Below are 57,671 nucleotides of genomic sequence, written 5' to 3' on the forward strand. Positions count from 1 at the left end.
GTGAGCGAGAGCTTCGGCGTCACCAGCGTGGACGGCACCAAGTCGAGCGTGACCGTGACCATCACCGGCAGCAACGACGCACCAACCCTGAGTATCGACAAGGGGGCCGTGGTCTCCGAAGAGGGGCTGGCCGGCGGCATTACCGATACTGCAGGCAGCAGCGATACCACCAACAGCGTGGCCGCCAGCGGCAAGATCACGGTCGGCGATGTCGACAGCCAGGATACGCTTACCATCAGCCTGAACGGGCCGGCTGGCCTGACGGCTGGCGGTGCCGCGGTGCAGTGGAGCTGGAATGCCGCCACCAAGGTGTTGACCGGTTATACCGGTACACCGGGCGGCGCCGACTACAAAGCGGTCATGGATGTGAAACTGACCGCACCTGCCGGTGGCAGCAAGGGCGACTGGAGTTATGACGTGACGCTCAAGGCCCCGCTTGATCATCCGGTCAAGGGCAGTGAAGACGTACTCAACTTCCAGATCGGTGTGACCGTCTCGGATGGCAAGACCACCACCACCGGCAGTCTGCCCATCTCGGTCGAGGATGACTCGCCGGTGGCCGGTGACATGGCGGCCGTCTCCGTCATCAAGACCAACATCCCGGATACCCTGACCGGCCTGTTTGATCTGACCAAGTACAGTGGCAGCAACCAGACGACCCTGAATGTGAGCGGCTTCAGCATCACGGCGCTGGGCTTTACTTCGTCGACCAACTCGGCCCTGATCACCGCCAATGTCAATGGTTCCAGCTCTGGTCTGGGGGTTTCCAGCGTCGGCTCACCGAACCACAACCTCGCCAACGAGGTGGACTTCCGCCACTTTGCAAACGGTACTTCTGCTTCCGAGCAGCTGATCGTCAAGCTGGATGCGGGCAAGGTGGCCTATGGCGCCAACATCAAGTTCAGCCAGATGTTCGGTGGCGAGCTGGAGAGCGGCGTGGTCGAGTTCTACCGCGGCGGCGTGCTGATCGGTACCCAGACTTTCAGCTCCAACGCGGCGGGTGGCGACTATGCCGGCAACTTCCAGGTGCAGCAGGGCGGCTTCGATACCATGGTCATCAAGGCCACCAACAATGGTAACGGCCTCTACGCCGACAACAGCGACTTCACCGTGAAGAGCATCGAGTTCCTCGGTGCCACCACGGCGCCGGCCATCGCCTACGGTTCCGGCACGGTCACCCCGCAGTGGGGTGCCGATGGCAAGGGCTACATGCAACTGGTCGGTTCTACCGAGACCGGGCTGAGCACGGCGACCGGCAAGCTGATCACCACCACGATGGAATCGGCCAATACTCTGGTCGGTAAGGCCAGCGATGGCACCCTGGTGTTCCGTCTGGAATTTACTCCGGCCACCGGCAAGTGGGAGTTCTTCCAGTATCAGAACATGTCCAAGCCGCTGGGAGATGGCGACATCGACTTCCAGATCAAGGTGGTGGATGGCGACGGCGACTACAGCCTGGGCTCTTTCGCAACCAAGCCGCTGTTTACGCCTATCGTACAGTCGGTCTCCAGCGAGAGTGCGGCCGAAGGCGGCAACCTGCTGCACACGGTGACGCTCTCTGATGCGACCCAGGAAGCGACCCAGTATGACTTCGGCATCAAGGGCAGCGGTACCAACCCGGCTTCCAGCCTTGACTGGGGTACAGCCCAGTTCAGCAACGGGGTGGCCTACAACAGCGCCACCGGCAAGATCACCGTGCCGGCCGGGGTGTCGGGCTTTACCGTGACCATCCCGACGGTGGACGATCGTCTGGTCGAAGCGAATGAAACCCTGACGGTGACCGTGGGCGGTCAGAACGGCATCGGAACCATCATCGACAACGATCGTGCGCCGGTGACCACGGGTGGCTACAGTACCGGCAAGGAAGACACGCCGCTGGTGCTGAAGTGGGCCCAGTTTGGTGCCAGCGATGATCAGGTTACGAGCGATCTCAGTGTGAAGATCGGCACTCTGCCTCTCAGTGGCAAGCTCGAGTACCTCAATGCTGCAGGCCAGTGGGTTGCGGTGAAGGTGGGGGATCTTGTCTCCTACGCCGATATCGACAGCGGCCACCTGCGCTTCGTGTCGGGCCTCAACGAGTCGAGCACCAATGCCAGCAACGGCAATGGCGTCGTGACCGGCAACCTGCAGGGCGATTACGCCAGCTTTGGTTACCAGATCAGCGACGGCGCCAACCTGAGCAACAGCGGCAAGCTGGTGATCGATATCACGGCGGTCGCGGACAAGCCGGTGGTCGACATCAGCCTGACGGGCAACGGCGTCCCGCTTTATACCCAGTACCCGTCGTCCGGCATCTCCACCGGGGCGTTCCAGAGCGGCAGCTTCAACAAGGGCAACTTTGGCATCACCAATAGTCTGACCGACAGCACTACTAGTCCGGATCAAGTGGTGGGTGGCAACGGCAATGACTATATCGTTAGCGTCAAGGGCGGCGGCGATCATTTTGTCGGCGGTGCCGGCAATGATGTACTGGTCGGCGGCAACTCGGTCTCCGGCGATACCCTCGACGGTGGCACCGGCAATGACATCCTGGTGGCGGGACTGGGTGGCGACTCCCTGTATGGTGGCGCCGGGACCGACCTGGCCGTGCTGATGGGCTCGCGTGCCAACTATGTCATCGAGCGCAGAAGTGACGGCGGTTTCAACTTCCTGATGAAGGAGAACGGCGTCACCATCAGCAAGTCGCTCTACGACATCGAGCTGGTGCAGTTTGATGACGGTATCTACCAGTTCAACCAGACCGACGGCACCCTGACGGCGGTACAGCCGAGCGTGGTGGATTACCCGCTCGAGATCAGCGCTTCCCTGACCGACCGGGATGGCAGCGAGCAGTTCGACAGCCTGGTGCTGACCGGTATGCCGACGGGGTCGACTCTGTATCAGGGCTCCACCGTGCTCGGCACCGTGGGGGCCGATGGCAAGCTGACGCTGACCGGTCTGTGGAACCAGAGCGCGCTGGACGTCAAACTGACCGGTCTGACCCTGCGGGTACCGGGCAGCAGTGCCGGCCAGTTCGACCTCAAGGTAGAAGCCATTGCCAAGGAAGTGGCGACCGATCAGACCAGCAGTGCATCGGATCAGGATTCGATCCGCATGAGCTACTTCCTTTCCACCGAAGGGGAGCCGGGCGATCAGAACCGCACCTATGGCAACGAGCACAATATCGTGGTCGGGGACCTGGATGGTAGCGTGGTACTGCCGGGCCAGAACTACAACATCGCCTTCATGGTCGACAGCTCGGGCAGTATCGGCAGCAGCGCCATGAACACCATCAAGAGCCAGCTGGCACAGGTGTTCTCCAGCCTCAAGGCGAGCGCCGGCACCGATGGGGCCGGGAAGGTCAACATCTTCCTGGTGGACTTCGACACCCTGGCCAACAAGTCGGTCAGCGTGAACCTGAAGGACAGCAACGCCCTGAGCCAGCTGCAAGCCATTCTCGACAGCATGGATGGCAGCACCAACAGCGGTGGTGGCACCAACTACGAGGATGTGTTCAAAACCACGGCCAACTGGTTCAACAGCTCGACCGTACAGGGTAATACCAATGCCAAGAACCTGACCTACTTCATTACCGATGGTAAGCCGACCTACTATCTGGATAGTCAGGGAGGAAACCCGATAGTTGATGATTACAGAAATGACAAGAATGATGTCTATCTTAATCAGATTCTTCAGGGGGGGTATGTTGCTGGCAAAGTGTACACCTCAAATGGATACACCGTTATTGATGAACAGGGCAAGGTTTATTCCTACAGCACCTCGGGTTCACAAAGTACCATCGGTGCGATGCGGCCAGATGGCAAGGGTGGTTATGTTTATTGGTCTTTAGGGGGAGACGGCCAGAATTCTAGTAGTTTAACAATTGCCAATTCAGTCGCTGGTTTCGGCTTATTGACCGGTATGGGTGTTACGGTAGAGGCGATTGGCTTGGGGACCAACATCTCCTACAACGATCTCAAGTCCTACGACTCTGACGGCGTGATCATGACCGGTGTCAACGCCAGTGACCTGGCCAACGCCATTCTGGGTACCTCGGTGAACAACCTGCCGGGCAGAGACCGGATCGACGGCGGTGCCGGTGACGACATCCTGTTCGGTGATGCCATCCACTTCGCCGGCATCAACGGTGAAGGTTACGCGGCCATCAAGCAGTATGTGGCCGGCAAGCTGAGCGCAGGCTCGGTGACCGATGCCCAGGTCCATGACTACATCACGGACCACGCCAGCGAGTTCGATCAGTCCTCCAACAACGACAAGGCGGACGTGCTGATCGGCGGCGATGGCAACGACATCCTGTTCGGTCAGGGTGGCGATGACTTCCTGTTCGGCGGGGCCGGAAACGACATCCTGTTCGGTGGTGCCGGCAACGACACCCTGTACGGCGAGAGCGGCAACGATACTCTGTACGGCGGCAGCGGCAACGACACCCTGTACGGCGGTAGCGGTGACGATACCCTGAGCGGCGGTCTGGGCAATGACATCCTGGTCGGTGGGCTTGGCAATGATATCCTCAAGGGGGATGGCGGCGCCGATACCTTCACCTGGCTGCAGGGCGATACCGCTGTGGGCAGCGTGGCCAAGGATTACGTGGTCGACTTCTCCAAGGCGGAAGGTGACAAGCTGGATCTGAGCGACCTGCTGGATCACGATGGTTCTCGCAACCAGAACGATCTGAAGAGCCTGCTCTCGGTTTTCCAGGACAGCGAAGGGGTTCACCTGCAGGTCAAGGAGAGCAGCGCCGCCCCCGTGACCCAGGAGATAGTGCTGATGAACCACACGTTCGACAGTCTCACCGGCAGCGCGTCGGCCACCTCGTCCCAGGTGATCGACTACATGCTGAACAACAACATGCTGGATATCGACAAGTAATCCGGTCGATCCCAGGCAACAAGCGGCAGATTCATCTGCCGCTTTTTTTATGTCATGGGATTGAAGGGGGCGCTGATTTTCATCGGATAATCAGGGCCGTATCACCGTCGACAGAGGATTGTGAGCGAATGGTTACTGACAAGCTTGAAGAGAGCCCGGCCGCGAGCCGGGTCTCGCTTTTTTTTATCAAGTTCCTGCATCATCTGGCCGACATAGGATAAGAATACGGGTCGTGTTGGGATTCTGACCCTTCTATACTATGGCGAGACTCGGGCAACGGACGTAAGGGCTTTATATGGCGAGCATATTGGATTCAGTGGACCAACGTACCCAGCTGGTAGGGGAGAACCGCCTGGAGCTGTTGATGTTCCGTTTGGGATCCCAACAGTTGTTTGCTATCAACGTGTTCAAGGTGCGGGAAGTGGTCAAGCTGCCCCATCTCAACAAGATGCCGGGAGCGCACCACAACATCAGCGGGGTGGCCAACATCCGTGGCACCTCGATCCCGGTGATCAACCTGCGCAGCGCCATCGGCATGCGCCCCATGCCCATCGATGCCGAGTCCAACCTCATCATTACCGAATACAACCGCACCATTCAGGGCTTTCTGGTGGGGCAGGTGGCCAACATCGTCAACATGACCTGGAAGGACATACTGCCGCCGCCGCGTTCCGCCGGGCGGGCGAACTACCTGACCGCCATCACCCGCATTCCCGAGGACGGCGTCGATCAGATCGTCGAGATCATCGACGTGGAGAAGGTGCTGGCCGAGATCATCACCTATGACATCCGCATCTCGGAAGAGGTGCTGGATCGGGAGATCCTGCCGGAAATGCACGGCCGCAAGGTACTCATCGTCGACGACTCCAGCACGGCCCGCAATCTGGTGCGCGAAACCCTGGGCCAGCTGGGGCTGGAGGTGATCGAGTGCCAGGATGGCCTGCAGGCGCTTAACTTGCTCAAGGGGTGGTGCGATGCGGGCAAGAAGGTGACCGACGAGATCCTGCTGATGATCACCGATGCCGAGATGCCGGAGATGGACGGCTACCGGTTGACCCACGAAATTCGCAGCGATGCCCGCATGTCCGATCTCTTCATCACCCTCAACACCTCGCTGAGCGGCAACTTCAACGAGGCCATGGTCAAGAAGGTGGGCTGTGATCGCTTCATCTCCAAGTTTCAGCCAGACCTGCTGGTCGGGGTGGCCCAGGAGCGGCTGCGCCAGATCCTGGAGCGCTGAAACCGGAGCAATAAAAATCCCGCCTTGGCGGGATGTTTATTGGGGTTGGAACCCGGAAGATAGGCAAGGTCATGACACCGGGATCACTGGGTCAGCAGCGGCTCGATGAAGCTGGCCACCCGGTCGCGGATCTGCGGCTGGGCGGCGGCGGTGGGGTGGATGCCATCGTTCATCATGAGTTCAGGGCGCAGCGCAATATCATCCATGAAGAAGGGCATCAGCGGCAGCTGATTGGCGCTGGCCAGTTCCGGGAAGATCTGCTCGAACTGGCGCAGGTAGCGCGCGCCGTAGTTGCGGGGCAGCTGGATCTGGGTCAGCACGGTTTTTACCTGTTGCGCCTTGGTCAGCGCCACCATCTTGGTGAGATTGTCCCGGGTGATGGCCGGCGCGAACCCGCGCAGCCCGTCGTTGCCACCCAGCTCGATCAGCACCCAGTCCGGTTGATGTTCCTTGAGCAGGGCCGGCAATCTGGCCAGCGCCCCTTGCGTAGTTTCACCACTGATGCTGGCATTGATAAGCTGATGTTTACCCCCCTGCTGCTGCCATTTCTGATTGAGCAGCGCAGGCCAGCTCTGCTCCGCCGGCATCTGATAACCCGCACTCAGGCTGTCGCCCAGTACCAGCAGGGTCTGGGCCTGCACCGATGACACCAGGCAGCACAAGGCAAACAGGAAACGCGTCATGAATTCAACTCCCATTATCAACGTCAAGGGCCTGGGCAAGACAGTGCGCCTGGGCCAGGAAAGCCTCACCATCCTTGAAGGGATCGACCTGCAAGTCAAGAGCGGCGAAACGGTGGCGCTGGTCGGTGCCTCCGGCTCCGGAAAATCCACCCTGCTGGGGCTGCTGGCCGGGCTGGATCTGCCGAACCAGGGGGATATCGAGATCCTGGGCCAGTCGCTGCTGCAGCTGGACGAGGAGGGGCGTGCCCGGCTGCGGGCCGAGCAGGTGGGCTTTGTGTTCCAGTCCTTCCTGCTGCTGCCCACCCTGAGCGCGCAGGAAAACGTCATGCTGCCTGCCGAGCTGCGTGGCGAGACCCGCTGCGAGCCGCGGGCTCGCGAGCTGCTGGCGGCGGTCGGCCTCGGCGAGCGGTTGCACCATCTGCCACCGCGCCTCTCCGGCGGTGAACAGCAGCGGGTCGCCATCGCCCGGGCCTTCATGACCCGGCCCAGCCTGCTGTTGGCCGATGAGCCCACCGGCAACCTCGACAGCAAGACCGGGGAGCGGGTGATTGAGCTATTGTTCGAGCTCAACCGCGAGCATGGCACCACGCTCGTGGTGGTGACCCATGATCACGAGCTGGCTCAGCGTTGCCAGCGACAGCTGGTGATGGCGGCAGGACGGCTGGCGGCGGCTGCGTCAGCATCCGAAGCCGCCTCTGCAGCAAGAGTCAGGGAGCTGTCATGAGTCAGTGGCGACTGGGATTCAAATTATTGCGCCGGGAAGGATTCAACGGCGAGCTGCGCTGGTTCGTGCTGGCGCTGGCGCTGAGCGTGGCCTGCGTGCTGAGCGTGGCCCTGGTGGCGGATCGGCTGGATGCCGGGCTCAAAGCCTCCGGCCGCGACTTTATCGGTGCCGACCGGGCACTGCGCTCGGCTACGCCGGCGCCGGCCGCCTGGCTCGAACAGGCGGCAAAAACGGGCCTGGCGGTGCAGACCACGGTCAGCTTCAACAGCATGCTGTTTCATGGCGATGCCCTGCAACTGGCCTCCATTCGCGCCGTGCCCGAGGATTTCCCCTTCTACGGCAAGCTGGAGCTGAGCCCCCAGCGGGCGCCGGCGCCCGGCGAGATCTGGCTCTCCGCCCGGGTGATGCAACTGCTGGCGGCCAAGCCGGGGGATGCGCTGGAAGTGGGCAATACGGTGCTCAAGGTGGCTGGGGTTCTGGGTCAGGAGCCGGATCAGGGCTTCAGCCCTTTCCTGCTGGCGCCGCGGGCGCTGATCCACAGCGCCGATGTGGAGGCGACCGGTGCCCTGCTGCCGGGCAGCCGCCAGCAGTGGCGCTACCTGTTCAAGGGCACCCGCGAGCAGGTGGCCGACTATGAACGCTGGCTCAAACCCAGACTCAAGGCGGGACAGAAGCTGATCAAGCCGGACGACCAGGGCTCCCAGGTGGGCCGCTCGCTGGCCAATGCCGAGCGCTTCTTCCGGCTCGCCTCCCTGGCGGGAGTGCTGCTGGGGGCGCTGGCCATGGGCATCGCGGTGCGTCACTTTGCCGAGCGCCAGACCAACATGGTGGCGCTGCTCAAGACGCTCGGCGCGTCGCGGCGCTCGCTCTGGCAGTTGATGGGCACCCTGCTGCTGTCGCTGACGCTGGTCGGCGCCCTGCTCGGTCTGGTGGCGGGCAGCGCCATGCAGTGGCTGACCCTGCATCTGCTGGGCAACCTGCTGCCCGCTGATCTACCGCCACCGTCGTGGCGACCCTTTGCGTTGGGGTTGGCGGTGGCCTTCTTCATCACCCTGTTGCTGGCCTTCGTGCCCTTCCTGCGTCTGCTCAAGGTGCCGCCGCTGCGGGTATTGCGGCGCGAGCTGGAGGCGGGGATCCCGCCCTGGCTGGCGTTGCCGGTGGCGCTGCTCGGGCTGTTTGGGCTGGTGTGGGGCTTCACCGCCGATGCGACCCTGGCGCTGGGGCTGATCGGCGGCATGGGCCTGTTGATGGGGTTGCTGGCGCTGATCGCCTCCTTGCTGCTGCGGCTGGGGCGCCGGGTGCAGGGGCCCCACGCGCTGCGGCTGGCCATCAGCCATCTCTCCCGCGAGCGGGGCAGCGGCCTGTTCCAGCTGGCGGGCTTTGCGCTGGCACTCATGCTGTTCGGTCTGCTGTGGGCGGCGCGGGTCGACCTGCTCGGCGAGTTCTCGGCCCGGTTGCCGGCGGATGCCCCCAACCGCTTCCTGGTCAACGTGGCAGACGGGGAGCGGGAGGGGATCCTGGCCGATCTGCGCCAGGCGGGGGCCGTGACCTCGGACTTCTACCCCATGGTGCGTGGCCGGCTGGTCAGCATAGCCAGCGAGGCGGTGCGCGACACGGATGAAGATGGCCGCGAAGGGGTCAATCGCGAGCTCAACTTCACCACCACCGCCACCCTGCCGCCGGACAATACCCTGACCGCAGGACGCTGGCTGGATGGCCCCGGCCAGGTATCGGTAGACAAGGATCTGGCCAAACGGCTCGACATCGCCCTCGGCGACACCCTGGGCTTCACCATCGAGGGGCGCAGCTTCAAGGCGCAGGTGACCAGTCTGCGGGCCATCAAGTGGGACAACATGCGGCCCAACTTCTACATGATCTTCTCGCCGGACGTGCTGGCGTCTTTCTCCCAGACCTGGCTCGGCAGCTATCGTCTGCCGGAGCAGGGACGGGTGGCGGAAGTGGAACTGATCCGCCGGCACCCCACGGTGAGCCTGATCGATGTGGACGACTTGATCGTGCGGCTGACGGCGGTGTCGGATCAGGTGAGCCGGGCGCTGGGGCTGATGCTGGGACTGGTGACGGTGGCGGCGCTGCTGGTGCTGCTGACCCAGACCCAGGCCAGCATGGCCCATCGACGCCGGGAACTGCTGCTGATGCGCACCCTGGGGGCCGGCAGCGAGCTGCTCAGGAAGATGCTGCGCTGGGAGCTGGTTGCCAGCGGCCTGCTGGCGGGGCTGTGTGCCGCCATGGTGGTCGAACTCTGCTCCCTCGGCCTGCAGTGGTGGTGGTTCGAGGGGCAGTGGCAGTTCCACTGGGCCATCTGGGCTGGTCTGCCGCTGCTGGGGGCCGTGCTGGTGACGCTGGCGGGGCAGGGCATGCAGCGCCAACTGCTGGCGGGCACCCTGAGCGATCGGCTGCGTGGCTTGGGGCAGGGCCTGCTCTGATCACCGCATCCTGTGCGGATGCCGCAAGGCGCCATAACAATCAGCCCGGCCATTGGCCGGGCTGATTGTTATCCGGTTGGCTGAAGAGCCCGGTCAGCGGGCAGTGCTCAGCAGATTGGCAAGGGCCTGGGGCAGCGCCGGGTAGGTGAAGTGGAAGCCGGCCTGCTGCAGACGGGTCGGCAGCACCTTCTGGCCGGTGAGCAGCAGATCGGCCGCTTCGCCCATCAGCAACTGCAGCAGCGGGGCCGGCACGAAGAAGAGGTGCGGCCGGTGCAGGGTGCCTGCCAGGGTCTGGCTGAACTCACGGTTGCTGACCGGCTGGGGTGCCGTGCCGTTGAACAGGCCGTCGCACTCGTCGTGCTCCAGCAGGAACAGGATGGCGCGCACCAGATCCTGGATGTGGATCCAGCTCATGATCTGGTGCCCTGTGCCCATGGGGCCACCGAGGCCGACACGATAGGGCGGCAGCATCTTGGGCAGGGCGCCGCCGTCGGTGCCGAGCACCAGCCCGATGCGCACGATGCAGACCCGGGTATGCTTGCTGCGGGCCTCGCGGGCCAGGGTTTCCCACTGCTGGCAGAGCTGATGGGTGAATTCGTCGTGAGGGGTCTGGCACTGCTCGTCCAGCGGCTCATCGCCCTGACGGCCATACCAGCCGATGGCGGAGGCGTTGATCAGCACCCTGGGCGGCGTATCGGAGAGCTTGACCAGATCGACCAGCTGTTCGGTCAGCAGCCAGCGGCTGTCACACAGCAGCTGCTTGCGCCGCTCGCTCCAGCGGCCGTTGGCGATGGGCTCCCCCGCCAGGTTGATGACCGCGTCCACGTCGTTGAGGTTGTCGAGCCGATCCAGGCTGTCGAGCAGCTTGACGTCGTGGCCGAGCAGATCATAGGCGCGGCTACCCTGGCGGGTCAGCACCAGCACCTCGTGGGCCACCTTGAGATGGGCCACCAGACGGCGACCGATGAAGCCTGTCCCTCCCGTGATCAATATTTTCATATGCAGACTCCCTGACGCTGTTGGCTCTACTCTAGTGGGCTGGCACCAGATGAACAAGCAGCTGTTTTTGCAAAGATTATAATCGTCACAGCAGGCATCTGGCGCATCGCGCCAGGGGGCGTGCAGCGAGCAGTGCGGGCATGTGAAGGGATGCCCGCGACTGCCGCTGTCGCCCCGCTGCAGACGCGATATAGTGTTGGTCAGAGCGCCCCGCTCTGCCGTCAGAGTTGTTAGAAAGGCTTGTCAGAGAAGGGGATAGGAGTAGACTCGTCCGCTTTTTCACCGTTGCCGCGAGGGTGGGTATGCCGTTTCGTCGTTTGAGGTTGCGCCAGTTTTATACCAGGCTGGGGGCGGCGTTGCTGGCCGGCCTGCTCCCCTTGCTGCTCGGGGTATTGATCGTCTCCTGGCAGACCTTTGCCGGCATGAAGCAGGATGCCGAAGAGCGCCTGCTCCATGCCAGGGAGATGCTGGAGCGCACCCTGGATCACGCCCATCAGGCGGCAGCCATGGTGCAGGGCAGCGTGGGGCGCCCCTGCGAGGAGGTGGTGCAGGGGCTGCGGGATCAGGTGGCGACCGTGCCGGACGTGCGTACCGTCAACCTGGCCAAAGGGGAAGTGGTCTACTGCTCCTCGCTCTACGGCCCCTATCAGGGCCCCTTCAAGCTGGCCGATTATGCCAATGGTCAGCTGGATCTGATGCGGGGCAATCCGGTGACGCCGGATCGGCCACTGGTGGTCTATCGCCAACCGGTAGGGGAGTACAGCGTGCTGGTCGGCATCGATGGCTACTACCTGCACAACATCCTCGACATGCTCAGCCGCAACTCGCCGCTGACCCTGGTGATCGGGGCGCAGAGCATGCTGGCCGACGGCCAGATCCACGACGAGGTGCCGCCCGTGGCGCTGGGGTCGCTGGAGCAGACCTCCGGCAAGTATCCGTTTCGGGTGATCACTGATCTTTCTCACGACGAGTACGGCAGCCATATCTGGAACTACTCTCGGGCCAGTCTCATCATCTACCCATTGCTGGGTCTGCTGGCGGGCTGTCTGGTTTACTGGCTGGCCGGTCGCTCGACCTCACCCTCCCAGGAGCTGAAGCGGGCGCTGGATCAGCGGGAATTCATCCCCTATCTGCAACCGGTGGTGACCGGTGATGACGCCCACTGGAGCGGCTGCGAGGTGCTGATGCGCTGGCAGCACCCGCGCCAGGGCCTCATCTCGCCGGACCGCTTCATTCCGCTGGCCGAAGACAGCGGCCTCATCGTGCCCATGACCCGGCTGCTGATGGAGCAGGTGCGCGAACAGTTCGCAGGCCGAGTGCACAGCCTGCCAAGAGGGTTCCACTTCGGCTTCAACATCAGCGCCAGCCACTGCAAGGACATGAGCCTGCTGGAGGATTGCCGCGATTTCATCAACGCGTTTCGGGAGAATCCCATCAAGCTGGTGCTGGAGCTGACCGAGCGGGAACTGATCGTGGCGGACGAGACGACCGACCGCTTGTTTGCGGAGCTGCATCAGCTGGGGGTCTTCATCGCCATCGACGACTTCGGTACCGGCCACTCCAGCCTCACCTATCTGCAGCAGTTCCAGGTGGATTTTCTCAAGATCGATCAGAGCTTCGTCGGCATGATCGGCTCCGATGCCCTCTCCAGCCACATCGTCGAGAACGTCATCGATCTGGCGACCCGGCTCGGTCTGCTGCTGGTTGCCGAAGGGGTGGAGAACGAGGTGCAGGCCGCCTATCTACGGGCGCGCCAGGTGAACTTCCTGCAGGGCTATCTGTATGGCAGGCCGATGCCGATGAAGGAGTTTGCCGGCCTGCTGGCGCAGGGCTGAGCCAAATTGCTCGCATAAAAAAACCAGCGACCAAGGTCGCTGGTTTTTTTCGCCCCGAGGCTGGTCAGAGCATGCGGGCGAGGGCGCGGCACAGACGCTTGACCCCCTCCTCGATGGTGGCTTCATCCACGCAGGAGAAGCTCAGGCGCAGGGTGTTCTGGATCTCGGGGCGCACGTAGAAGGGGGCGCCCGGTACGAAGGCCACCTTCTCCTTGATCGCCTCGTCAAACAGCGCCATGGCACTGACACTGGCAGGCAGGGTCAGCCAGAGGAACATGCCACCCTCGGGCCGGGTATAGCTGACGCCGGGCGGGCAGTGACGGGCCAGGGCGGCCTCCATGGCGGCACGCTGGCGGCCATAGACCTCCTTGATCTTTTCCAGATGGGCATCCAGCGAGTTGTCGATCAGGAAGCGGTGCAGCACCTGCTGGCTGAAGGCGTTGCTGTGCAGGTCGGTGGCCTGCTTGGCGATGGTGACCTTCTTGCGCAGCCAGTCCGGCACCAGCATCCAGCCGAGGCGGAAGGCCGGGACGACGGTCTTGGAGAAGGAGCCGAGCAGCACGGTATTGTTCGGCGCCAGCTTGGCGATGGGGGGCAGGTGTTCGCCCTCGAAGCGCAGCTCGCCATAGGGGTCGTCTTCCACCATCAACAGCTCGTGGCTGACCAGCCGCTCGGCAAGCGCCTCGCGGTTGGCGCGGCTGTAGGAGACGCCGCTCGGGTTCTGGAAGTTGGGCACGCCGTACAGCAGCTTGGCGTTGGAGCCGCTCGCCAGCAGCGCATCCAGCGCCGCCAGATCCAGCCCCTCTTCACCCAGGGTGATGGGCTTGAAGGCCGGTTGATAGACGGAGAAGGCCTGGATGGCACCGAGATAGCCCGGCTCCTCGATGATGAGATCCTGCCCCTCGTCGATCAGCACCTTGCCCAGCAGATCCAGCGCCTGCTGGGAGCCGCTGGTGATGAGGATGTTGTCCGGATTGACCTGCATGCCGTGGCGGGCCAGATAGCGGTCGGCGATGTACTGGCGCAGCGGGGCGAAGCCCTCGGTGGCGGCATACTGCAGGGCTGCGGCGCCCTGCTCGCGCAGCACGTCCTGGCAGGCCTGGTCGATGGCCTTGACCGGGAACAGGTGCGGATTGGGCAGGCCGCCGGCGAAGGAGATGATCTCCGGATTGGCGGCGACCTTGAGGATCTCGCGGATGAAGGAAGGCTCTACCTTCTCGAAGCGCTGGGCAAAAAACGGCTGCATAGGATTCTCTCTGGCATGGTGAGCGGTCGCTCCATTCGACCGCCAAGTTATCCGTTTGTATCAGATTTAAAAAATGAGGCAATGGCTGTAACAAAAATCGATAAAAAAGGGCAGGTTTGGCACCTGCCCGAATTTTATCGGTCGGGGACGGTCATGGAGCGCAAAAGCCCCGGCGTGACCCGTTACAGTCCCGGCTCCTTGAGGAAGCGGATCATCAGCTCGGTGTTGGCACCGAGCTGCTGCTGCACCCGGCCCGGGAACAGTTCGGCCATCTTGTCGAGGCGGTCATACTGGGTATGCCAGATCTTGCCCCACTGGGTTTCGCTGTCCCGATCGCAGGCGCTCTTGGTTGCATCGTCGTAGCAGTCCCACAGCGCCGGATTGGTGGTCTGGGAGTAGCCGTCGTAGCCATCCGCCCCGTTGATGGTGAAGTTGGTGGCCTCCACGTAGGCGATGGGCACCCCGAGGCAGGCGAACGGCGCATGATCGGACCAGCTGCCGGTCTCCCCTTCCGGGTAGCCGCTGTAGCTGGGGTGGATGGCAAACGGAGTGGCGGTCTGCTTGGAGATGGCCAGCAGGCGATCCCGCACCTTGGGATCGAAGCTGTAGCGGCTCGGATCGGCGCAGTTGTACTCGGCCACGTCGGAGTGGGCCGAGTGGACGTAGACGATGTCGCCCCCGGCGATGGTGTCGTAGTTCACCATGGCCAGCAGCTTGGCGACGGCGGCGCTGTCGAGGCTGGTGGCATAGGCTTTGGAGCCGTTGAGGCCGTTCTCCTCGGCGCCGAAGAAGGCGAAGCGCACCGTGTAGGGCAGGGTCTGCCCCTTGAGCGCTTCGGCCACCGCCAGCAGGGCGGCGACGCCGGCACCGTTGTCGGTGGCCCCCTCGGAGCCCTTCTTGTCGCCGGTGCTGTCATAGTGGGCACCGATCAGGATCACCTTGTCGCTGCTGCCCTTGAGCTCGGCGACCAGGTTCTGGGAGGTCTTGCTGGCCCCGCTCTTGGTGTAGGTGAAGGGCTGGTTCTGCACCTCGTAGCCCCAGCCGGCCAGGTGGTCCTGGATCCAGGCGGCGGCGCGGGTCTCGGCCTCGCTGCCGGTGGGTCTGGCGCCGATCCCCTCGGCGGTGGAACTCAGCTGCACCAGGTATTCATAGGCCTGCTCGGCGGCGGAGGGGGCCTGTGAATCGTTGCTGGAGGTGTTGCACCCGGCCAGCAGGGCTGTGATGGCAAACGCCAATGCGGTGTGTTTCATACTGCAATCCTTTGTTGTGTATGGTTTTATTTGCGCAGGTCAGCATGCACCCGGCGCCTGGCAGATTCTGTGAAGGGGGTGGCATTTGTCAATCGCGGTGGCGGAATTGGTCAGTGGCGGGGGATTTGTTGCGCGAAACACTTGCGCCCTGAGCCTATCTTGGGATAATTCGCTACCCTGTTTCGCCGAGCGATGAAATGACGAACAATTTCGCGTTCGTCGGCGAGGCGGAACGATGAAACAACGAGCAATTCATCTCGGTCGTCTGTGACCAGCACGACGAGATAACGAGCAATCCATTTATGTGGTCTGTGACCCAGACCGATGCAATAACGAGCAATTTGATTATGCCAGTGACCCAAGATGTGTTTAACGAAGACGGCAAGTTCATGCGCAAGATCCGCAGCTTTGTCCGTCGCGAAGGCCGCCTGACCAAAGGGCAGGAGAAGGCCCTGGAAGAGCTCTGGCCGGTCATGGGTATCGATTTCGCACCGGAGCCGCTCGATCTGGTTGCCCTGTTTGGCCGCGAGGCCCCGGTGGTGCTGGAAATCGGCTTCGGCATGGGCGCCTCCCTGGTGGAGATGGCCAAGAATGCCCCCGAGAAGAACTTCATCGGCATCGAAGTGCACTCGCCGGGTGTCGGTGCCTGCCTCGGTACCGCCCAGGAGGCGGGAGTCACCAACCTGCGTGTCATCTGCCACGACGCGGTGGAGGTGCTGGAGCACATGATCCCGAACGGCTCGCTGGCCTGTCTGCAGCTGTTCTTCCCGGATCCCTGGCACAAGAGCCGCCACCACAAGCGCCGCATCGTGCAGCCGGCCTTTGCCCAGGACATCTGCCAGAAGCTGGCCATCGGTGGCGTGTTCCACATGGCCACCGACTGGGAAAACTACGCCGAGCACATGCTGGAAGTGATGAGTGCCGCCGAGGGGTATGAGAATACCTCCGCCACCGGCAACTGGGTGCCGCGTCCCGACTGGCGCCCGCTGACCAAATTCGAACAACGTGGCCACCGTCTCGGTCACGGGGTGTGGGATCTGATTTTCAAACGTGTCAACTAACTGAAGGAGCTATCATGGCCAATCGTAGCCGCCGCCTGCGCAAGAAACTGCGCGTCGATGAATTCCAGGAAATGGGCTTCGACATCAGTTTCAACTTCCCGGTCGGTACCGCCGAAGAGACCATCGATGCGGTAGTCGACGCGATGATCGATGAAGTGATCGAACCCCGCAAGCTGGCCTTCGCCGGCTCCGGCCACCTGGCCTGGGAAGGGATGATCTGCACCCAGCAGCTGGGCAAATGCAGCGAAGAAGACCGCGCCGCCGTCAAAGCCTGGCTGGAAGGCAAGGGGATGGAAGCCGTGGTGGTCACCGAGCTGTTCGACCTCTGGTACGGTGAACCGGCCTGATGACAGGCTGGCTGTGGCAGGCGCCCCGGTGTCGACAGCCTGCGACAGCAGATAGACAAGTCCCGCCGCTGGCGGGATTTTTGTCGGTGGTGATGGGATCGCCACGTTAGTTATGGAATCGCTTATGGTGTTGTCATCCGAATTACTGGCCAGCATCCTGGATGAGGTGCGCCCGCTGCTCGGACAGGGCAAGGTGGCCGACTACATTCCGGCGCTGGCCCAGGTGCCGGCCGACCGGCTCGGGATCGCCGTCTGTACCGTGGAAGGGGAGCTGTTCACCGCCGGTGATGCCAGTGAACCCTTCTCCATCCAGAGTATCTCCAAGGCCCTCAGCCTGACGCTGGCGCTCACCCTCTATCAGGAGGAGGAGATCTGGGCCCGGGTCGGCAAGGAGCCCTCCGGCCAGCCCTTCAACTCTCTGGTGCAGCTGGAATTCGAGCAGGGCATTCCCCGCAACCCCTTCATCAATGCCGGTGCCCTGGTGGTGAGCGATCTGCTGGAGACCCGCCTCACCGCGCCGCGCCAGCGTACCCTGGAGCTGGTGCGCCGCCTCTCGGGCAACCCGGCCATCATGGCGGATCAAGTGGTGGCCCGCTCCGAATATCAGCACTCTGCCCGCAACGCGGCCATCGCCTATCTGATGAAGGCGTATGGCAATTTCGAGAACGAAGTGGACAAGGTGCTGCAGAGCTACTTCAATGCCTGTGCGATCCGCATGAGTTGCGTCGATCTGGCGCGGGCATTCATCTATCTGGCCAATCGCGGGGTGCCGCTGGGTGCGACGACTCCGTTGCTGCCGGCCCGCACCACCAAACAGGTCAACGCCCTGCTCGCCACCTGCGGCCTCTATGACGAGGCGGGGGATTTTGCCTATCGGGTCGGCATGCCGGGCAAATCCGGGGTCGGTGGCGGCATCATCGCCCTGATCCCGGGGGAATTGTGCGTCTGTGTCTGGTCGCCCGAGCTCAACAAGGCGGGCAACTCGCTGGCGGGCACGGCGGCGCTGGAACTGCTGGCCGAGCGTCTGGGCCGCTCCATTTTTTAACCTTGTCACTCTGAATCGAGAGATCACCATGAAACGAATAATGAGCTTGTTACGGGCCACCCTGGCAACCTTGCTGCTCTGGCATGCCCTGCCGACCCTGGCTGCCGAGCTGCCACCGCTTTCGCTGGCGGATGCCAACGCCAAGCAGGCGGTCATTCTGGATACCCGCGCCAGCTACTTCTATCAGGGCTGGCCGATGGAGGGCGAGCAGCAGGGCGGCCACGTGGTTGGCGCCGAGAACCTCTCCGCCGAGTGGAAGTACAGCGATGAGGAGTGGCCGGCGGCGCTGGCGACCAAGGGGCTGAAGGCCGATCGGCCGGTGGCGCTCTACGGTGCTCCGCGCGAGGTGGCCGAAGTGGCCCGCCTGCTGCGCCAGCAGGGCATCAAGCAGCTGTTCGAGCTGCAGGGCTGGAAAACCGCGCCGCGCGAGCATCTGGCCCGCTGGCAGCAGCTGGTCTACCCGCGCTGGCTGGCCGACCTGCAAGAGGGCAAGCCGGTGGTGGCTGCGCCCAAGGGCGACTGGAAGCTGTTCGAGGTGGCGTGGGGTTCACCCAAGGCCTATCTGCTGAGCCACATCCCGGGGGCCGGCTACATCGACACCAACCGGCTGGAAGAGGAGCCGCTGTGGAACAAGGTCTCTGACGAGGCGCTCAAGGCGTTGCTGCTGGAGAACGGCATCCGCCACGACACCACCGTCATCCTCTACGGCCGCAACACCATGGCGGCGGCCCGCGCGGCCCACCTGATGATGTATGCCGGCGTGCAGGACGTGCGGCTGCTGGACGGCGGCCTGGATGCCTGGTTCGTGCAGCATCTGCGTACCGAGACCGGGCTGGCCAACAAGTTTACCCCGGCCAAGGAGTTCGGCGTCGCCATCCCGGCCCATCCCGAGTACTACACCACCCTGAGCCAGGCCAAGGAACTGCTCAAGCAGCCCGACGGCGCCCTGGTCAGCGTGCGCACCTGGGACGAGTTCGTCGGCAACACCTCCGGCTACAGCTACATCAAGCCGAAGGGCGACATTCCCGGCGCCAAGTGGGGTCGTGGTGGTGTCGATGCCAACAGCATGAGCGACTTCCACAACCCGGACGGCACCATGAAGCCGGCCCGCGAGATCCTCGCCATGTGGGACGAGTGGAATATCGAGCCGACCCAGCAGGCCGCCTTCTACTGCGGGACCGGCTGGCGTGCCTCCGAGGCGTTCTTCTACGCCTGGCTGATGGACTGGAAGCGGATCAGCGTCTACGACGGCGGCTGGTACGAGTGGAGTTCTGATCCCAAGAACCCCATCGTGACCGGCGAGCGCAAGCCCGCCAAGTAACGGATACAGATCGCAAATCAGGCCGGACCCATGTCCGGCCTTTTTGTACCCGCTCGGGCCTGCGCCAGCCGGACGCTACACTTTGCGAGTGACAATCAGGTCGATGCAAGGAGTGACTGATGAGACGGATATGGCTAGGCCTGCTGGTGGCAGGCGTGCTGGGACAGGGGGCGATGGCCGCGGAGCGGGATCGCTATCTGGTGCAGCTGAAACCGGGGGCGGAGGCGGCGGTACTGGCCCAGAGCAAGGGAATGGGGGGCGAGCTGGCCCTGTCGCTGCCCGAGCAGCACGCGCTGGCGCTCTGGTTGCCGGCGGCGGCAGCCACGGCGCTGGTGCACAATCCCAACGTGCTCTGGGTGGAGCCGGACGCCAAACGCTATGTCAGTGCCGAGACCCTGCCCTACGGCATTCCCATGGTGCAGGCGCCGCAGCTCAGTGACGCGGCGGCGGGAGAGGTGCTGGTGTGCATCATTGACTCTGGCTACAGCGGTGGCCACCCGGACCTGCCCCACGGGGCCCAGGTGCAGGGCAGCAACGATGCCGGTACCGGCAGCTGGAGCAGCGACGAGAACGGCCACGGCACCCACGTGGCAGGCACCATCGCCGCCGTGGGCGGCAACGATCTGGGGGTCGTCGGGGTGCTGCCGAACCAGAGCGTGCCGCTGCAGATCGTCAAGGTGTTCGGGGCCAACGGCTGGGCCTACTCCTCCAACCTGGTGGGGGCGCTCAATGCCTGCAAGCAGGGGATGAGCAACCGGGGATTCACCCGCATGGTCATCAACATGAGTCTGGGGGGCAGCGTGCCCAGCAAGACCGAGGAGCAGGCGTTCAATCAGGCCTATGGGCAGAACGTGCTGAGCGTGGCGGCGGCGGGCAATGCGGGCAACACCAGCAAGTCCTATCCGGCCTCCTACGGCAGTGTGGTGAGCGTGGCGGCCATCGATGCCAACAAGCAGCTGGCCTCTTTCTCCCAGCGCAACGATCAGGTGGAGCTGGCCGCCCCCGGTGTCTCCGTGCTCTCCACCGTGCCGACCGGCTATGCCTACTACAGCGGCACCTCGATGGCGACGCCGCACGTGGTCGGGGTGGCGGCGCTGGTCTGGTCACAGCGATTGGAGTGCAGCAACGATCAGCTGCGCCAGACCCTGCGCAGCAGTGCCCAGGATCTGGGGGCGTTGGGGCGCGACAACAGCTATGGCTACGGCCTGGTGCAGGCGAAGGCGGCGGCAGACAGAATGGCGCTCGGCTGTGGGCCGGGAACCGGTGGCAGTGGCAAGCCGGGTGGGCGCAAGTAGCTGATTGTTGACGTTGATCCCGTTGCGGCAATGGCGGCAAACGGGCTCATCTGGTTGAACTAGGCTTCAGACACCACCCTCGTGGTGAGGGTGAAGCGGGAGGCAAAACAAGCGATGAAGCAACTGATGATGATCCTGGTGTGTGCCCTGGCACTGGTGGCGTGCAGCTCCCAGTACATCATGAGCACCAAGGATGGCAAGATGATCACCACCGACAGCAAACCCAAGCTGGACGAGAGCACCGGCATGTACCGCTATTACGATACCGAAGGGCGGGAGGTGATGATCAAGAAGGATGACGTCACCCAGATCATGGAGCGTTGAGGCTCTCCTCAAGCAACAAGGGCTGCCCGCGGGCAGCCCTTGTCATTTTCGGCCCTCACACCGTCTGGGGCACCTGGCGGTTCACCTGACCCACGAACAGCTGGTGGAAGCGGGAGTGGGAGTTGGCCAGCAGGCTCACCGGCGAGCCCTGCTCCACCACGGTGCCCGCCTCCATCACCACCACCCGGTCCACCGACAGCAGCGGCTCCAGATGGTGGGCGATCACCAGATAGCTGGCCTCTGGCCGGTAGCGATAGAGCAGCTCCGCCATCTTGCGCATGCCGATGTGATCGAGATCCGAGGTGGCCTCGTCCAGTACTATGAGCGGGCGGCGCGACAGCAGGATACGGGCGATCACCAGCAGCTGGGTCTCGCCGGCGGAGAGCTGCAGCTTGTCGAGCTCCTCGTCCAGCCGGCCGGCGCAGCGCTCGGCCAGCCCCACCCGGGCCAGCGCCTGCTCCAGTGCAGCGTCGTCGTGCTCGGTCAGGGGAGCCAGATTGGCACGCAGGGTACCGAAGAAGGTGAGCGGGATCTGGGAGACGGTGTCGTAGAGATCGCGCACCGCCTCCGGTGCCAGCCGGGACAGCGGCTGCTCGCCGTAGTAGATTTCCCCCTGGGAGGCGGGATACATGGCCTGCAGCACCCCCAGCAGCGAGCTCTTGCCGGCGCCGGTGCGGCCGCACACGCCGACCTTCTCGCCGGGGGCCAGCTCGAAGTTGACCTTGTGCAGCGCCCACTGGCTGGCCTGCGGATAGCGCAGCCCCAGGTTGTCGAAGCGCACCGCAGGGTGAGGGGTGGCGAGGGCCTCCCCCTCCTGACGCTCGCTCTCTATTTCGCTGTATTCGCGCACCCGCTCCACCGCGTTCATCACCTGCTCCACCTCGGCGAAGGTGCGGATGAGGGAGTTGAGCATGGCGGAGGCGGTAAAGGCGTAGGTGATGGCCACGGCCCCCAGCAGCGAGCTGTTGCCAAAGGCCACCATCAGCGCCACGGCGCCCACCAGGGAGGCGGAGAGCAGGGTCTGGTACATGCCGAGCCAGCGGTTGATGGAGGTGGTGGTGTACCAGCTGCGCAGGTTGTTGTCATAGTGCAGCAACACCTGATCCAGCGCGAAGCGCTCGGCCCCGGCCAGGCGCAGGGCAGGGGCGCCGCGGATGGTCTCGCTGATGCTGATGTAGAGCGGCGAGCGCAGCACCGACGCCTGTCGCCGCAGCTTGAGCTGCACCGCCCGGTAGCGGCGCTGCAGCACGTAGAGGGCCCAGCCCACCAGGGGGGCGATGAGCAGCAACAGCGGCATGTTGACGCCGATCACCACCACCTGCAGTGCCACCGACACCAGCATGCCGAACAGCCCCATCAGCATCGACAGCAGGATCTCCTGGGCTTCCCCCAGATCCCGATCGAAGCGGTTGAGGATCCGCCCCTGCGGCACCTTGTCGAAGAAGGCCATGGGGGCGCGGCTGATGCGCCCCAGCATGCCGTCGAACAGGGTCCAGGCCAGCTTGAGGCCGAGTTTGTAGTTGATGACCCGCACCACCATGATGCAGGTGAGAGAGCCCGCCCCCAGCAGCACATAGATGCCGAGCAGCTCGCTCACCCCGGTCACCCCGGCCTTGCCGCCGAGCCAGAGATCCGAGGCGATGCGCAGCCCCTCCTGGCCCAGAGTGAGCAGCAGGGCGAGCAGGATGGCGCCGGGGGCGGCCAGGCGCTGCCACATGAAGCCGAACAGCCCCCAGTCCACCTTGCCTTCCACCACCTTCTCCTCGCTGAACTGCTCCGCCTCCTGAGGCGGCACCGGCGGGGTGGGGCGGGGATGCTGGATGAGGTCCGCCAGCTGGTGGGCATCGAGCTCCACCAGTCGGCCCTGCTCGATGCGGATCACCCGATCGCAGTGGGCCAGCACGTCCGGGTCGTGGCTCACCAGCAGCCGGGTCGGCCCCGGCTTGAAGGCGAGCCCTTGCTCCAGCACCTGGGCCGAGACGATGGGGTCGAGCGCCGAGAGCGGGTTGTCCAGCAGCAGGATGTCGGCCTGGGCGTAGAGGGCGCGGGCCAGCGCGACCCGCTGTTGCTGGCCGCCGGAGAGGCGGGTGCCGAGCTCGCCTACCAGGGTCTGGTCGCCGTGGCTGAGCAGGGTGAGGTCGGCGCCCAGCGCACAGGCCCCCAGCACCCAGCGATAGCGCTCTCCATGCCATGGCTGGCCGAACAGGATGTTGTTGCGGATGGTGTCGTTCATCAGCCAGGGCTTGTGGCCCAGATGGGCGACCCGGCCGTGGCGACGGATGCTGCCCTCGAAGCCGTTGTCGAAACCGGCGATGAGGTGCAGCAGGCAGCTCTTGCCCGCCCCGGTGGCACCGGTGATCCCCACCAGTTCCCCCGGCTCGATGTGCAGACTGATCCCCTCCAGCACCGGCTTTTGCTGGTGCAGGGCGGTGACGTTGTCGAGCCGCAGGCCGCCCACCGGCAAGCTGGGGTCGGTGAGATCCCGGTGCTGCTCGGGGCTGTTGAGGAACTCGCACAGCCGGTTGAAGCCGGTGTTGAAGTTGATCAGGGTGCGGATGAGGTAGGGCAGCCGCATCATGGGGATGCGCAGCACGGTGAACAGGGCGATGGTGGTGAACACCTGGGGCAGGGTGAGCTCTCTGCCCGAGACCAGATAGGTGGTGAAGGTGGCCAGGGTCACCAGCAGCGGGGTACTCAGCATCAGGCTCTCGTTGATGGCATCGAGTCTGAGCACCCGCCCCAGCACGCCCAGCTCCTGCTGGCGCTTGTGGCCGGCGGCCCGGGTGAAGAAGGCGCCGAGCCCGTTCTGGCGTACCAGCCGCAGCTTCTTGATGTACTCCGCCAGGATGCCGTTGCGCTCGTCCTGCTGACGCTTGAGCTGCTGCTCCTGCTGGTTCATGCGTCGTACCACCCGGGTGGAGATGAGCAGCAGCAGGGTGAGCACGGCGAAGCCGACCAGGCCGGCGCTGCCCACCTGCCACACCAGCAGGGCGATGGTGCCGAGCAGTTGCAGCAGCATGGTGAGCGGCATGGCGGGGTCCGCAAGAATCCAGGTGATGTCCCACACGTCCCGGTTGATGAGGTTCTGCACCCGGCCACCGGCCCGGTCGTCGAAGCTCTTGCCACCCAGCTTCATCACCTTGGCGAGCAGGGACTCGGCCAGCAGGCGGCGGATGGGCACGTGCATCTTGAGTGCCAGTTGCAGCGAGTGCTCCGCCAGCATGCCGGAGGCGAGCACCGAGGCAAACAGGGCGAACGCCAGCAGCAATTTCTGCTCGGTGGGGGCACCGGCACCCAGCTGGGTCATGCTGTGGTTGAGCAGCCAGGGGCTGGCCAGGGTCGCCAGCATGCCAAGCATTTGCAGCAGGGTGAGCAGGCCAATGCGCCCGCGGTAATGGCGCCAGATGAAGGCGGTGATGGGCCAGGGGCGCACCGGCTGGGCGGCGGTGAGTGCGAGGAAGGCGTCGGCGCGGCCATCGCGCCTGTCTTCCGGCAGCAGGGGATAGAGATCGTCGAGGTTGACCTGGGGCTCGCTCAGCCCCTTGCGCTGCAGCGGGCCGGTCCAGTGATAGAAGAGGCGGCTCAGCCAGCCGGCCGAGATTTCCGGATGATCCAATGGGTGTCCTTATTATTTTGTGCTGCTTCCAGAGGGGCGGGGCGACTCATGGGTCGCCCTCGATATTGTCGTCTTGCTGCGGGCGTGAGCCCGGCGGGATCAGCGATCCCGATTCATGCGGATGAGCCGGTCCAGGATCTGCTCACCATCGACCCGCAGGCCGTTGTGTTCGTATTCGTTGGTGATCCAGGCGCGGCTGTTGCCAAGCCCCTTGAGGGTGTCGCGGCAGTAGTCGAACTCCACGTACATGTCCTCGGCATAGACGGCGCAGGCCACCGGCACTGGGTTGCGGGCCAGCTGCGCCGGGTCGTAGAGCGGTCCCCAGTCCGCTTTCTGGGCCAGCAGGTGAGCGGCCTCCTTCAGCGGGATGAGCTCGCGGAACTGCTCGAACATCCAGGGGAAGATCATCTCGCCGGTGAAGGCAAAATCCTTGCCCGGTGCCCAGGCCAGGGCCGGGTATTCGCTTCTTACCCGCTCGGCCGCCCAGTTGCTGGCGCTTTCTTCGCAATAGATGGACTCGTGCAGGATGGCGAACACCGGGTTGGTGTTGAACGGCTGCATCGCCTGCACTTGGTAGAGGAAGGCGGGGTTGAGCCGCTCGCCGATGAAGGCGTCTTCCAGCAGATAGTAGAGCTCCTCGAAGGCGCCGCTGGCCCCCAGATCCAGCCCCTGCTGCTGCAACTGCTCCACCGTCAGGCGCTGGCCGTTGGGCAGGCGCACCTCATGGCTGTGCAGGTGGTTGGCCAGCCGGTTGGCGATGGCCTGGGCGTGGGGGAAGCGGGCGAAGAAGGCGCGGTTCTTGTCGGCCACCCGCTGATAGGTGGCGCGGTAGACCTCGTCTGCACTGCGACCGATGGGGGCCACCCCGCCGGTGAGGTAGACCTCGTGCAGACTGTCCGGGAACAGGGAGAGGTAGGTAAGGCTGCAAAAGCCGCCGAAGCTCTGGCCGAGCAGGCTCCAGGGGCGCCCCGGGCTCAGCACTTCGCGAATGTACTCGGCGTCGCGCACTATGCTGTCGGCGCGAAAATGGCCGAGGTACTCCGCCTGCTGTGGGGCGGTGAGCTGGGCCAGCGCCTCGGCGCTGATGGGGCTGGAGTGGCCGGTACCGCGCTGATCGAGCAGCAGCACCCGAAACTCCTGCAGGGCCCGCTTGATCCAGCCGCTGGCGGCGGTCGGGCGCGGCGCACCAAAGCCGGGCCCCCCCTGCAGGAACAGCAGCCAGGGCAGATCGTCGTGCAGCCGGTCCTGGCGACAGAGGGTGCGGCCGAACAGGGTGAGGGTCTCCTCGTCATCCGGTCGCTGGTGGTCGAGGGGCACGGTGAAGAAGCGGGGCTCGCAATGGATGCCATCCAGCACGTAACGCAACGGGCTGCTCATCTGGGGTCTCCCTGAGGGTAGGAAAATCGTCGGCCTCATCATAGCCCCGGCGTGGGAACGGGTCACGCCGGTTTTCCAAATTGTTAACATTGTCACGAAGGGAACACGGGCGGTGGCAGCGTGATGAATTTATTGTCGGCAAGGGAGTTGACGGCGCCGGGTGGCTGCACAAAGATGGCTCGCCTGCCGACGGGGCAGGGGTCGTAACAGGACGAGGTGGGCTTGATGAAGCCTAAGTGGATACGATTTCGCAAAAAAGAGAAACGGGTAAACCCGGAGGGTGTGCTGCAGACCGGCTTGCTGCTGTTCAGTGCCACCTGCGGAGCGACCCTGCTGCTGGCAACCTGCAACGGCAGCTGACCGAAATGAAAAAAGCCCGCTCGATGAGCGGGCTTTTCAAATTTGGCTCCTCCTACTGGACTTGAACCAGTGACATACGGATTAACAGTCCGCCGTTCTACCGACTGAACTAAGGAGGAATTGTGGTGCCCAGAGACGGAATCGAACCGCCGACACGGGGATTTTCAATCCCCTGCTCTACCGACTGAGCTATCTGGGCAACGGCGCGCATTAAACCCTTTCTGGACGGGGGTGTCAACCTTGTTGGCCCAGTTTCTGGCATGTTTTTGCATAGAGTGAACTAAGTGGCGAGATAGTGTGCAAGGAGCCCCTGACTCAACACCCGGATCCGGTTGTCGGCAGGTGCTTCTATCGAGGTTTTTTCCCTTTATAGAATTACCTTTTCGCTCTCTCACGCATTCGGTTCCTCCAACAAGTCAGCCCATTTTCTGTCAAAAAACGGATGAACTAACCTGCATGTTTTTTGTGCGCTGAAAAGTTACCAGAAATTGACCAGACAGGGGTTGGTGCGTCGATACCGAAGGACCTCCGGTCGCTCAACTTCCGTATCTGCGTTTGAAGAAGAGTGATAACCCCCTACAGCAAGAGCTGTAGGGGAAGTAAATACTTGTGCTCAATGTAGTCTTTTAGCTCATAAAGTGAGCAGGGTGTCGGGGGGGCGGAAAAAAATAAAAATATTTTTCCGCCACAAAATCGGACTCTATTGAGTTTCTTCTTTCTGATTCTTTAGAGGGGGGCAAAAACTGATTTCTACTCTCCGGCTATAGGGGGATTTTGTAAAGCACAAAACATACCATGTGCAGGGTAGTCTGTTTTTATAAGGCATTATCGGATGGTTACGCTCTGGAGCTGGTCTTCCCTTTCGGTTTTTCTTCGTCCAACATTCTTGTCATGAGTCACCACGGTGGGGGCTCTAGATGATAGGAGGTGCGATGCCCGAACAGGCTGTAGCTCCAACTGTAGATAGTGCCAAGTTGGAGGAGTGCAGTTCAAAGCAGCGTGAAAGTAAAGATAAATACGAGCGTTCCCTTACGTGGATTACTTATGCCACTGGTCGCAAGGTTGGTTGTCTTAGTTTCACCAAAAATAAAGTCCGTTATCGGTTAAAAATTGCGAGCACGGACGAATTCAGCGTTAAAGAGATACGTGAACAAGCAAGAAAGCTAAAAGCGGAGTTTGTACTTGATCCAGTAGGATTCAATCAAACCTATCTTTCGAGCTTGTCAGTAGAACAGTTTATACATGATAAATACCTGCCCTCAGTACGAGCAACTCATCGGTCACATAAAACCATCGAGTCTCGCGTAAAGCCCATCGTGGCAGCTTTAGGGCGCAAGCCATTAAACAGAGTAACCCGTTTCGACATCGAGGATTTTCTTACAGAATCAAATAAAACGTGCTCTGTCGCCACGCGGAACCGCTACTTGGCACAGGTAAAGGCCATCATGTCCTTCGCTGTAGAGCGTGGCATTCTCAAGTCCTCGCCAGCAGCAGGGATTCCGGCAAAGCATGAAGCTGTTTTGCCACCCAAGGGGTTGCCTGATGAGGTGGTGAATAAGGTGGTCCATCGTTTGATGAAAGACATCGACGATGAAAAAGCTAGGCTTCTGCTGTTCCTGTTTGCAACAGGGTGCCGGCTGGGTGAGGCCCGAGCGCTACAGCTTCAAGATTGTAATCTCAATCGAAAGCTTGCGTATTTGCCCACCAGTAAGTCTGGTCGAGAAAGGCTCATACCACTAAATCATTTCGCGCTGGAGTTGATTCAACTCCAATTCCAGCGTCATGGCACAACCGGTCTGCTCTTTAGAGGCCAGGATGGTGTCTCTCAGATTTCCGAACCTCGGCGGTATTGGTACCGGGTCTGCAATGATTGCGGACTCTCAGGAGTACGCATGCATGATGCCCGTCATACCGTCGCTACATCGCTGTTAAACCAAGGTTGCTCGCTGGATGTACTGCAAAAAGTCCTAGGCCATAGCTCGCCAAAAATGACTGAGAGATATGCACGCCTCCACGATACCACGCTGGTTAAAGCCGTCAACGAATTACACGCCGTGTGGGAGCTCCCACGCATCGCTAGTTAACCCTATTAAGGAGATGGGGGAGGAGACTCCCCCAAGATTAACCATGAATACATCAATTCTCAATTCTTCCTCTGAGTCCGTAACTCAACCTGAGAGCCAGACTGGCACTCTCGCACAACAAGTTTCGCAGGCTATGGTTATGGCCCCTGAGCAGACTTATGGCGACCACAGTAAAAGGGCCCAAGTGCATCAAGAGCTTCGTAGCATCAACACATGGTGTGAAGAGGCTCGTTATCTTGCATCCCCTGACGGGCAAGCACTCAACAAGGATAAATCTCCTGAGGAGTGCCCTGTGTGGCCGGATGGTTCACCTCTGACCCATGCTATTGAGCAGTTGATCCATTGGCATACCTCGTCTTTTCTGCCTGAAGGTTACGCGATTACCCCGGATGGCAAGCTCATGTTCCTGGCCGGTAAAGAGCCTGCCGTGGTCTTTGAGGGGGTCGGGTTACCGATAACAACCTTCAATGACATCGAAGGGCGATTCGAAGCTATGGAGCTGGCTTGTCTTGACTCAGATGGGCAGTTGGTGACATGGACGATAGATCTCGAATCCGTTTACCAAGACCTGAAAAAAATCAAGGCAAGGATGAGTTCGCACCGGCTGGCTTACCACTCAGCGACAGAGGGGCAACTGGTCCGCTTCATGTTGCGTTGCGCAAAAATGGGACTCATGGAGTCTATTCGCTTGGTGGATCAAGCGGGCTTTGTGCCGGGGCAGTTGATTTTTGTTACTCACGGCGAAGCCTTGATTCGTGAGGAAGAGCGAAAAGCTCTGCAACGCGATGGCAATCAGCTGTGTTACCGACTTCGCAAGGCTGTAAAACAGCTCCACCCTCAAGGTTCTCATGACGAGTGGATACAACATGTGGCGATGGCGGTTCGCCACTCCCCGCTCATGCAGTTCGGGATATTGGTTATGCTAACGAACGTGTTGCTTAACCTGTTGCAGAAGGGAACGACTATTGTCCATTTCCATGGTCCCAGCTCTGTAGGGAAGACAACCTTGGCACAGGTGGCTCAGAGTGTGGTTGGCCGGGCAACTGACCCTAGCACGGATGGCGGCTCAGCGATTCGCAAGTGGCACAATACTCTCAATGCGTTGCTCTCGCTCTTGGAAGAGCACCATGGTATGGGGTTGGTGCTTGATGAGCTGGGTTCGTTCATCGGCAAAAATTTCGGTGCGATCATGTACGCCATGACCAATGGCCAGCGCAAGGGGCGCTGCGACAAGACGGGTACCGTGATTGAGACCCAAAACACGGCTGCTCTGTGTGTGGCTTCAACGGGTGAGCAGAGCTTTGATGATTTTCTGCGAAAGACTGGTGACAGTGTCAACGCTGGTGCGCGAGTGCGGAATCCTAACATCGAGGTTCACCCCGAAGATGCGGGACTGCCTGGCGAGACATTGGCTCAAACCAAGGCTCGCATTGACCAGATTAAGGCGGCCTGTGGGATGTATTACGGCACGGCTCTCCCAGCCTTGGCGCAAGGGTTGTTAAATTTGCCTGAGGCGACCTCCTATGCGGCGCTGCAACAGCTGGTGCAAGAGCGGGTTCACAAGTGCGCCGAACGTCTGGTGCCCTTGGTGGATGGCGCTACTGAGTCATCGTTGATTCGGCGAGGTCTGGACTTCTTCGCTATGACGCTGGCTACCGGCCTGTATAGTATCGAGCTAGGTGTGTTGCCTTACACCGAGGACGAGGTCATGGCAGCTGTGGTACTAGGTGCTAATCGTTGGGCAGCCTCGTTGGATGAACAGCCGGATGATATCACCCGTGCAGTTCGCCACCTCCAAGAGCAACTGGCACTTAAGCGTCATGAGTTCCCTGATATGGGGACGCCAACGGCGAAGCATCATATGGGCGTTATTCGTAACAAGCTGTTGTTGCTGCGTGTCGTGTGGTTCAAGAAGCTGGTTCCCCAGCTCGGCAAGCAGGTGCTGGCCCGGCTGGAAGAACAAGGCTACCTTATCCGAACCGAAAAGGACCGCATGGCTACGCGTATCAAGAGCGCTAATGCGGGTATCTATGACGGTCAATACTACGCCTTCGACTATGACAAGGTCATGGGCTTGGATGGTGGTGATGACCATGAGTCGGAGGTGGTTCAGCCACCGAAGACCACTAGGTTCACGCGTCGTCCGGTGAGGACGGGGAGAAGGGAGATAGCCTCCTCTATATTGGAGATGAAGGAATCGACCGCAGAAGTTGAGCAGTTTTAAAAATAAGGGGGCCAGTGCAAACTGGCCCCCTTGCTTTGTGGGATCTGGTGGTAAATTGCCGTGGTCGCTGCACGGATACTCAGGGCTGCGAATACTGTCAGTCATGGGGTGGTTGACCAATGCTACAGCCAGAAGGAGGGAGGATCGTTTCAGAAGGCCGAGAAGGCCAGGATGATCTTGTTGCGGAGGTTTGGAGGGCGGTGAGGCCAAAGCGGCTTATTGGGTCGCTAAACCGCGATACGGGTGTCTCGCCGTGGGGGAAGGTACCGATGCTGCGCACTGGCGTGATCCCAGCCGGTCTCTTCGCAAATCCGCAGGTGTTGTCGAACGGTCTAAAAAAAAGAGGCCAGTGCCGACCGGCCCTGACCTCTGCGTTTTCCGCGCTATAGCGCCGGACTACTGACAGGTTCCCCAGTTTATGCCGTCCGTGCCACATTCCAGGCTATGAGTACCGTCCGCATGGGTTGTCTGCTTCTTGTAGAGGCCGTCGCTGTCGTAACTGGTTCTGATGGTATTGCCATTTTCACTGGCCGTCATGCTCTTGACCCAGCTAGCCGCATCAGGATCCTGTGATGGTTCGTCATACGGATAGGGGAGGGCTTCGAGAGCCGAAGTGAGCTCACCCATGTTCAGGGTGGGTAGCTGCCCTTCCAGACCGACCCAGTCGTTCAGGAAGCTGAATGTGCCCGCCTGCCGGCTATAGGTGAATTGGGTGGAGTAACTCAGATCGTTGGCGTCGTAGCTGATGGAGGCGTAACGGTGGGTGATCGCTGCCGCCATATCGTCAGGAGCACAGTCGTTGAAGTTCTCTGCCGATGCTTCGGCCAGATTCACCAGTGTGTACGTCTTATCGTGTGAGCGGGTCGAGAGGGTCTCCTTGATGTCGCAGCTGTAGGGGGTGTTGTCCCCATAGCGCGATTCAAAATCGTAGCGGGTTGTGTAGGTGTAGTTATTGCCTGCCACTTGGCGCTCTTCGCCGTAGATGATGGTCTTGATGATTTGCGCGAAATCATCGCTCACCTTCACCAGCTCGGTGCTGCTTTGGGTCTCCCCTTGCAACTGGATTTCACGATACCAAGCATCCGGATAGGCATTGTTGTAATCGCGGCTGTCCCCCTTGTGGTAATCGACATAGACAAAGGTGGCGTCCGGGTTATCCCGTTTCAAGGCTTCAGTCTCGGTGAAGGACTGCTGCAAGCCGCGCACGATCTCCTGGGCCAGTGTGCCTGTCTCGCTATCACCGCTGGCGATGAAGTCCGTATACAACTTCTGCTCGGAAATGTTGTAGTGACTGACAACACGGCTGACGGCCTGTTTCATCGAGGCGATCAACTGTTCCTGCTTTTGCCGGTTCGCCATGACGCTCTGGCAAGTCGTCTGGGATTCGGCTGACAGCTCACTTTCTACGCTGCTCCATAGCACCGTGGTCAGCGGTGTTACATGGTAGACCTCATCCTTTGTGATGGGGGCAAAGGTGGGAGGAAGGACCATCTGATAGGCTTCTGTCACCGGGCCAAGATCCTGGTCCACGGCATCCACCGGCACATCGACCACCAAGGGGGCATATTGAGCGCAGGTTTGCAGGTCTATCGGCAGCTCCAGCCGATAATCCCCGGCATCATTGGTAGTTGTTTTGGGTTCGCCTTCATTCCACTGACGGTTGAAATTGAGATCGAGATAGACGGTCGCGCCTTGAATGTATCCATCAATCGCCTTTCCTGACATCGCCAAGGAGGCACTCGGTGGGGTTGGACTATCCGTGTTTCCACCGTCGCTACCACCACCGCCACAGCCTGACAAAGTAGCCATCAACATCATGGCCAAGGGGGTTTTCTTCATTGTTAGTTTCCCGTTTATTATTGGTATGCGATAACGCCCAGAGCGTGGTCCGTTATCATCGTGATAATTTTATCTCGGTGTACGGCTATAAAATGTTGATTAGCCTCTGATTAATGAGTTTCTATTCACCGTGCTTTTCGTTGTTATTTCAGCTTCAGCGCATCAGGGGACGTACAGCTCTGTCTCGCATACGATGACCTCGCACTCTGATGGGTCGGGGAAGTCTCCGCCTTCGTCGGTGACATATATCTTGTCGGCATCAACGCGGTAGTTCCCTGCCGGTGTCAGCAGTGGGTTTTCATACATGCCCTGATAATCGACAGAGACAGATGTTGCGCCGTGGGTTCTCAATGTGACGCGTCCGTTGGGGGCGATAGTGATGGATTGTTGAATCTCACTTTCATCCCCGAAGTTGAAGTACCGGGTTCCCGTAAACGGTAGGTCTGCTGCTTGCTGCTGTGGATCCCCGGTATGGTCAGCACCTCTGGCGCTCTGGCACATTTTCTCTAGCAGCAGATCCAGCATTCCCTCTGGCTGTGGCCGCCCGTTAATCTCCAACGCCTCTACAGAAAAACCATCGTCTTGCATCCAGACCTGCACCATGGCCCGTGCGGGCTGACTGGCATAGGTGATGGTGCCGCTGACATTCACCAATTTCCGACCATCCGCTGCTTTCCCGCCGGTCCACTCGGGATCTTCGAAAAAGCTGTTGACCATCTTCTCGACGGAGATGTTCGGGCACATCTCCAGCTCGCTTTCCTTGAGGGTTGCCACATCCAGCATGCTGAGTACGCCAGCATAAGCGCCTGTCGAGCAGAGCATCAGTAATCCGACTGCAGTTTTTATGTTCATACAAGGCGCTCCTCACCACACCCATGAAAACGCGGATATGGGGCGGTAGTTATAGCGACGGTCAAACTCCTCCTGTGTCAGGCACAAAACACGGATGAACTCGATCACGGACAAGATCAAGGGAAGGCCGGTGGTGCAGAGCGCTAGGTAGATAAGCCCCCAGCCCCAGTTCCCGGTATAGAACTTATGCAGACCAATGCCGCCGCCCAAGAATGCGAACACAGCGGTGAGCCCCTTGCGTTTGCCACGGTGCGCAACGGTATTTGCGTTGTTCAATGGTGCTTGTGGGGGTGTTCCAGGAGTGGTTGCGACAGAGGGTTGCTGGGAGGGTGTTACCCCCTCTTTAATCGGCCATGCCGCAATATCGATAGGCTTCAGCAGCTCATCCGTGATTGCCCTAGCTTTCTTCTTGGCGGCGCCAAAGGTATCGATGGCATCGACAAATGAACCATTGAGGGTGAGCTGTATGGTCTCATTGCCTTGGGAAGCGAAATTCACGGTGATGCGCATACCGAATGGGTTAAAGCCATATTTCCATGCGGCTTCGATCCTGCCTTGGGTGCGTTCGATGGTTTTTAACGTGCCGCCCTGGGCTTGCAAATGGGCGGCGACATGATCGAAGAGTGGCTCATAGGGACTGGTGGAGCAAAGAGTGTTTTCCGACACTTTTTGCAGACTGATGGCGCTCATATATTACTCCTTGGATATCGACTGCGGGATGGTTGACGACAATGTGAAATAGCGGCGACAGGTGGTGTCGCGGCATGTCAGGCGCTGTCGCCAGATGTATAAACTGGGATCTTTGTCACACATGGGTCAGGGCGGAGCATGACTCATTAGGGCCAATAAACGGCGTAAATCATAAACGATTTGCTCATGGATAAATCCGGGTGAGATCACGGTGAGCTCAGGCATCCAAGACTTGATGACAGGCAGAATTTGGTTGGCATCGAGTACACGACTGCTCAATAACAGCGCACCGTCATCCAGGGTTTTGACAATCTCCTGCTCGGGCAGCAACGGGCGATGCTGAAAGTTGATGGCGATAGAGGCACTGGCTTTGAGTAGCACCTCAATCATGCCGGAGCGCCAGAGTGTCGGATCGGTATCGATTTGCCGCTGAATAAGCGCATCACGGGTGAAGGTCTGTTGCGATAACTCAACCAGTGCGATGTTGCTCAGCGGATAGGCTTGCAACCGCCCCTCGCTAACGCCGACCAAGTGCCAGGTGCCCTTGTAATTGACGAGCTGATAGGGGCTAAACAGTTGCTTGCGTTGGTCTTTGGTGATGAGCCAGCATTGCAGATGGTGAGTCAGCGCCTGTTCTAATACCGGTATCTGGTGAATGAGTGAGTCAGCTGATTGACCATCGAACCCCTTGATGGCGAAGAGACTTGGATTGCCTCTGTCCAGCAGCTGACCCAGACGATGTTCACTGGCGCGGGGGAACAGGTCGGTGATGCCCAACTGCTCGGCCAGCTTTCGCACCTTTCCGTCGTTCTTGTGATTGAGGAACCCAGGATCCAGCCAGTATTGCTGGCTGCGGTGCTCTATCGGTAAATAACTGAGGCGTTGATTGAAATCCCGCTGCAGGGTGCGCACGGTGACGTTGTACTCGGTTGCCAGATCACTCAGGTGTAGCTTCTCACCGCTGTAGAGGCGAGTGAGGAGCATACCGAGGCGCTGAGCAATCTTGTCGTGTTCGTGCATACCATCACAGAAGGGGAATAACCGTGTCGCGGATTATCCAAACAGGCCGCGACACGGCGTGACGAATTGGATGGCAGGCAGTTTTTCGCAAAACCCATCATCGGCGATGGATTTTTGTCATCAGGTGAGGGGTTTTGTTATCAACCGGCGAGAAGCGATTGAGAAGGCTCATAAGCCCCGACAGATTTTGTGTAGCGGTTTATCGGGACGGTCGCTGAAAACGGATCATTGGGCGGCTAAACAGCGATATCGGTATCTCACCACTGGATGAGATACCGACATACCTAGCTGGCCTGAACCCACTCGCCCTCTTCGGGAAGCGGCAGCGGCTTGGATGGTACAGAGCTGGTCAGGGCATCATGGATGCAGTTGGCTATTTTCTGGCTGGTCTGCTGCATCCGAGTGTTATGCAGGTGAGCATAACGCAGTGAGGTCTGACTGCTCCGGTGTCCGAGCTGGGATTGCACATCAAACAAGGTGCCGCCGTTGGAGACAATCAGCGCTGCGACCGAATGACGACAGGTGTGCAAGCAAACCCCCTCCTTATCTATACCGGCTCGTGCCAGCATCCGCTGAAAACCCTTGGTGGGATTTTGCAATGGCTGCCCTTGCCGCTTGCCGGGAAACAGGTAGGGATTTCCCTGTGTCACCGGTAAGTAGTTCAACAACTCCACCGCCATATGGTTCAGGTGCAACACACGGCTATGGCCGTTCTTGGTGTGGGGAATGTATAGGGTCTTGTCCTCCTTGTTGTAGTGCTGCCATCTGGCCCTTGCCAGCTCGGCCCGGCGCAAGCCGGTGAGCAGCAACATCTTGACGTACTGACCGGTATAGAAACTCTCATGTTGATCAGCGGCCCGGAACAGGCGGCGGATTTCATCTGGGGTGAAGTAGCGTTCGCGCCGATTGTTCTCTCGCAGCAATGACACCAAGGCGGCGGGATTCTCTTTAATCAGTCCGGCACGGGCTGCCCAGGTCATGATGGCCTTGAGCAATGCCAAAACGCGATTGCAGGTGGCCGGGGTGAGGCGCTTGAGCAACATCTGTTGCATGTTCTGGATGCGGGTAACGGTGATTTCCTCCGGGATCAGATTGCCGAAGATTGGCCGTAGGTGATTACGGAAGCGATGTTCATCCGTCTTCCAACTGCGATTTCTCGATTGCAGATAGGGCAAATAGTCTTCCTGAAACAAATTGCTCAGGGTCTTCTGGTTGCGCTTGTCCTCCTTGGCCTGTTGCGGGTCAACGCCTTCGGCGATCTTGCGCTTGTAGTCAAGCGCGAGCTTGCGAGCCGCGCTGACATCCAATGCGGGATAGTGCCCGAGGGCAATCGCCCGTTTGCGCCCATGTATTTGATAGCGCAGCAGGAACTTGCGACGCCCCTCCCCTTTTCCCACCAGACAGCGCAGACCGGTCACGTCAGTATCTGAATACTCCGCTTCGGTACTGCGAGCGTCATCGGGGTTAGGGGGCAGATCGGCAATCCGCCGATTGGTGAATTTAAATCGGGTAGGTGTTTCGTTCATGGTTCGCTCCTCAACATGTGAGCTGGTTAGACACGGCATAGGCCCCCTTCACAGTGGAAAGGAGGCCTAATCCCCGTCTCTGGCTTGGCGATTGAAGTGGTCGTTGCTCATCGCGCCTTGGCCTGGTTGGCCCGGCACGATGACAACGCGGGAAAGGTGAGTGAACAGATGGCCGCCCCGGTCGCTACCCGGTCCGATCCCGTAAAAATGCTACCGAGCCCCGTGTCCGCCCCGCACAAACGGGGGGAAACGGGGCGCGTTTTTCCCTTTGAGTGATTAGACTTTTCCATCTCAACCCCGTGAACCCGCGAAATTTGCGGAAAAATGGGTGAGTTAATGAATTGGTCGGGTTGCCCCGCATATTCACGGCGAGCCCCGTGCCCGCCCCGCACAAACGGGGGGAAACGGGGCGCGTTTTTCCCTTTGAGTGATTAGGCTTTTCCATCTCAATCCCGTGAACCCGCGAAATTTGCGGAAAAATGGGTGAGTTAATGAAGAGGTCGGGTTGCCCCGCGCATTCACGGCGAGCCCCGTGTCCACCCCGCTCGAACGGGGGGAAACGGGGCGCGTTTTTCCCTTGGAGAGATTGGGTTAATCGACGCCAACCCCGTAACCCCGTGAAATTTGCGCATTAATAGGGAGGGATCATTCAGTGGCTACCGTGATCGCATAGACACCCAGCGACAAGTAGGTGAGGAAATTGCCCTCCCATAATTCATAAAACTCACCCAGCTCAGATAACGGCACCACATGCGCATAGGCAACCAGCCCTTCTTGGCTTGAGAAGTCAAAATCGACCTCCTTAGCCAATTCGGCATAGTCACCCATGCCGACATAGGAGAAGTCCGTCATATAGACCAAGGACCATAGATTTCCTTGGCGTTGCAGACGGATTTCCACCGGATGAAAGCCGCCGGTTTCCGGGCCATAACCCGGATCACGAAAGTTCATCGTCACAGCACGGGCCTGTGGCCATGTAGGACGGTGTGTGTTCAGCAAGTCGGTCATGCATACGGCGAGCTGGCGTGAAACCGGCAGGGGGAGTCCCTGCCAGTTCAGTGCTATGTCACGGTTGCTCATGGCTGGGTCTCCTCACTGGCCGCCGGGTCTGCGGATTCAACTTCACCCCCTGTCTCATCCATCTTGTCTGACAAACCGCCCTGGTCGTTGGCTGTTTCCAAAAACGGGGGCTCATTGCCTTTCTCGATGGTTATCTCATCGGTCATGTCATCTTGGCCCTTCTGCCCCTTGGCTTTTCCCTTGCGAGCCTGTTTATCCATATTGGCCGGTTCATCCAGCTGAGTTGACCAGTCGCTGAGCGAAAGACCGACCCGGTGGAACGGTGAGTTGGGCTCGGCGGCGACCAGTAACTTTTCAGCCCGCAGGATGGCGGCGAGGAAACCGTGGTTATTGGCACTGCCTCGAACAAACAGCGCCTTGAGCGCTACCGATTTGAATGGCGCATCCTTGAGGATGTCCAGTAGTGCCAGGATGTCATCGAGCGATAACCAGTGCTTGCTGAACAGACCACCCGTGTCGTTGGCAGTAATGCGAAGGGCGTAGCGACCTTCATCGTTCTTGCCCACGTCGTAGTGCAGCAACCCACTGGCCCGAGCGCTGATCTTTGGGGCCTTCGCGGATTTAATAACAGTCCAGACCGGAGCAGCAGAGGCTGCCGGTTGTGTGGCTTTAGCCATGATGAAATTCCTTCTGAAGGGATTACTTGAAGAAGTCAGCCGCTTTGCTGCGATGACCTTGATGGATATGACTGCCTAACGAGGCAATGGCACCGCTAATGACCCCCAGGTCATCGGTGAGACCGACGCCGGGGATAAAGTCCGGTACGGCATCGACCGGACAGAGCAAATAGGCGAGTGCGCTGACCACGATGGTCTTGACCCACACAGGCGTCTGCTCGTCGGCCATCAACAGGTAGAGCAAGACGGCCTGCTCAACCAGCAGCTTCATGCCCTTGATGTGTTTTAGCTTGGCGAGGAGCGAGGAGCGGTTGATCTCGGTCATGCGGCCCACTCCCCATCCCACTCTGACTCTAGCGCCAGACTGACCACGCCATCGCAGATATCCAGGACCGGACCAGTGTTCCGGGCGGTGATGTTGAGCAACTTGAACACCGGATGGTCTTTATCGTGCAGCGCCACTTGCGTGCCTTCCAGAGCAATCCAGCGCTCCGGTAACGGCAACCAGTAGACGGCCTGCTCGGCGCTATCCGTGGTGAAGCTGCTGTCACCCATGTCCCACACCTCTTCAAAAATGCCGTTGTCCAGGTCGTGGGTGGCCTGACCGGAAAAGCGAGCTATCGACAGCACCAACTGCCCTATCTGAGTCGAGGGCAGTTGGTGCAGGGTGTAGGTATTGGTGTGACTGAAGATGGCAACCAGTATCGGCAGACCGGGCATTGGCAACGATTCCGGTACATAACGACCGTGGATGCGGATGGCGTTGACCAGTTGATGATGGCGCAGCAGTGCCCGCGACAGGGTATCCAGATAATCCTGAGTCGCGTTTTTGCCTTCGCCAATAGCATCGAATAATGAAAGTTCAGACATGGATGTTCTCCTTGGATGATCCCAGACCGGAATGGTCATGGGTTATCCAGGGATTCATATATGTTTGAGGATTGGGCTTTTACGGGAAGGGGAGAGCAGGAAATCAGGATGACCAGCAATTGATAGCGGGTGAACGGTAGTTTTGAAAAAGGATATGCAGGAGAAGGGTTTTTAGATTCGAACATACAGATAGGGGCAATTTTTCACGCCCTGTAACCCTAATCTGATGAATAAGGACTCATCATGCCTCACTTCCGTAACTATCAAATCAACGAGCTGGTCAGTGCTTCGCACCGTGACCAGATTGACTTACGAGCCTATCGCCGAGCGCTGGAGCTTGCGCTACAGGCTGTCTTTGGTTTTGACCTACAATGTGTTGTTGTGAAACGCCGGTTCTATGCCTACTCACTCAAAGACCGCAAGGCGACTCGCAGAGAAAAAATGCTCCTGGGTCAGCGGGTTGTCTTGGCTATTCCAGCACTCATCCCAGCCATCAGAAGTTACCCGTTGCGATACCCGGAAGCGTTCCGTACTAGCCGTCGGCTGTTCCAGTACGTGAAGGCTAAGAAACGGCTGGCTGATATTGGTCCACAACTGCGATAATGGATTCCCCTAGCCTTAGGTGGCTAGGGGAATTTCACTTTTAGTCGTTATATTACAATGATGTTTTCTGTGAAAAAACCATCAATCATTAAATATTAGTTACATATCGACTACTGAAGTTTCCTCTATAAGCGCTAAGTATTTTTCATTAATATGCGCGATTTTGTTTGGCATGGGGTAAAATGGTGCACTACGTGGAAGCAGTTGTAGTTGATCGAGGTTTTTAGATGAAAGAAATTGATCCCTAATTTCTCTTGCTAATATTTCAGCAATTAGTGATGGAACCGCATTTCCAACCATTCTCTGCATTTCCGTTCTGCCAAAAGGCATAACCAAACCATCAGGGAATGTCTGAAGTCGACACATTTCTTGGAATGTCAGTTTTCTATTGTCCCAGTGAAATGGTCCTATGGCGGAACCCGGTTGTGCTTGGATGGTCCATGAGGGTAGCTCCTTTGCTAATTTCAGCAAGAAACTCCAATATCGACTTCTCCATTTAAATATAGGTTTGCCACCACCTCGTTCAGTATGCCATAAATAATTCTGGCCTTCGGGTATTGAAGGTAATAGATCTCCCCACTTCCCACCGACTTTTAATGATTTATCACTATGTTCGTCTTTTAAATCAAAGAGAGCATCCCATGTAGATACATATCTTTTAAGGCCTGATTTTTCACCATTTTTATCATTGGGTTTAAAGTGAGTCGGTTCTGGAAATTTAAAGTGCATTCCATCTCTACTACCGATCAAAAAAACTCGCTCCCGAATTTGGGGGACGCCAAACTCAACAGTGTTTATTAATTTCCATGAGATACTGTAATTGGTGCCTGTCTCTTTGTTTATTTGTTCTATTCCATTTAGAAGATATTTCAGTCCTTCATCTTTGTCTTTGTAAGCAATACCATATACATTTTCCAGAAGAAATGCTTTGGGTTTTACGTCACGTAATACACGCAAATAGGCCGTAAGTGTATCGGCTCTTGGATCGTCAAGCCTTAGAGAGTCTCCCGTCATCCAATATCCAGACTTAGAGAAAGGTTGACATGGGGGACCACCGATTAGCATATCGGCTTCGCCAGGTTCTAGGCCTGCACGCTCTAATATTGAAGATGATTCAATATTATTTATATCGCCTTCAATAACACGCCATTCAGGTCTGTTTTTTCTGATTGTATCGCAACAATACTTATCCATCTCAACGGCAACGCGGGTTTTGTATCCTGCTGCTTCAAACCCAAAATCCAGTCCACCTATCCCAGTAAATAGACTAATTAAAGAAAGCTCGTTCACATCAAAGCCCTAAAGAGTTAAATATGATTTTAATGTATAAATTATACCCTTTATGTATGAGGAAATCCACAGGGATTGACATAGCTGTTATTACATGGTGTCATATGGGAATAAAAATAGAGATGAATGGTGTAACCATATGAATGTAAATGTTGAAGAGTGTATAAGAAATGCTTATGAGTCTGCTGTTAAAGGCAGTTTTTCTCAAAGCTGGTTCAATGACATTGAACGTTTTAATGCCCTTTGCACTCAAAATAATCAGTTTACCCACATAATGTTTTTGGGTGTCACTGTTTTACAGAGAGTTATTAACCAAAATGTTAATCTTAGACTTATAAAGCCGACACATATTCCAGAGCACATGAAAGGTGAGATAGGTTATTCAGCTAGAACTCTTTGTCATAATAAAATGCTCCCTATTTTTATAAGGCTAGGTATACCTTGCCCTACATCAGGAAGAGAGCCATTAAACAATCAACCATACTTCAGGATGAATTATTTAGGTGATCACACCCCTTTTTCTAACGAAGAAATAAAAAATTCATTGATGACGTTGGTTGATAAGATTCAGCTATTGAGTCAAAAAGATGCCTTTTTTGTTCTTAGTTCTTTTATTAAAAGTAGGTTGAATAACGTAAAATCTTTCACGCCAATAACATATGAGGGGGCTGTTACTCTACCGGAGTTGATGAGTAATCTAAAGGTGTTTACAGACTCCAATTCTGAGGGGGGGAAAAGAGCTCAAGCAATAGTTGCAGGTATTTTCGATTACTTTAAAGGAAACGGGACTGTAAAAACAGCAGGAATAAATGACCCGAGCAGAGAGTATCCAGGAGACATCCAATTATTCTTAACAGAAGAGTCAAGTTTTCCTTACGTATTTGTTGAGGTCAGGGATAAGCCGGTAAGTTTCGAAGATGTGATTATTTTTATTGATAAGTCTGTATCAAATGGAGTACAGCGGTGTGCGTTTGTAGCTGTATCAGATAAGCAAACTATATTTGACCTTTCGTTGGCCCAAGAGTGTTTAAGGCGAGGAGCTTTTATTTCATTTTTTTATAGTTACACAGATCTATTTAATGAATTAATGATGAGTTCAAATGCTAGCACTTTGGTCGACACGAATTTTATAATGGAGTGTGTGAATGCTAGGCTTGATATGTTAGGTGTAGACACGAGCAGGTAGCGAACCTTGCCAGAGATTGACCAGACGCACAAGACAAAAAGGCCTCGCATTGAAAGCGAAGCCTTGTAGGGTGTGCTGTCCAGCGCTGTGGTATGAAAAGTGTCATGAGGATTTTCAATCCCCTGCTCTACCGACTGAGCTATCTGGGCAACGGCGCGCATTAAACCCTTTCTGGACTGGGGTGTCAACCTTGCACCCCCAGTTTCTGGCATGTTTTTGCATAGGGTGAACCAAGTGGCGAGATAGTGAGCAAGGAACCCCTGAGTCCACACCGGGATCCGGTTGTCGGTATGTTCTTCTATCGAGGTTTTTTCCCTTTATGGAATTACCTTTTCGCTCTCTCACCCACCCCGAGCCCCCAACAAATGAGCCCACTTTTTGGCAAAAAACTGATGAACTAATGTGCATGTTTTTTGTGCGCTGAAAAGTTACCAGAAATTGACCAGACAGGGTTTGCTGTGTCGCTGCCTCTGTACCTCCGGTCGTCAGCTCCTCAGCGTCCCTGTGAAGAAGAGAAGTGATGGTGTTTCGGCGGGGTGAACTCAAATTTATTGTGACTAACATCACAAAATCGAATCTTGGTTACACCTTACAAAAGGGCTCAATCGACAAACTTTTTCGGAGTGGCAAATCACGATCACCCAGCAAATCAGGAGAGTTTGTCACGAGATTCAGAAAGTCGGTCTCCAGAAGGCGATCTGATATTTGCCTAAGAATCGCCTTCTCCAGGCGGCATCCAGAGTCTTCAAACATAAAAAATGTATTAAATATCAATGCTCTGATTGTTTTTTGTGCAGTTGTTCTTTGGCTATGAAAATGCAAAATGCCTCCCATAACCGTCAATCCCGGCGGCTATGGTTAGAGAGGTAGTTGTGAGCAGCGAAGTGTCAACGCCAACTGCTAAAAGCAGGCTGGGGTCGTGTGGAGAACACGTCTCCAAACAAAAAGAGGTGAAAGACGAGTACGTCCCTTGGCTCGCATGGGTCACATATACATCTGGTGCCAGGGTCGGCTACTTCAATGTGCACAGAAACAATCAGCGTTATCGGTTTAAGATCGCGAGCACCAGTGAGGCTAGCCTCAAAGTGACGCGCGATAAAGCACGTAAACTGATGGCGGAGCTCATCACCGATCCTGATGGATTCAAGCAAGCCTATCGCGCTAGTTTATCGGTAGAGCGCTTCATTTATGATCATTACCTGCCCGCAGTGCAGGAAACTCATCGTTCTATCAGGACTATAAAGTCCCGTATAAAGCCAATCGTGGCAGCTTTAGGGCACAAGCCACTGAACCGTGTCATTCGTGATGACATCGAGCGCTTTCAAGCGGAGCAAGCAAAAACCAAATCTGTTGCTACGGTGAATCGCTACCTAGCACAGATCAAGGCTATTGCGACCTTCGCGGTGGAGCGCGGCATACTCAAAGCGTCTCCCGCAGCAGGTATTCCCGCCAAATACGAGCCTGTCCTGCCTCCCAAAGGCTTACCCGATGAGGCAGTCAATAAGCTGGTCGCTCGCTTGATGGAAGACATTGACGAGGAAAAGGCTCGTCTGTTGCTGTTCCTGTTCGCAACGGGCTCCCGGATGGGAGAAGCCAGAGCTCTAAAGCTGCAGGATTGTAACCTCACCACTCAGATCGCTTTTCTACCGACGAGTAAGTCTGGCCGAGAAAGGCTTATACCGCTTAATCAGTTCGCCCTTGAATTGGTTCAACTTCAGCGCCAGCGCCATGGCACGACCGGCCTGCTTTTTCGAGGCCAAGATGGTGTCTCTCCGATGTCGGAGCCCCGCCGTTACTGGTACCACGTCTGTAATGATTGCGGATTATCGGGGGTACGCATACATGATGCGAGGCATTCAGTCGCGACCTCACTGCTGAACAAGGGCTGTTCGCTCGATGTATTGCAGAAAGTCCTAGGCCACAGCTCTCCTCGGATGACTGAAAGGTACGCTAGGCACCACGATAAGACGCTGGTCAAGGCCGTCGACGTACTTCACACCGTATGGGACCTCCCCAACCTCACCTGCTAACAAACTTTAGGAGATGGGGGAGGGAGACTCCCCCATTAATGATTATGCATCGTTCCAAAAAAGATAATAACGGTAAACTGAATCTTTTCATTACTGATAGGACGCATCAAAGAAGGGGCTCACTAGGTTCCCTCGATATTGCTAATCAGGTTGTACCGCCGGCAGACTCGGTACCGGACTCGGATCAGGGGGCATCTGCGCCAGAATCGCACCCTGCAGTCGCTCCTGACTCGCTGCCGTTACTGGTGGAGGAAACGAACCTTGATGCACACCATGGTGATGCTCATCGAGCGAATATTGCCCCCGATGCTGTGAGCCCATTGTCCGAACAGCACGAATGTTGTCAGCCATATCCTGATGACGAGACTCAATATAACCCTCTCGTTCGGCGTGAACTGCTTATGCTGGATCAGTGTTCAGCAGAATACACGTTGTACAAGGAGGGGCGTTGCTCGGTAGCCTCTGATGGGACTGTGTGTGACCCAGATGGTGTGGTGCTTTCTAGGTCTGAGCCGGAGATGAAAAAACCGGTTCATTCGAGGCTTATCCCTGATGGCTTTGCGATGTTCCCGTGGGGGAAATTGGCTAGCGATCATGGCAAGCCAAAAACGATACTCGGTAAGCCATTGCTGCCGGTATCAATACTCCGAGCTGACAGTGCAGCCGTTAGTGGCATTCGTTTCATGTATCTGGATGAGCGAAAGCAATGCCAGCGCATCGACCTATTCTTCGATAGGGTGATTCATGAATACAAAGCAGTGAAGGCCGAGCTATACCAAGCTGGGATTGAATGCCCTGGGGCACGGGAAGATGGGCTGCTGTCATACATGCACGCCAGCATCAGTATCCAAGGTCTTTGCGTGGTCCGTCTGCATCAACAAGCAGGGTTTGATAGTGAAGATCTCTGCTATCTCTGGCCTGGTCAGTCAATTTACAAAGCGGGCTATAGTGGTCCTCAGCACGAACTGGTGTCTGCTCTTGGTGAGCATGACGCTATCCACTCGAATGGAACGTTGCTGGAGTGGAAAGAGAACGTCGCGCTTCCTGTCAAAGAGTCACCAACTATGCTCTTTGCAATCATGGTATCTCTAGCCAATGTATTCATGACGTTATCGAATATTGGGACCATGATTTGTCACTTCTTTGGTGCAAGTTCTTGTGGCAAAACGACCCTTCTACAAGTGGCGCAAAGCGTGTCGGGCGTTGCATCCGATCCGAGTGGTGGACCGGCAACGGCCATTGTGAAATGGGATGCAACGTTGGTTGGGCTTATCGCCAAGTTTCAGCAACGGACTGGTATTGGTATCTGTCTGGATGAGGTAGGTTCGTTGTCTAGCCGCGATCTACTTCAGTTCGTCTATGCGGCGACCGGGGGGCAGTCCAGACTGCGTAGTAACATTAATGGGACATGCAATCAGAGCCCATTAAGTTCTGTGGTTTGCGGTCTTTCTTCGGGGGAAGAGTCCATGAAGGAGAAGCTTGAGCGGAGCAAGGAGGGCACCAAGGGAGGGATTTTTGTCAGAGTGATGGATATTGAGATGATGGCGGAGGATGTCGCGCTGGCGGATGAAAGCCTTGAGCTGACTCGTCGCCGGGTGAATGGCTTAAAAGCCGCAGCCTCTCAGTACTACGGTACGGCGATGCCTGCATATATTCAGGCTCTGTTGAATATGCCAGACATCGATACCCCTGCTGATTTAGCGGTTATCTTTGCTGCTAAGCGTGAAGAGTGCCAAGAGTGGCTGATGAGTCGCTCGGGATTAGAAACCCCTCCGTCTCTTGCTGATCGTGGTGCTGGCTGCTTCGCAAACGCAATGGCAGCGGGGCGATTGGCCGTTGAGTTAGGTATTCTGCCGTTTGATGTGGCGTATGTGGATAATGCAGCGTTGGTATGCTTCCGACGGTGGCTCATGTCAATGGGAGGCATCATGGATGATGTCACCAGAGAGGCATTGCAGTTTATGGGTAAGGTGGCCAAGAACCAGCATAAACTGAATCAAGGACGGATTGCTCATGTGACAAGAGAGTACTGGGGGTTCACTGAAAACGGTAGATGTTACATTCGCAAGGCCATTCTTGATGACCTAGTGGTAAACAACCGTGGCAAAGTCGTTAAGTGGTTGTACGCAAACAACTACATTGATCGATATGCAAAAGATCGCTATGCCAAAAACTTCACCATAGGCGATGCTGATGTACCGTGCTATTCGTTCGACTTGAACAAGTTGTTTAGTGGTGGTGATTGGCTTCCCTCGCAGCCCTCAAGCGATGGTGGGGTGTGCGAGACGGAGGCATCAGCAGCATCCGAACCTCCTGCTCCAAGTTTCACCCGCCGCGCGACGAGCGAGACGGGGTGCGTGATGGTTGAGTCCTCACCAGACATGTCAGAGATACCGGTAGATGTCGAAAAATTCTAAAAGATGAAGGGGGGGCCAGTGCGAACTGGCCCCCTTGCTTTGTGGGATCCGGTGGCAAATTACCGTGGTCTCTACACAGTTACTCAGGGCAGCGAATACTTGTCAGTCATGGGGTGGTTGACCGATGCTACGGCCAGAAAGGGGAGGATCGTTTCAGCAGGCCGAGAAGGCCAGGATGATCTTGTTGTGGAGGTTTGGAGAGCCGTGAGGCTAAAGCGGCTCATTGGGTCGCTAAACCGCGATACGGGTGTCTCACCGTGGGGGGAGATACCGGTGCAGTTCAGTGACGAGATCCCAAGCAGTCCTCCTGCATCAGCAGGTATTGTCAAACGGTTAAAAAAGAGGCCAGAACCGACTGGCCCTGACCTCTTCACTTCCGAGCTTTCGTGGCAGATATCGCTCAGAAATCCATCTTCATAAAACAGGAGTTAGTTTATTTCGCTGGATTAATATACTTCATATCCAGCGGGAACGCGGTCCCCTTCATCAATCTCCTCTCGGGATTCACCGATCACCCGGTTAACCCGATCCCAGAACGTCTGACCATCAGTTTCGGTCAGGCCGTATTCCTGCTTAACCTCGCGCTTTGCCGTGGACTCTTTCATTTGGATCATTTTACTCATGTATTACTCCTTGGATTGCTACTGCTTGATGGTTGACGACAATGCAAAACAGCGGCGACAGGTGGTGTCGCGGCATGTCAGGCGCTGTCGCCAGATGTATAAACTGGGATCTTTGTCACAAATTGGTCAGGGCGGAGCCTGACTCATCAGGGTCAATAGATGGCGTAAATCACGGACGATCTGCTCATGGATAAATCCGGGCGAGATCACAGTGAGCCCCGGCATCCAGGACTTGATGACGGGCAGAATTTGATTGGCATCGAGCACGCGACTGCTCAATAACAGCGCACCGTCATCCAGGGTTTTGACGATTTCCTGCTCGGGCAGCAATGGGCGGTGCTGAAAGTTGATGGCGATGGAGGCACTGGCCTTGAGGAGCACCTCGATCATGCCGGAGCGCCAGAGCGTCGGGTCGGTATCGATTTGTCGTTGAATAAGCGCATCGCGGATGAAGGTCTGTTGCGATAGCTCAACCAGCGCGATGGAGCTCAGCGGGTAGGCTTGCAACCGCCCCTCGCTGACGCCGACCAAGTGCCAGGTGCCTTTGTAGTTGACGAGCTGATAGGGGCTAAACAGTTGCTTGCGCTGGTCTTTGGTGATGAGCCAGCATTGCAGGTGCTGGGTCAGTGCCTGCTCTAATACCGGTATCTGGTGAATGAGTGAGTCGGCTGATTGACCATCGAACCCCTTGATGGCGAAGAGACTGGGGTTGCCTCTGTCCAGCAGCTGACCCAGACGATGTTCGCTGGCACGAGGGAACAAGTCGGTGATACCCAACTGCTCGGCCAGCTTTCGCAGTTTTTTGTCGTTCTTGTGATTGAGAAACTCAGGATCCAGCCAGTATTGCTGGTTGCGGTGCTCTATCGGTAGATAACTGAGGCGTTGATTGAAATCCCGCTGCAGGGTGCGCACGGTGACGTTGTACTCGATGGCCAGATCACTTAGGTGCAGCTTCTCACCGCTGTACAGGCGGGTGAGGAGCATACCGAGGCGCTGAGCAATCTTGTCGTGTTCGTGCATACCATCACAGAAGGGGAATAACCGTGTTGCGGATTATCCAAACAGGCCGCGACACGGCGTGACGAATTGGCTGGTAGGCAGTTTTTCGCAAAACCCATCATCGGCGATGGGCTTTTGTCATCAGGTGAGGGGTTTTGTTATCAACTGGCGAGGAGCGGTTGAGAAGGCTCATAAGCCACGACAGGTTTTGTGTAGCGGTTTGTCGGGACGGTCGCTGAAAACGGATCATTGGGCTGCTAAACAGCAATATCGGTATCTCACCACTGGATGAGATACCGACATACCTAGCTGGCCTGAACCCACTCGCCCTCTTCGGGAAGCGGCAGCGGCTTGGATGGTACTGAACTGGTCAGGGCATCATGGATGCAGTTGGCTATTTTCTGGCTGGTCTGCTGCATCCGAGTGTTATGCAGGTGAGCATAACGCAGTGATGTCTGACTGCTCCGGTGCCCAAGCTGGGATTGCACATCAAACAGGGTGCCGCCGTTGGAGACAATCAGCGCCGCGACCGAATGGCGACAGGTGTGCAGGCAGACCCCCTCTTTATCTATACCGGCCCGCACCAGCATCCGCTGAAACCCCTTGGTGGGATTTTGCAATGGCTGCCCTTGCCGCTTGCCTGGAAACAGGTAGGGATTTCCCTGTGTCACCGGTAAGTAGTTCAACAGCTCCACCGCCATATGGTTCAGGTGCAATACACGGCTATGGCCGTTCTTGGTGTGTGGAATGTATAGGGTCTTGTCCTCCTTGTTGTAGTGCTGCCATTTGGCCCTTGCCAGCTCAGCCCGGCGCAAGCCGGTGAGCAGCAACATCTTGACGTACTGACCGGTATAAAAACTCTCATGTTGATCAGCGGCCCGGAACAGGCGACGGATTTCATCTGGAGTGAAGTAACGTTCGCGCCGATTGTTCTCTCGCAGCAACGACACCAAGGCGGCGGGATTGTCCTTGATCAGTCCGGCACGGGCTGCCCAGGTCATGATGGCCTTGAGCAATGCCAAAACGCGATTGCAGGTGGCCGGGGTGAGGCGTTTGAGCAACATCTGTTGCATGTTCTGGATGCGGGTAACGGTGATCTCTTCCGGGATCAGGTTGCCGAAGATTGGCCGTAGGTGATTACGGAAGCGATGTTCATCCGTCTTCCAACTGCGATTTCGTGATTGCAGATAGGGCAGATAGTCTTCCTGAAACAAATTGCTCAGGGTCTTCTGATTACGCTTGTCCTCCTTGGCTTGTTGCGGGTCAACGCCTTCGGCGATCTTGCGTTTGTAGTCGAGCGCGAGCTTACGAGCCGCGCTGACATCCAACGCGGGATAGTGCCCCAGGGCAATGGCCCGCTTGCGTCCATGTATTTGATAGCGCAGCAGGAACTTGCGGCGGCCTTCCCCTTTGCCCACCAGGCAGCGCAGACCGGTCACGTCGGTATCTGAATACTCCGCTTCGGTACTGCGGGCGTCATCTGGGTTTGGGGGCAGATCGGCAATCCGTCGATTGGTGAATTTAAATCGGGTAGGTGTTTCGTTCATGGTTCGCTCCTCAACATGTGAGCTGGTTAGACACGGCATAGGCCCCCTTCACAGTGGAAAGGAGGCCTAATCCCCGTCTCTGGCTTGGCGATTGAAGTGGTCGTTGCTCATCGCGCCTTGGCCTGGTTGGCCCGGCACGATGACAACGCGGGAAAGGTGAGTGAACAGATGGCCGCCCCGGTCGCTACCCGGTCCGATCCCGTAAAAATGCTACCGAGCCCCGTGTCCGCCCCGCACAAACGGGGGGAAACGGGGCGCGTTTTTCCCTTTGAGTGATTAGGCTTTTTCATCTCAACCCCGTAAACCCGCGAAATTTGCGGAAATAATGGGTGAGTTAATGAATAGGTCGGGTTGCCCCGCAATGTCACGGCGAGCCCCGTGTCCGCCCCGTGTCCGCCCCGTGTGAGCGGGGGGAAACGGGGCTGGTTTTTCCCTTTGAGTGATTGGGCTTTTCCATCTCAACCCCGTGAACCCGCGAAATTTGCGGAAATAATGGGGGAGTTAATGAATAGGTCGGGTTGCCCCGCGTATTCACGGCGAGCCCCGTGCCCGCCCCGTGTGAGCGGGGGGGTAACGGGGCGCGTTTTTCCCTTGGAGAGATTGGGTAAATCGACGCCAACCCCGTGAACCCGCGAAATTTGCGCATTAATAGGGAGGGATCATTCAGTGGCTACCGTGATCGCATAGACACCCAGCGACAGGTAGGTGAGGAAATTGCCCTCCCATAATTCATAGAACTCACCCAACTCAGACAACGGCACCACATGCGCATAGGCAATCAGCCCTTCCTGGCTTGAGAAGTCAAAATCAACCTCCTTAGCCAATTCGGCATAGTCACCCATGCCGACATAGGAAAAGTCCGTCATATAGACCAAGGACCATAGATTTCCTCGGCGTTGTAGACGGATTTCCACCGGATGAAAGCCACCACTCTCCGGACCATAACCCGGATCACGAAAGTTCATCGTGACAGCACGGGCTTGGGGCCATGTGGGATGGTGCGTGTTCAGCAGGTCGGTCAGACATACTGCGAACTGGCGTGAAACCGGCAGAGGGAGCCCCTGCCAGTTCAGTGCTATGTCACGGTTGCTCATTGTTGGGCCTCCTCACTGGCCGCCGGGTCTACGGTTTCAACTTCACCCCCTGTCTCATCCATCTTGTCTGACAAACCGGCCTGGTCGTTGGCTGTTTCCAAAAACGGGGGCTCATTGCCTTTCTCGATGGTTATCTCATCGGTCATGTCATCTTGGCCCTTCTGCCCCTTGGCTTTTCCCTTGCGAGCCTGTTTATCCATATTGACTGGTTCATCCAGCTGAGTAGACCAGTCGCTGAGAGAGAGACCGGCCCGGTGGAACGGCGAGTTGGGCTCGGCGGCCACCAGTAACTTTTCAGCCCGCAGGATGGCGGCGAGGAAACCGTGGTTATTGGCACTGCCTCGAACAAACAGCGCCTTGAGCGCTACCGATTTGAATGGCGCATCCTTGAGGATATCCAGCAGTGCCAGGATGTCATCGAGCGATAACCAGTGCTTGCTGAACAGGCCGCCCGTGTCGTTGGCGGTAATGCGAAGGGCGTAGCGACCCTCATCATTCTTGCCCACATCGTAGTGCAGCAAACCACTGGCCCGTGCGCTTATCTTCGGTGCCTTAGCGGATTTAATAACAGTCCAGACCGGAGCAGCCGACGCTGCCGGTTGTGTGGCTTTAGCCATAATGAAATTCCTTCTGAAGGGGTTACTTGAAGAAGTCAGCCGCTTTGCTGCGATGACCTTGATGGATATGACTGCCTAACGAGGCAATGGCACCGCTAATGACCCCCAGGTCATCGGTGAGACCCACGCCGGGGATAAAGTCCGGTACGGCATCGACCGGACAGAGCAAATAGGCGAGTGCGCTGACCACGATGGTCTTGACCCACACAGGCGTCTGCTCGTCGGCCATCAACAGGTAGAGCAAGACGGCCTGCTCAACCAGCAGCTTCATGCCCTTGATGTGTTTGAGCTTGGCGAGTAGCGAGGAGCGGTTTATCTCGGTCATGCGGCCCACTCCCCATCCCAGTCTGACTCCAGCGCCAGACTGACCACGCCATCGCAGATATCCAGGACCGGACCAGAGTTCCGGGCGGTGACGTTGAGCAACTTGAACACCGGATGGTCTTTATCGTGCAGCGCCACTTGTGTGCCTTCCAGAGCAATCCAGCGCTCCGGTAACGGCAACCAGTAGACGGCCTGCTCGGCGCTGTCCGTGGTGAAGCTGCTGTCACCCATTTCCCACACCTCTTCAAAGATGCCGTTGTCCAGGTCATGGGTGGCCTGACCGGAGAAGCGAGCAATCGACAGCACCAACTGCCCTATCTGAGTCGAGGGCAGTTGGTGCAAGGTGTAGGTATTGGTGTGACTGAAGATGGCGACCAGTACCGGCAGACCGGGCATTGGCAAGGATTCCGGTACATAACGACCGTGGATGCGGATGGCTTTGACCAGTTGATGATGGCGTAGCAGTGCTCGCGACAGGGTATCCAGATAATCCTGAGTCGCGTTTTTGCCTTCGCCAATGGCATCGAACAATGAAAGTTCAGACATGGATGTTCTCCTTGGATGTTCCCGGACCGGAATGGTCATGGGTTATCCAGAGATTCATATATGTTTGAGGATTGGGCTTTTACGGGAATGGGAGAGCAGGAAATCAGGATGACCAGCAATTGATAGCGGATGAGCGGTGATTTTGAAAAAGGCCATGCAGGGAAAGTGAGGGCTTCCCGCGTGTTGATGCTGTCCATCACCCTCTAATGCGGATTAGTTTGTTGATCTTGCTCAGAAAACTACAATTCCCCTCTTTTGTGTCATCTATCTGAAGCGCTAGGGTAATCGTTTGGAACTGCCTCTCCTGAATCACCCATGAGCCAGGCTGGAGAAACGCCCTAGGTAAAAAACAGCAGACTGAAGGTTGTAATTCAGGAGCGGTAGCTTAGGCACAACTCGGGAGCCATGCGACCACGTTAGGAGGCAGCGATTATCCCAGTGGACTGACTTGTCAGCTGTTTTTTTATACAGTGGTAGTGATAGCGCAAATATAGGGGGGCAAACGAATGCGTTTGAGCGTCAGAGGTAGACTGGTAATGCTATGATTTAATTTTGATTTTTGCTTGGCGGTGATGAAAATGGGGCGGAGTTATATGGAAGGCTCTGTTAACGGATTAGTACCGCCTTCCATCTAATCACTGTCAGAGATTACAAGATGTCCCTTGCCAAAACCGCATTCGAGCACGGAATAAAAGACGCCGAAGAACTCCTTGCTCACTTTGACGCCATGAACGCAAATCCTCCGCCACCAAACGCCGAAGTCTTGAAGCGCGCGGGGCTGGTCATGGCACTAACGGCATGGGAAACATACGTAGAAGACCGAGTAACAGAAGGTGTCCAAAAGCGCCTTGCTGCTGTCGCCGGTAGCTATGTCGGAAATTTCATCCTGAAAAAACTGCAGGTTGAGCTATGTGAATTGTATGAATCCTGAGTATCATATCCTGGCTGTGGTGGCATACAGATAAAAATAGTTATTAACTTCGCCCTGGAATATGAAATATGATTTGAAGAATATTTTTTTGATGTCACATGCAATAATATGTTTTTCTTTATATGAGGTGCCAGTGAAAACTGTAAAAAAGAAACTGAGGGAAATAAAGGACTCTGGGTACATTGTTATTGGGTCTGATATCTTATTACACCTTAATCCTTCTAGTAAGGCGGGAATACAAATTAGACAACCTACAGGAACGACAAAAAGACTTTCTGCTTTTTTTGTTGGTATGGATAGACAGCCCCGCCTGTACTTTTCTTTCCCATCAGCCAGTCGGGATGAGATGCTTTCTATATGCCACCCCGGATACAAAGTTCATGCCTCCGTTTTATGTGAGAAAGGAATTGGCTCCATCGTTTATTTTGATGGAGTGATTGATAAGGTTGGAACCGAGCCAGCTATTATAACAACTGATGTGCCAGAATATATTACAGTGAATCGTATCCGCAAGGAGGCTCGTTATCCAGTCTCTATTTTTGGATGGTCTATCGTTGGTGAGGGAGTAAGGTTACCACTTAAGCTTATCGATATATCAACATATGGATGTGCTTTTATAGTAAAGCATTTTTCAATACCTTTAAAAATGGGTCAAGAAATTCAAATATTCTTTGATGATATTGAAATAGGGAAAAACATGACTCTTAGTGGATGTATATGTAATCAACAAAAGCTACTTGGCTCTATTGTGTATGGAGTCAAGTTTGATTCGTTTGGTATTGAAAGTGGTAAGCACTTGTTTACATATCTTGAATTCAATGGGCAAATAATGGTTGCTCGTTATGGCTCTGACGAGTCTCACGATAACGCCTAGGGAAGGTGCGAACAAGTCCCTGATATGAGATCATGTTTGTCATTTGGAGCCATTAAAAAGGGTTCATCATGAGTCATCAGCTCACCTTCGCCGACAGTGAATTCAGCAGTAAGCGCCGTCAGACCAGAAAAGAGATTTTCTTGTCCCGCATGGAGCAGATTCTGCCATGGCAAAACATGGTGGAAGTCATCGAGCCGTTTTATCCCAAGGCTGGTAATGGCCGGCGACCTTATCCGCTGGAAACCATGCTACGCATTCACTGCATGCAGCATTGGTACAACCTGAGCGATGGCGCGATGGAAGATGCTCTGTACGAAATCGCCTCCATGCGTCTGTTTGCCCGGTTATCCCTGGATAGCGCCTTGCCGGACCGCACCACCATCATGAATTTCCGCCACCTGCTGGAGCAGCATCAACTGGCCCGCCAATTGTTCAAGACCATCAATCGCTGGCTGGCCGAAGCAGGCGTCATGATGACTCAAGGCACCTTGGTCGATGCCACCATCATTGAGGCTCCCAGCTCGACCAAGAACAAAGAGCAGCAACGCGATCCGGAGATGCATCAGACCAAGAAAGGCAATCAGTGGCACTTTGGCATGAAGGCCCACATTGGTGTCGATGCCAAGAGTGGCCTGACCCACAGCCTAGTCACCACCGCGGCCAACGAGCATGACCTCAATCAGCTGGGTAATCTGCTGCATGGAGAGGAGCAATTTGTCTCAGCCGATGCCGGCTACCAAGGGGCGCCACAGCGCGAGGAGCTGGCCGAGGTGGATGTGGACTGGCTGATCGCCGAGCGCCCCGGCAAGGTAAGAACCTTGAAACAGCATCCACGCAAGAACAAAACGGCCATCAACATCGAATACATGAAAGCCAGCATCCGGGCCAAGGTGGAGCACCCGTTTCGCATCATCAAGCGACAGTTCGGCTTCGTGAAAGCCAGATACAAGGGGTTGCTGAAAAACGATAACCAACTGGCGATGTTATTCACGCTGGCCAACCTGTTTCGGGCGGACCAAATGATACGTCAGTGGGAGAGATCTCACTAAAAACTGGGAATAACGCCTTAAATGGCGAAGAAACGGTCTAAATAGGCTGATTCGAGGCATTTACGGGAGAAAAAACGGCTCAAACATGAAGAAATGAAATGACTGAGTCAGTCGAGAAGAATTTCCCCGCTTATTCGCACCTTCCCTAGGGGGGTCCGTTCGTGGTTACTCATTAGTTTATCTTGCGTATGGAAAGCGAATGTAGTGGTCTAATCATATCTGACATCACTAAGCAATTACTCAAGTAGGCTACGTAGCATCCAAGCCGTCTTCTCGTGTAATTGGATACGTTGTGTCAACAAGTCAGCGGTCGCTTCATCATTTGTGCGGCCTCAACCAGAGGAAATAAGGACCGAGCTGTTTTAACAACGGCCTCCTGGCCCATAACAAGGTTTGCAATCATCACCATGGCAGCAGGAACTGACATCACTGGATTGTCAGAACATGGAACTCACCTGATTCAGGAGCGCTTGCTGCTCATAATTCAGCGCCACCCTAAGCAATTAGGATGATTGTGCCAATCGTGGCAACTCAGCCTTCAAGATCCGGCGTCGGAAGATAGGGGAAGAATTTTCTGTCCTCGCCCATGATATGCTGAACGATGACGTCGTGGGCTAGGAAGCCAAACAACTCACTGATCGAGAGCTCGTCGTGGTCAAAGCGCTCGGACATTTTAACGACTTTTCCTAGAAGCGCTTGATGGCATCGGCGGTGATGATCGATATCAGGAAAGGGCGTGGTGGCGATGAGTTCGATCTCATCCCTGAAATGACCGGCAATGATCTCCATTGTCCGATCCAGAAGAACCCGGCACTCCGCCTTGGTTTGTCCGTCCGCGATGGCTGAAAGCAGAAGGTTTGCTTGATCGAAAAGAGCCTTGTGTTCTTCGTCGAGTCGGGGATGACCACTCTCGGCCATATCATTCCAGAGCAAGCGCACGAACCCTGGCCTCTTGCCGACTTCATCCTCTTGCCGGAGCCGGATCTGCGTCTGGTTTCGTCCGGAATGCTTAGCCTGATATAGTGCCTGATCTGCGAGCTCGACAAGGCTTTCGGGGGTTTCGAGTTCGTTCGCATAGCAGGTTGCGACGCCCAAACTAGCCGTCACATGAGGGGCGGCCGTATTGTCTTCATGGGGAATCTCCAATCTGGTGACAGCATGGCGAATGCGTTCTGCCAGAGCCAGTGCTCCATTGGCGCCCGTTTCGGGCGCGATGACCACGAACTCCTCGCCACCTAACCGGGCCGCGAGATCAGGGGGCCGGTGGACGGAAGCCTTGATCGCCTGGCCGATAGCCCTCAGACACTCGTCCCCTTGGACATGTCCGTAGCGGTCGTTGAAACGCTTGAAGTAGTCCACGTCTAGGATGATCAGGGAGAGCGGCGCCCCGGATCGCTTGAGCCGGAAAAACTCGGTGTTCAAAACCTCGTTGAACCGTCGCCGGTTTGCGAGTCCGGTGAGCGCGTCCGTCGTAGCCGCTAGTCGGAGGGCCTTGTCCGCAGCCTCGTGCATCAAGAGCATGAAACCTATACCGCAAACGATAGCCGCGATGAGGATGGCAACAAAGGTCAGTGATTGGATCAATCCCGGTGTGAAAATGTTCATTCCATGGGCAAATGATGGATGGAGACGGCCAAGGAAACACAGCGCCAGGACGATAAAGATCGCACCTAGCCCTTTCCGTAGCCGCGACGAACACGTGGCGCCGAACAAGCTCAACCCTCCCAGAGCATACAGGCTACTAATCACGAGACTGGAGACGAGAACATACCGTGTTTTGGCGACCGCTTGATCCGGATACAGGAAATCGATGCTCGCAAACAGCAGTGCTCCTGTCACGACGACCGCGATGAGTGGCTCTGTGAGGCGAAAGCGCGAGGGGCTGATCAGTGTGAAGGCGAATATTTCGAGTGCGATTCCGATATAGACGAGGATATTACCGACATGGGCTGATAGCAGCAGCGGAATAATGCCCCGAAAGCTGATAAGCGACATCCCGAGCGCTCTCAGGAACTGGCCGGAGACAAAGAAAGAGAGCGCGCGTTTTGATCCCCCCTCATAGCGATATAGCCACAACAGTGCAACTATCGAGAGGTCGGCCATCGCGCACAGTTTGATTGCAGTTGGTATATCGATGTCAAAGAAGGCCAATTGTCTAGCTCCTCGGATACAACCACCCAGTTGCTCAGTGTGCCTTTGGCAATACCCAACCTTCTGGCGGCTTCAGCTTGGCCAAGGCCTTGCTCCAACACCAGTCGAACCGCCTCTGCCCGAAACTCTGGTGAATAGTGTTCTCTCGATTTCATTCAATACCCCCGATTGTCTCATCGTAACAATCGGGACTGTCTGTGAAAATCAGGATACCTCAATGAGGGCCATGGGGTCCACAGTATCTTCCATGACTGTCCGGGAAGCAGCCCCTCTGCGATAACCGGGATTCGGCTCACGACACAACCTGTATAACGTAGAGTTGGCAGGGAAAGTAGGGGCGATTCAGAGGGCACGTGTTGTTTGTAAGAAGTGGGAGTCATTTCAGGGGAGGGAGGCGTACTTTGCTATCGGTTGTCAGATGAAGCAGCGGAGCAGGAGGCGGGGATTATTAATCCCGAGCTCGGTGAGCAACCTTGCCAGAGATTGACCAGAGACGCATAACAAAAAGGCCTCGCATTGAAAGCGAAGCCTTGTGGGGTGTGCTATCCAGAG

Annotated in this window: 45 protein-coding genes, 2 tRNA genes and 1 pseudogene (1 of these 48 only partly in view); 21 read left to right on the forward strand and 27 right to left on the reverse strand. The window is 57.3% G+C overall.

Annotation, left to right across the window (positions count from 1 at the left end; translation table 11 throughout):
* Positions 1 to 4,869 carry the 3' portion of a retention module-containing protein gene (locus tag PG900_RS20640; protein ID WP_270832140.1) on the forward strand. It extends 2,064 nt beyond the left edge of the window, so only the last 4,869 of its 6,933 coding nucleotides appear in the window; its start codon lies off the left edge, out of view; its stop codon occupies positions 4,867 to 4,869.
* 295 nt (positions 4,870 to 5,164) lie between these two features.
* Positions 5,165 to 6,109: a chemotaxis protein CheV gene (locus PG900_RS20645; RefSeq protein ID WP_017410908.1), complete on the forward strand. Its 945-nt coding sequence runs from the start codon at positions 5,165 to 5,167 to the stop codon at positions 6,107 to 6,109.
* An 83-nt stretch (positions 6,110 to 6,192) separates the two neighbouring features.
* Here the strand turns inward: PG900_RS20645 and PG900_RS20650 are convergent, their stop codons facing one another.
* Positions 6,193 to 6,792 carry an arylesterase gene (locus tag PG900_RS20650; RefSeq protein WP_029304382.1) on the reverse strand — a complete coding sequence of 200 codons (600 nt, stop codon included), beginning with the start codon at positions 6,790 to 6,792 and terminating at the stop codon, positions 6,193 to 6,195.
* Here PG900_RS20650 and PG900_RS20655 point away from each other — a divergent pair.
* Positions 6,791 to 7,516 (forward strand): ABC transporter ATP-binding protein, encoded by a 726-nt coding sequence (locus PG900_RS20655; protein WP_270832141.1) that lies wholly within the window; start codon positions 6,791 to 6,793, stop codon positions 7,514 to 7,516. The two genes, PG900_RS20650 and PG900_RS20655, sit on opposite strands and share 2 nt — an antisense overlap.
* The gene (locus PG900_RS20660) at positions 7,513 to 9,960 is read left to right on the forward strand and encodes an ABC transporter permease (protein WP_215783460.1); all 2,448 of its coding nucleotides are present in this window, start codon (positions 7,513 to 7,515) and stop codon (positions 9,958 to 9,960) included. The genes PG900_RS20655 and PG900_RS20660 overlap by 4 nt, the downstream gene beginning before the upstream one ends.
* A 93-nt stretch (positions 9,961 to 10,053) precedes the next feature.
* Here the strand turns inward: PG900_RS20660 and PG900_RS20665 are convergent, their stop codons facing one another.
* The gene (locus PG900_RS20665) at positions 10,054 to 10,959 is read right to left on the reverse strand and encodes a TIGR01777 family oxidoreductase (protein WP_011707235.1); all 906 of its coding nucleotides are present in this window, start codon (positions 10,957 to 10,959) and stop codon (positions 10,054 to 10,056) included.
* Between the two features lie 302 nt (positions 10,960 to 11,261).
* On the opposite strand from PG900_RS20665, the gene PG900_RS20670 reads away from it, so the two are divergent.
* Positions 11,262 to 12,794, forward strand: coding sequence for an EAL domain-containing protein (locus tag PG900_RS20670; RefSeq protein WP_242797647.1), 1,533 nt, complete (start codon positions 11,262 to 11,264; stop codon positions 12,792 to 12,794).
* Positions 12,795 to 12,858: 64 nt separating this feature from the next.
* Here PG900_RS20670 and PG900_RS20675 read toward each other — a convergent pair whose 3' ends face one another.
* Positions 12,859 to 14,040, reverse strand: a complete 1,182-nt coding sequence (locus PG900_RS20675; RefSeq protein ID WP_024945865.1) for an aminotransferase-like domain-containing protein — start codon at positions 14,038 to 14,040, stop codon at positions 12,859 to 12,861.
* A gap of 182 nt (positions 14,041 to 14,222) precedes the next feature.
* Positions 14,223 to 15,290: a M28 family metallopeptidase gene (locus tag PG900_RS20680; protein ID WP_242797649.1), complete on the reverse strand. Its 1,068-nt coding sequence runs from the start codon at positions 15,288 to 15,290 to the stop codon at positions 14,223 to 14,225.
* Positions 15,291 to 15,637: 347 nt separating this feature from the next.
* On the opposite strand from PG900_RS20680, the gene trmB reads away from it, so the two are divergent.
* The 6 genes from trmB to PG900_RS20710 all read left to right on the forward strand — a co-directional run bounded on the left by trmB (position 15,638) and on the right by PG900_RS20710 (position 20,683).
* A complete protein-coding gene (gene trmB / locus PG900_RS20685; RefSeq protein WP_270832142.1) occupies positions 15,638 to 16,351 on the forward strand; it encodes a tRNA (guanosine(46)-N7)-methyltransferase TrmB in 714 nt (237 codons plus the stop codon).
* A gap of 14 nt (positions 16,352 to 16,365) precedes the next feature.
* Positions 16,366 to 16,698 carry a YggL family protein gene (locus PG900_RS20690; protein ID WP_011707230.1) on the forward strand — a complete coding sequence of 111 codons (333 nt, stop codon included), beginning with the start codon at positions 16,366 to 16,368 and terminating at the stop codon, positions 16,696 to 16,698.
* Between the two features lie 124 nt (positions 16,699 to 16,822).
* A complete protein-coding gene (gene glsB, locus PG900_RS20695) occupies positions 16,823 to 17,743 on the forward strand; it encodes a glutaminase B (RefSeq protein WP_029299132.1) in 921 nt (306 codons plus the stop codon).
* A gap of 28 nt (positions 17,744 to 17,771) precedes the next feature.
* Positions 17,772 to 19,064, forward strand: a complete 1,293-nt coding sequence (locus tag PG900_RS20700) for a sulfurtransferase (protein ID WP_060389848.1) — start codon at positions 17,772 to 17,774, stop codon at positions 19,062 to 19,064.
* 119 nt (positions 19,065 to 19,183) lie between these two features.
* A complete protein-coding gene (locus PG900_RS20705) occupies positions 19,184 to 20,359 on the forward strand; it encodes a S8 family peptidase (protein WP_270832143.1) in 1,176 nt (391 codons plus the stop codon).
* A 114-nt stretch (positions 20,360 to 20,473) separates the two neighbouring features.
* Complete coding sequence (locus PG900_RS20710; protein WP_016351843.1) at positions 20,474 to 20,683, forward strand: YgdI/YgdR family lipoprotein; 210 nt, start codon at positions 20,474 to 20,476, stop codon at positions 20,681 to 20,683.
* Between the two features lie 55 nt (positions 20,684 to 20,738).
* On the opposite strand, the gene PG900_RS20715 is transcribed toward PG900_RS20710, so the two are convergent.
* Together PG900_RS20715 and PG900_RS20720 are read right to left on the reverse strand one after the other, a co-directional pair.
* Positions 20,739 to 24,299, reverse strand: coding sequence for an ATP-binding cassette domain-containing protein (locus tag PG900_RS20715; protein ID WP_270832144.1), 3,561 nt, complete (start codon positions 24,297 to 24,299; stop codon positions 20,739 to 20,741).
* A gap of 99 nt (positions 24,300 to 24,398) precedes the next feature.
* A complete protein-coding gene (locus PG900_RS20720) occupies positions 24,399 to 25,676 on the reverse strand; it encodes an alpha/beta hydrolase (protein WP_270832145.1) in 1,278 nt (425 codons plus the stop codon).
* Positions 25,677 to 25,901: 225 nt separating this feature from the next.
* Here PG900_RS20720 and PG900_RS20725 point away from each other — a divergent pair, with 225 nt between their 5' ends.
* Positions 25,902 to 26,036 carry a hypothetical protein gene (locus PG900_RS20725; RefSeq protein ID WP_011707223.1) on the forward strand — a complete coding sequence of 45 codons (135 nt, stop codon included), beginning with the start codon at positions 25,902 to 25,904 and terminating at the stop codon, positions 26,034 to 26,036.
* A gap of 43 nt (positions 26,037 to 26,079) precedes the next feature.
* Here PG900_RS20725 and PG900_RS20730 read toward each other — a convergent pair.
* Both PG900_RS20730 and PG900_RS20735 read right to left on the reverse strand, forming a co-directional pair.
* Positions 26,080 to 26,155, reverse strand: a tRNA-Asn gene (locus PG900_RS20730).
* Positions 26,156 to 26,159: 4 nt separating this feature from the next.
* Positions 26,160 to 26,235, reverse strand: a tRNA-Phe gene (locus PG900_RS20735).
* Positions 26,236 to 26,968: 733 nt separating this feature from the next.
* Between PG900_RS20735 and PG900_RS20740 the strand changes: the two genes are divergently transcribed.
* Both PG900_RS20740 and PG900_RS20745 read left to right on the forward strand, forming a co-directional pair.
* Complete coding sequence (locus PG900_RS20740; RefSeq protein ID WP_270832147.1) at positions 26,969 to 28,120, forward strand: tyrosine-type recombinase/integrase; 1,152 nt, start codon at positions 26,969 to 26,971, stop codon at positions 28,118 to 28,120.
* A gap of 43 nt (positions 28,121 to 28,163) precedes the next feature.
* On the forward strand, positions 28,164 to 30,344 hold the full coding sequence (locus PG900_RS20745) for a DUF927 domain-containing protein (protein WP_270832148.1): 2,181 nt from the start codon (positions 28,164 to 28,166) through the stop codon (positions 30,342 to 30,344).
* Between the two features lie 396 nt (positions 30,345 to 30,740).
* Here PG900_RS20745 and PG900_RS20750 read toward each other — a convergent pair whose 3' ends face one another.
* The 9 genes from PG900_RS20750 to PG900_RS20790 all read right to left on the reverse strand — a co-directional run bounded on the left by PG900_RS20750 (position 30,741) and on the right by PG900_RS20790 (position 38,838).
* On the reverse strand, positions 30,741 to 32,183 hold the full coding sequence (locus PG900_RS20750; RefSeq protein ID WP_247141352.1) for a hypothetical protein: 1,443 nt from the start codon (positions 32,181 to 32,183) through the stop codon (positions 30,741 to 30,743).
* Positions 32,184 to 32,345: 162 nt separating this feature from the next.
* Positions 32,346 to 33,035, reverse strand: a complete 690-nt coding sequence (locus PG900_RS20755; protein WP_155601950.1) for a hypothetical protein — start codon at positions 33,033 to 33,035, stop codon at positions 32,346 to 32,348.
* Between the two features lie 12 nt (positions 33,036 to 33,047).
* On the reverse strand, positions 33,048 to 33,725 hold the full coding sequence (locus PG900_RS20760; RefSeq protein WP_139751601.1) for a TM2 domain-containing protein: 678 nt from the start codon (positions 33,723 to 33,725) through the stop codon (positions 33,048 to 33,050).
* A 126-nt stretch (positions 33,726 to 33,851) separates the two neighbouring features.
* On the reverse strand, positions 33,852 to 34,745 hold the full coding sequence (locus PG900_RS20765; protein ID WP_270832150.1) for a helix-turn-helix transcriptional regulator: 894 nt from the start codon (positions 34,743 to 34,745) through the stop codon (positions 33,852 to 33,854).
* Positions 34,746 to 35,029: 284 nt separating this feature from the next.
* Positions 35,030 to 36,271 (reverse strand): tyrosine-type recombinase/integrase, encoded by a 1,242-nt coding sequence (locus PG900_RS20770; RefSeq protein ID WP_270832151.1) that lies wholly within the window; start codon positions 36,269 to 36,271, stop codon positions 35,030 to 35,032.
* Positions 36,272 to 36,916: 645 nt separating this feature from the next.
* A complete protein-coding gene (locus PG900_RS20775; RefSeq protein WP_270832152.1) occupies positions 36,917 to 37,351 on the reverse strand; it encodes a DUF2787 family protein in 435 nt (144 codons plus the stop codon).
* Complete coding sequence (locus PG900_RS20780; protein ID WP_270832154.1) at positions 37,348 to 37,968, reverse strand: hypothetical protein; 621 nt, start codon at positions 37,966 to 37,968, stop codon at positions 37,348 to 37,350. Before PG900_RS20780 ends, PG900_RS20775 begins: the two co-directional genes overlap by 4 nt.
* Positions 37,969 to 37,990: 22 nt before the next feature.
* Entirely contained in the window at positions 37,991 to 38,293 is a 303-nt protein-coding gene (locus PG900_RS20785) for a YkvA family protein (protein WP_029304363.1), read from the reverse strand.
* Positions 38,290 to 38,838, reverse strand: coding sequence for a hypothetical protein (locus PG900_RS20790; protein ID WP_270832156.1), 549 nt, complete (start codon positions 38,836 to 38,838; stop codon positions 38,290 to 38,292). The genes PG900_RS20785 and PG900_RS20790 overlap by 4 nt, the downstream gene beginning before the upstream one ends.
* Before the next feature lie 243 nt (positions 38,839 to 39,081).
* Here PG900_RS20790 and PG900_RS20795 point away from each other — a divergent pair, with 243 nt between their 5' ends.
* On the forward strand, positions 39,082 to 39,441 hold the full coding sequence (locus tag PG900_RS20795) for a hypothetical protein (protein ID WP_270832158.1): 360 nt from the start codon (positions 39,082 to 39,084) through the stop codon (positions 39,439 to 39,441).
* 99 nt (positions 39,442 to 39,540) lie between these two features.
* Here the strand turns inward: PG900_RS20795 and PG900_RS20800 are convergent, their stop codons facing one another.
* Positions 39,541 to 40,731: a DNA cytosine methyltransferase gene (locus tag PG900_RS20800; protein ID WP_270832159.1), complete on the reverse strand. Its 1,191-nt coding sequence runs from the start codon at positions 40,729 to 40,731 to the stop codon at positions 39,541 to 39,543.
* Positions 40,732 to 40,870: 139 nt separating this feature from the next.
* On the opposite strand from PG900_RS20800, the gene PG900_RS20805 reads away from it, so the two are divergent.
* The 3 genes from PG900_RS20805 (at position 40,871) to PG900_RS20815 (ending at position 46,364) form a co-directional block, all read left to right on the forward strand.
* Positions 40,871 to 41,917, forward strand: a complete 1,047-nt coding sequence (locus tag PG900_RS20805; protein ID WP_270832161.1) for a restriction endonuclease, SacI family — start codon at positions 40,871 to 40,873, stop codon at positions 41,915 to 41,917.
* Positions 41,918 to 42,789: 872 nt separating this feature from the next.
* Positions 42,790 to 43,947, forward strand: coding sequence for a tyrosine-type recombinase/integrase (locus tag PG900_RS20810; RefSeq protein WP_162275768.1), 1,158 nt, complete (start codon positions 42,790 to 42,792; stop codon positions 43,945 to 43,947).
* A 38-nt stretch (positions 43,948 to 43,985) separates the two neighbouring features.
* Positions 43,986 to 46,364, forward strand: coding sequence for a DUF927 domain-containing protein (locus tag PG900_RS20815; protein WP_162275767.1), 2,379 nt, complete (start codon positions 43,986 to 43,988; stop codon positions 46,362 to 46,364).
* Positions 46,365 to 46,810: 446 nt separating this feature from the next.
* Here the strand turns inward: PG900_RS20815 and PG900_RS20820 are convergent, their stop codons facing one another.
* The 7 genes from PG900_RS20820 to PG900_RS20850 all read right to left on the reverse strand — a co-directional run bounded on the left by PG900_RS20820 (position 46,811) and on the right by PG900_RS20850 (position 52,114).
* Positions 46,811 to 46,987 (reverse strand): hypothetical protein, encoded by a 177-nt coding sequence (locus PG900_RS20820; protein WP_005348328.1) that lies wholly within the window; start codon positions 46,985 to 46,987, stop codon positions 46,811 to 46,813.
* Positions 46,988 to 47,113: 126 nt separating this feature from the next.
* On the reverse strand, positions 47,114 to 48,007 hold the full coding sequence (locus PG900_RS20825; RefSeq protein WP_073351518.1) for a helix-turn-helix transcriptional regulator: 894 nt from the start codon (positions 48,005 to 48,007) through the stop codon (positions 47,114 to 47,116).
* 284 nt (positions 48,008 to 48,291) lie between these two features.
* Entirely contained in the window at positions 48,292 to 49,533 is a 1,242-nt protein-coding gene (locus PG900_RS20830) for a tyrosine-type recombinase/integrase (protein ID WP_073351516.1), read from the reverse strand.
* A gap of 659 nt (positions 49,534 to 50,192) precedes the next feature.
* On the reverse strand, positions 50,193 to 50,627 hold the full coding sequence (locus PG900_RS20835) for a DUF2787 family protein (RefSeq protein ID WP_043130272.1): 435 nt from the start codon (positions 50,625 to 50,627) through the stop codon (positions 50,193 to 50,195).
* Positions 50,624 to 51,244 (reverse strand): hypothetical protein, encoded by a 621-nt coding sequence (locus PG900_RS20840; protein ID WP_073351514.1) that lies wholly within the window; start codon positions 51,242 to 51,244, stop codon positions 50,624 to 50,626. Before PG900_RS20840 ends, PG900_RS20835 begins: the two co-directional genes overlap by 4 nt.
* 22 nt (positions 51,245 to 51,266) lie before the next feature.
* A complete protein-coding gene (locus PG900_RS20845) occupies positions 51,267 to 51,569 on the reverse strand; it encodes a YkvA family protein (RefSeq protein WP_029304363.1) in 303 nt (100 codons plus the stop codon).
* Positions 51,566 to 52,114 carry a hypothetical protein gene (locus PG900_RS20850; protein ID WP_123785038.1) on the reverse strand — a complete coding sequence of 183 codons (549 nt, stop codon included), beginning with the start codon at positions 52,112 to 52,114 and terminating at the stop codon, positions 51,566 to 51,568. Before PG900_RS20850 ends, PG900_RS20845 begins: the two co-directional genes overlap by 4 nt.
* 655 nt (positions 52,115 to 52,769) lie before the next feature.
* Here PG900_RS20850 and PG900_RS20855 point away from each other — a divergent pair.
* The 3 genes from PG900_RS20855 to PG900_RS20865 all read left to right on the forward strand — a co-directional run bounded on the left by PG900_RS20855 (position 52,770) and on the right by PG900_RS20865 (position 54,968).
* On the forward strand, positions 52,770 to 53,045 hold the full coding sequence (locus tag PG900_RS20855) for a HEPN domain-containing protein (protein WP_223954878.1): 276 nt from the start codon (positions 52,770 to 52,772) through the stop codon (positions 53,043 to 53,045).
* Positions 53,046 to 53,118: 73 nt separating this feature from the next.
* Complete coding sequence (locus tag PG900_RS20860; protein ID WP_162275766.1) at positions 53,119 to 53,919, forward strand: PilZ domain-containing protein; 801 nt, start codon at positions 53,119 to 53,121, stop codon at positions 53,917 to 53,919.
* 68 nt (positions 53,920 to 53,987) lie between these two features.
* Positions 53,988 to 54,968: an IS5-like element IS5 family transposase gene (locus tag PG900_RS20865; RefSeq protein WP_000019402.1), complete on the forward strand. Its 981-nt coding sequence runs from the start codon at positions 53,988 to 53,990 to the stop codon at positions 54,966 to 54,968.
* 531 nt (positions 54,969 to 55,499) lie between these two features.
* Here the strand turns inward: PG900_RS20865 and PG900_RS20870 are convergent.
* Complete coding sequence (locus tag PG900_RS20870) at positions 55,500 to 57,119, reverse strand: diguanylate cyclase (RefSeq protein ID WP_050490563.1); 1,620 nt, start codon at positions 57,117 to 57,119, stop codon at positions 55,500 to 55,502.
* A 16-nt stretch (positions 57,120 to 57,135) separates the two neighbouring features.
* Positions 57,136 to 57,274: pseudogene (locus PG900_RS20875) on the reverse strand (transposase); the annotation flags it as partial.
* Positions 57,275 to 57,671: the final 397 nt, after the last annotated feature.

Origin of the sequence: Aeromonas sp. QDB03 (assembly GCF_027707985.1) — a bacterium.
GTDB classification, from domain to species: Bacteria; Pseudomonadota; Gammaproteobacteria; order Enterobacterales; family Aeromonadaceae; genus Aeromonas; species Aeromonas hydrophila.

Coding starts and splice junctions, on each gene's coding strand:
- PG900_RS20645 (WP_017410908.1), top strand. CDS start 5,165: ATGGCGAGCATATTGGATTCAGTGGACCAACGTACCCAGCTGGTAGGG.
- PG900_RS20655 (WP_270832141.1), top strand. CDS start 6,791: ATGAATTCAACTCCCATTATCAACGTCAAGGGCCTGGGCAAGACAGTG.
- PG900_RS20650 (WP_029304382.1), bottom strand. CDS start 6,792: ATGACGCGTTTCCTGTTTGCCTTGTGCTGCCTGGTGTCATCGGTGCAG.
- PG900_RS20660 (WP_215783460.1), top strand. CDS start 7,513: ATGAGTCAGTGGCGACTGGGATTCAAATTATTGCGCCGGGAAGGATTC.
- PG900_RS20665 (WP_011707235.1), bottom strand. CDS start 10,959: ATGAAAATATTGATCACGGGAGGGACAGGCTTCATCGGTCGCCGTCTG.
- PG900_RS20670 (WP_242797647.1), top strand. CDS start 11,262: ATGCCGTTTCGTCGTTTGAGGTTGCGCCAGTTTTATACCAGGCTGGGG.
- PG900_RS20675 (WP_024945865.1), bottom strand. CDS start 14,040: ATGCAGCCGTTTTTTGCCCAGCGCTTCGAGAAGGTAGAGCCTTCCTTC.
- PG900_RS20680 (WP_242797649.1), bottom strand. CDS start 15,290: ATGAAACACACCGCATTGGCGTTTGCCATCACAGCCCTGCTGGCCGGG.
- trmB (WP_270832142.1), top strand. CDS start 15,638: ATGCCAGTGACCCAAGATGTGTTTAACGAAGACGGCAAGTTCATGCGC.
- PG900_RS20690 (WP_011707230.1), top strand. CDS start 16,366: ATGGCCAATCGTAGCCGCCGCCTGCGCAAGAAACTGCGCGTCGATGAA.
- glsB (WP_029299132.1), top strand. CDS start 16,823: ATGGTGTTGTCATCCGAATTACTGGCCAGCATCCTGGATGAGGTGCGC.
- PG900_RS20700 (WP_060389848.1), top strand. CDS start 17,772: ATGAAACGAATAATGAGCTTGTTACGGGCCACCCTGGCAACCTTGCTG.
- PG900_RS20705 (WP_270832143.1), top strand. CDS start 19,184: ATGAGACGGATATGGCTAGGCCTGCTGGTGGCAGGCGTGCTGGGACAG.
- PG900_RS20710 (WP_016351843.1), top strand. CDS start 20,474: ATGAAGCAACTGATGATGATCCTGGTGTGTGCCCTGGCACTGGTGGCG.
- PG900_RS20720 (WP_270832145.1), bottom strand. CDS start 25,676: ATGAGCAGCCCGTTGCGTTACGTGCTGGATGGCATCCATTGCGAGCCC.
- PG900_RS20725 (WP_011707223.1), top strand. CDS start 25,902: ATGAAGCCTAAGTGGATACGATTTCGCAAAAAAGAGAAACGGGTAAAC.
- PG900_RS20740 (WP_270832147.1), top strand. CDS start 26,969: ATGCCCGAACAGGCTGTAGCTCCAACTGTAGATAGTGCCAAGTTGGAG.
- PG900_RS20745 (WP_270832148.1), top strand. CDS start 28,164: ATGAATACATCAATTCTCAATTCTTCCTCTGAGTCCGTAACTCAACCT.
- PG900_RS20750 (WP_247141352.1), bottom strand. CDS start 32,183: ATGAAGAAAACCCCCTTGGCCATGATGTTGATGGCTACTTTGTCAGGC.
- PG900_RS20755 (WP_155601950.1), bottom strand. CDS start 33,035: ATGAACATAAAAACTGCAGTCGGATTACTGATGCTCTGCTCGACAGGC.
- PG900_RS20760 (WP_139751601.1), bottom strand. CDS start 33,725: ATGAGCGCCATCAGTCTGCAAAAAGTGTCGGAAAACACTCTTTGCTCC.
- PG900_RS20765 (WP_270832150.1), bottom strand. CDS start 34,745: ATGCACGAACACGACAAGATTGCTCAGCGCCTCGGTATGCTCCTCACT.
- PG900_RS20770 (WP_270832151.1), bottom strand. CDS start 36,271: ATGAACGAAACACCTACCCGATTTAAATTCACCAATCGGCGGATTGCC.
- PG900_RS20775 (WP_270832152.1), bottom strand. CDS start 37,351: ATGAGCAACCGTGACATAGCACTGAACTGGCAGGGACTCCCCCTGCCG.
- PG900_RS20780 (WP_270832154.1), bottom strand. CDS start 37,968: ATGGCTAAAGCCACACAACCGGCAGCCTCTGCTGCTCCGGTCTGGACT.
- PG900_RS20785 (WP_029304363.1), bottom strand. CDS start 38,293: ATGACCGAGATCAACCGCTCCTCGCTCCTCGCCAAGCTAAAACACATC.
- PG900_RS20790 (WP_270832156.1), bottom strand. CDS start 38,838: ATGTCTGAACTTTCATTATTCGATGCTATTGGCGAAGGCAAAAACGCG.
- PG900_RS20795 (WP_270832158.1), top strand. CDS start 39,082: ATGCCTCACTTCCGTAACTATCAAATCAACGAGCTGGTCAGTGCTTCG.
- PG900_RS20805 (WP_270832161.1), top strand. CDS start 40,871: ATGAATGTAAATGTTGAAGAGTGTATAAGAAATGCTTATGAGTCTGCT.
- PG900_RS20815 (WP_162275767.1), top strand. CDS start 43,986: ATGATTATGCATCGTTCCAAAAAAGATAATAACGGTAAACTGAATCTT.
- PG900_RS20820 (WP_005348328.1), bottom strand. CDS start 46,987: ATGAGTAAAATGATCCAAATGAAAGAGTCCACGGCAAAGCGCGAGGTT.
- PG900_RS20825 (WP_073351518.1), bottom strand. CDS start 48,007: ATGCACGAACACGACAAGATTGCTCAGCGCCTCGGTATGCTCCTCACC.
- PG900_RS20830 (WP_073351516.1), bottom strand. CDS start 49,533: ATGAACGAAACACCTACCCGATTTAAATTCACCAATCGACGGATTGCC.
- PG900_RS20835 (WP_043130272.1), bottom strand. CDS start 50,627: ATGAGCAACCGTGACATAGCACTGAACTGGCAGGGGCTCCCTCTGCCG.
- PG900_RS20840 (WP_073351514.1), bottom strand. CDS start 51,244: ATGGCTAAAGCCACACAACCGGCAGCGTCGGCTGCTCCGGTCTGGACT.
- PG900_RS20845 (WP_029304363.1), bottom strand. CDS start 51,569: ATGACCGAGATAAACCGCTCCTCGCTACTCGCCAAGCTCAAACACATC.
- PG900_RS20850 (WP_123785038.1), bottom strand. CDS start 52,114: ATGTCTGAACTTTCATTGTTCGATGCCATTGGCGAAGGCAAAAACGCG.
- PG900_RS20855 (WP_223954878.1), top strand. CDS start 52,770: ATGTCCCTTGCCAAAACCGCATTCGAGCACGGAATAAAAGACGCCGAA.
- PG900_RS20865 (WP_000019402.1), top strand. CDS start 53,988: ATGAGTCATCAGCTCACCTTCGCCGACAGTGAATTCAGCAGTAAGCGC.